53 protein-coding genes and 1 pseudogene (2 of these 54 only partly in view) are annotated in these 57671 nt (G+C 58.6%); 35 read left to right on the top strand and 19 right to left on the bottom strand.

All coding sequences use genetic code 11. The annotated features are described in order from the left end of the window. On the bottom strand, positions 1 to 933 hold the 5' portion of the coding sequence (gene cysS / locus H4V98_RS08055; protein ID WP_196861747.1) for a cysteine--tRNA ligase. Its footprint begins 459 nt before the window's first position; only the first 933 of its 1392 coding nucleotides appear in the window; its start codon is at positions 931 to 933; its stop codon lies off the left edge, out of view. A gap of 302 nt (positions 934 to 1235) precedes the next feature. On the opposite strand from cysS, the gene H4V98_RS08050 reads away from it, so the two are divergent. The 8 genes from H4V98_RS08050 (at position 1236) to H4V98_RS08015 (ending at position 8912) form a co-directional block, all read left to right on the top strand. Then, on the top strand, positions 1236 to 1802 hold the full coding sequence (locus H4V98_RS08050) for a tetratricopeptide repeat protein (RefSeq protein WP_196861746.1): 567 nt from the start codon (positions 1236 to 1238) through the stop codon (positions 1800 to 1802). A 34-nt stretch (positions 1803 to 1836) separates the two neighbouring features. Continuing rightward, complete coding sequence (locus H4V98_RS08045) at positions 1837 to 2445, top strand: peptidylprolyl isomerase (RefSeq protein WP_196861745.1); 609 nt, start codon at positions 1837 to 1839, stop codon at positions 2443 to 2445. 21 nt (positions 2446 to 2466) lie between these two features. After that, a complete protein-coding gene (locus tag H4V98_RS08040) occupies positions 2467 to 2976 on the top strand; it encodes a peptidylprolyl isomerase (protein WP_196861744.1) in 510 nt (169 codons plus the stop codon). Between the two features lie 34 nt (positions 2977 to 3010). Further along, positions 3011 to 3814 (top strand): UDP-2,3-diacylglucosamine diphosphatase, encoded by an 804-nt coding sequence (locus H4V98_RS08035; protein ID WP_196861743.1) that lies wholly within the window; start codon positions 3011 to 3013, stop codon positions 3812 to 3814. Positions 3815 to 3824: 10 nt separating this feature from the next. Further along, the gene (locus H4V98_RS08030) at positions 3825 to 4604 is read left to right on the top strand and encodes a M90 family metallopeptidase (protein ID WP_196861742.1); all 780 of its coding nucleotides are present in this window, start codon (positions 3825 to 3827) and stop codon (positions 4602 to 4604) included. Positions 4605 to 4835: 231 nt separating this feature from the next. Then, positions 4836 to 7583 carry a magnesium-translocating P-type ATPase gene (mgtA, locus tag H4V98_RS08025; RefSeq protein WP_280757418.1) on the top strand — a complete coding sequence of 916 codons (2748 nt, stop codon included), beginning with the start codon at positions 4836 to 4838 and terminating at the stop codon, positions 7581 to 7583. Positions 7584 to 7738: 155 nt separating this feature from the next. Then, a complete protein-coding gene (locus tag H4V98_RS08020; protein ID WP_196861740.1) occupies positions 7739 to 8296 on the top strand; it encodes a cytochrome b in 558 nt (185 codons plus the stop codon). Between the two features lie 10 nt (positions 8297 to 8306). Continuing rightward, positions 8307 to 8912, top strand: a complete 606-nt coding sequence (locus H4V98_RS08015; protein ID WP_196861739.1) for a DUF4337 domain-containing protein — start codon at positions 8307 to 8309, stop codon at positions 8910 to 8912. A 92-nt stretch (positions 8913 to 9004) separates the two neighbouring features. Here the strand turns inward: H4V98_RS08015 and H4V98_RS08010 are convergent, their stop codons facing one another. Both H4V98_RS08010 and H4V98_RS08005 read right to left on the bottom strand, forming a co-directional pair. Beyond that, positions 9005 to 10270 carry an FAD-dependent monooxygenase gene (locus H4V98_RS08010; RefSeq protein WP_280757417.1) on the bottom strand — a complete coding sequence of 422 codons (1266 nt, stop codon included), beginning with the start codon at positions 10268 to 10270 and terminating at the stop codon, positions 9005 to 9007. 70 nt (positions 10271 to 10340) lie between these two features. Next, complete coding sequence (locus H4V98_RS08005; RefSeq protein ID WP_280757416.1) at positions 10341 to 13310, bottom strand: aconitate hydratase; 2970 nt, start codon at positions 13308 to 13310, stop codon at positions 10341 to 10343. A gap of 481 nt (positions 13311 to 13791) precedes the next feature. Here H4V98_RS08005 and H4V98_RS08000 point away from each other — a divergent pair, with 481 nt between their 5' ends. From H4V98_RS08000 to hflC, 3 genes are all read left to right on the top strand, one after another. Then, a complete protein-coding gene (locus H4V98_RS08000) occupies positions 13792 to 14307 on the top strand; it encodes a pyridoxamine 5'-phosphate oxidase family protein (protein WP_196861736.1) in 516 nt (171 codons plus the stop codon). Positions 14308 to 14788: 481 nt separating this feature from the next. Continuing rightward, the gene (hflK, locus tag H4V98_RS07995) at positions 14789 to 16111 is read left to right on the top strand and encodes an FtsH protease activity modulator HflK (RefSeq protein WP_231374340.1); all 1323 of its coding nucleotides are present in this window, start codon (positions 14789 to 14791) and stop codon (positions 16109 to 16111) included. Further along, the gene (gene hflC / locus H4V98_RS07990) at positions 16108 to 17082 is read left to right on the top strand and encodes a protease modulator HflC (protein WP_196861735.1); all 975 of its coding nucleotides are present in this window, start codon (positions 16108 to 16110) and stop codon (positions 17080 to 17082) included. Before hflK ends, hflC begins: the two co-directional genes overlap by 4 nt. 123 nt (positions 17083 to 17205) lie before the next feature. Here the strand turns inward: hflC and H4V98_RS07985 are convergent, their stop codons facing one another. From H4V98_RS07985 to H4V98_RS07970, 4 genes are all read right to left on the bottom strand, one after another. After that, positions 17206 to 19821 carry a bifunctional aconitate hydratase 2/2-methylisocitrate dehydratase gene (locus H4V98_RS07985; RefSeq protein WP_196861734.1) on the bottom strand — a complete coding sequence of 872 codons (2616 nt, stop codon included), beginning with the start codon at positions 19819 to 19821 and terminating at the stop codon, positions 17206 to 17208. A 54-nt stretch (positions 19822 to 19875) separates the two neighbouring features. Continuing rightward, positions 19876 to 20538, bottom strand: coding sequence for a hypothetical protein (locus H4V98_RS07980; protein ID WP_196861733.1), 663 nt, complete (start codon positions 20536 to 20538; stop codon positions 19876 to 19878). Between the two features lie 26 nt (positions 20539 to 20564). Then, on the bottom strand, positions 20565 to 21554 hold the full coding sequence (locus H4V98_RS07975) for a CoA ester lyase (RefSeq protein ID WP_196861732.1): 990 nt from the start codon (positions 21552 to 21554) through the stop codon (positions 20565 to 20567). A gap of 97 nt (positions 21555 to 21651) precedes the next feature. Next, positions 21652 to 22638, bottom strand: coding sequence for a malate dehydrogenase (locus tag H4V98_RS07970; protein WP_196861731.1), 987 nt, complete (start codon positions 22636 to 22638; stop codon positions 21652 to 21654). Positions 22639 to 22950: 312 nt separating this feature from the next. On the opposite strand from H4V98_RS07970, the gene H4V98_RS07965 reads away from it, so the two are divergent. The 23 genes and pseudogenes from H4V98_RS07965 to lysS all read left to right on the top strand — a co-directional run bounded on the left by H4V98_RS07965 (position 22951) and on the right by lysS (position 45529). After that, positions 22951 to 23718, top strand: coding sequence for a GntR family transcriptional regulator (locus H4V98_RS07965; protein WP_231374331.1), 768 nt, complete (start codon positions 22951 to 22953; stop codon positions 23716 to 23718). A 127-nt stretch (positions 23719 to 23845) separates the two neighbouring features. Further along, positions 23846 to 24292, top strand: a complete 447-nt coding sequence (gene sdhC, locus H4V98_RS07960; protein ID WP_196861729.1) for a succinate dehydrogenase, cytochrome b556 subunit — start codon at positions 23846 to 23848, stop codon at positions 24290 to 24292. A 69-nt stretch (positions 24293 to 24361) separates the two neighbouring features. Then, on the top strand, positions 24362 to 24727 hold the full coding sequence (gene sdhD, locus H4V98_RS07955) for a succinate dehydrogenase, hydrophobic membrane anchor protein (protein ID WP_196861728.1): 366 nt from the start codon (positions 24362 to 24364) through the stop codon (positions 24725 to 24727). Positions 24728 to 24787: 60 nt separating this feature from the next. Beyond that, the gene (gene sdhA / locus H4V98_RS07950) at positions 24788 to 26584 is read left to right on the top strand and encodes a succinate dehydrogenase flavoprotein subunit (RefSeq protein WP_196861727.1); all 1797 of its coding nucleotides are present in this window, start codon (positions 24788 to 24790) and stop codon (positions 26582 to 26584) included. A gap of 20 nt (positions 26585 to 26604) precedes the next feature. Beyond that, complete coding sequence (locus H4V98_RS07945; RefSeq protein ID WP_196861726.1) at positions 26605 to 27309, top strand: succinate dehydrogenase iron-sulfur subunit; 705 nt, start codon at positions 26605 to 26607, stop codon at positions 27307 to 27309. Between the two features lie 22 nt (positions 27310 to 27331). Beyond that, positions 27332 to 27673 carry a succinate dehydrogenase assembly factor 2 gene (locus H4V98_RS07940; RefSeq protein ID WP_196861725.1) on the top strand — a complete coding sequence of 114 codons (342 nt, stop codon included), beginning with the start codon at positions 27332 to 27334 and terminating at the stop codon, positions 27671 to 27673. Continuing rightward, positions 27660 to 28970, top strand: coding sequence for a citrate synthase (gene gltA / locus H4V98_RS07935; protein WP_196861724.1), 1311 nt, complete (start codon positions 27660 to 27662; stop codon positions 28968 to 28970). Before H4V98_RS07940 ends, gltA begins: the two co-directional genes overlap by 14 nt. A 267-nt stretch (positions 28971 to 29237) precedes the next feature. Continuing rightward, positions 29238 to 30161, top strand: coding sequence for a LysR family transcriptional regulator (locus H4V98_RS07930; RefSeq protein WP_196861840.1), 924 nt, complete (start codon positions 29238 to 29240; stop codon positions 30159 to 30161). Between the two features lie 29 nt (positions 30162 to 30190). Beyond that, a complete protein-coding gene (leuC, locus tag H4V98_RS07925) occupies positions 30191 to 31642 on the top strand; it encodes a 3-isopropylmalate dehydratase large subunit (RefSeq protein ID WP_196861723.1) in 1452 nt (483 codons plus the stop codon). 22 nt (positions 31643 to 31664) lie between these two features. Next, entirely contained in the window at positions 31665 to 31802 is a 138-nt protein-coding gene (locus tag H4V98_RS07920; protein WP_196861722.1) for an entericidin A/B family lipoprotein, read from the top strand. 15 nt (positions 31803 to 31817) lie between these two features. Further along, a complete protein-coding gene (leuD, locus tag H4V98_RS07915; RefSeq protein ID WP_196861721.1) occupies positions 31818 to 32468 on the top strand; it encodes a 3-isopropylmalate dehydratase small subunit in 651 nt (216 codons plus the stop codon). Positions 32469 to 32541: 73 nt separating this feature from the next. Then, the gene (gene leuB / locus H4V98_RS07910; RefSeq protein WP_196861720.1) at positions 32542 to 33627 is read left to right on the top strand and encodes a 3-isopropylmalate dehydrogenase; all 1086 of its coding nucleotides are present in this window, start codon (positions 32542 to 32544) and stop codon (positions 33625 to 33627) included. Between the two features lie 267 nt (positions 33628 to 33894). After that, positions 33895 to 35034: an aspartate-semialdehyde dehydrogenase gene (gene asd / locus H4V98_RS07905; protein ID WP_196861719.1), complete on the top strand. Its 1140-nt coding sequence runs from the start codon at positions 33895 to 33897 to the stop codon at positions 35032 to 35034. Between the two features lie 251 nt (positions 35035 to 35285). After that, positions 35286 to 37862: a FimV/HubP family polar landmark protein gene (locus H4V98_RS07900; protein WP_196861718.1), complete on the top strand. Its 2577-nt coding sequence runs from the start codon at positions 35286 to 35288 to the stop codon at positions 37860 to 37862. Positions 37863 to 37904: 42 nt separating this feature from the next. After that, positions 37905 to 38699 carry a tRNA pseudouridine(38-40) synthase TruA gene (gene truA / locus H4V98_RS07895; RefSeq protein WP_196861717.1) on the top strand — a complete coding sequence of 265 codons (795 nt, stop codon included), beginning with the start codon at positions 37905 to 37907 and terminating at the stop codon, positions 38697 to 38699. Continuing rightward, positions 38696 to 39427 carry a phosphoribosylanthranilate isomerase gene (locus H4V98_RS07890; RefSeq protein ID WP_196861716.1) on the top strand — a complete coding sequence of 244 codons (732 nt, stop codon included), beginning with the start codon at positions 38696 to 38698 and terminating at the stop codon, positions 39425 to 39427. The genes truA and H4V98_RS07890 overlap by 4 nt, the downstream gene beginning before the upstream one ends. Positions 39428 to 39459: 32 nt before the next feature. After that, entirely contained in the window at positions 39460 to 40728 is a 1269-nt protein-coding gene (gene trpB, locus H4V98_RS07885) for a tryptophan synthase subunit beta (RefSeq protein WP_196861715.1), read from the top strand. Then, positions 40725 to 41543, top strand: a complete 819-nt coding sequence (gene trpA / locus H4V98_RS07880; RefSeq protein ID WP_196861714.1) for a tryptophan synthase subunit alpha — start codon at positions 40725 to 40727, stop codon at positions 41541 to 41543. Before trpB ends, trpA begins: the two co-directional genes overlap by 4 nt. Before the next feature lie 148 nt (positions 41544 to 41691). After that, positions 41692 to 42564: an acetyl-CoA carboxylase, carboxyltransferase subunit beta gene (accD, locus tag H4V98_RS07875; protein WP_196861713.1), complete on the top strand. Its 873-nt coding sequence runs from the start codon at positions 41692 to 41694 to the stop codon at positions 42562 to 42564. A gap of 37 nt (positions 42565 to 42601) precedes the next feature. Beyond that, positions 42602 to 42862: pseudogene (locus tag H4V98_RS07870) on the top strand (DUF1272 domain-containing protein). Next, on the top strand, positions 42786 to 43085 hold the full coding sequence (locus H4V98_RS07865) for a hypothetical protein (RefSeq protein WP_196868279.1): 300 nt from the start codon (positions 42786 to 42788) through the stop codon (positions 43083 to 43085). Before H4V98_RS07870 ends, H4V98_RS07865 begins: the two are co-directional and overlap by 77 nt. A gap of 31 nt (positions 43086 to 43116) precedes the next feature. Beyond that, the gene (locus H4V98_RS07860; protein WP_196861712.1) at positions 43117 to 43791 is read left to right on the top strand and encodes an LON peptidase substrate-binding domain-containing protein; all 675 of its coding nucleotides are present in this window, start codon (positions 43117 to 43119) and stop codon (positions 43789 to 43791) included. Positions 43792 to 43963: 172 nt separating this feature from the next. Next, positions 43964 to 45529 (top strand): lysine--tRNA ligase, encoded by a 1566-nt coding sequence (gene lysS, locus H4V98_RS07855; protein WP_196861711.1) that lies wholly within the window; start codon positions 43964 to 43966, stop codon positions 45527 to 45529. A gap of 185 nt (positions 45530 to 45714) precedes the next feature. Here the strand turns inward: lysS and H4V98_RS07850 are convergent, their stop codons facing one another. The 4 genes from H4V98_RS07850 to H4V98_RS07835 form a co-directional block, all read right to left on the bottom strand. Next, positions 45715 to 48258 (bottom strand): ricin-type beta-trefoil lectin domain protein, encoded by a 2544-nt coding sequence (locus tag H4V98_RS07850; protein ID WP_196861710.1) that lies wholly within the window; start codon positions 48256 to 48258, stop codon positions 45715 to 45717. 370 nt (positions 48259 to 48628) lie between these two features. Next, on the bottom strand, positions 48629 to 49120 hold the full coding sequence (locus H4V98_RS07845) for a transposase (protein ID WP_196861709.1): 492 nt from the start codon (positions 49118 to 49120) through the stop codon (positions 48629 to 48631). Positions 49121 to 49284: 164 nt separating this feature from the next. Next, positions 49285 to 50469 (bottom strand): patatin-like phospholipase family protein, encoded by a 1185-nt coding sequence (locus H4V98_RS07840; RefSeq protein WP_196861708.1) that lies wholly within the window; start codon positions 50467 to 50469, stop codon positions 49285 to 49287. Beyond that, positions 50453 to 50641 (bottom strand): hypothetical protein, encoded by a 189-nt coding sequence (locus H4V98_RS07835; RefSeq protein ID WP_196861707.1) that lies wholly within the window; start codon positions 50639 to 50641, stop codon positions 50453 to 50455. Before H4V98_RS07835 ends, H4V98_RS07840 begins: the two co-directional genes overlap by 17 nt. A 36-nt stretch (positions 50642 to 50677) precedes the next feature. On the opposite strand from H4V98_RS07835, the gene H4V98_RS07830 reads away from it, so the two are divergent. Then, a complete protein-coding gene (locus tag H4V98_RS07830; protein ID WP_196861706.1) occupies positions 50678 to 51184 on the top strand; it encodes a YgjP-like metallopeptidase domain-containing protein in 507 nt (168 codons plus the stop codon). Between the two features lie 25 nt (positions 51185 to 51209). On the opposite strand, the gene nagZ is transcribed toward H4V98_RS07830, so the two are convergent. The 8 genes from nagZ to lepB all read right to left on the bottom strand — a co-directional run. Continuing rightward, on the bottom strand, positions 51210 to 52268 hold the full coding sequence (gene nagZ / locus H4V98_RS07825; protein ID WP_196861705.1) for a beta-N-acetylhexosaminidase: 1059 nt from the start codon (positions 52266 to 52268) through the stop codon (positions 51210 to 51212). Between the two features lie 64 nt (positions 52269 to 52332). Further along, complete coding sequence (acpS, locus tag H4V98_RS07820; protein WP_196861704.1) at positions 52333 to 52725, bottom strand: holo-ACP synthase; 393 nt, start codon at positions 52723 to 52725, stop codon at positions 52333 to 52335. Beyond that, positions 52725 to 53555: a pyridoxine 5'-phosphate synthase gene (locus H4V98_RS07815; RefSeq protein ID WP_196861703.1), complete on the bottom strand. Its 831-nt coding sequence runs from the start codon at positions 53553 to 53555 to the stop codon at positions 52725 to 52727. The genes acpS and H4V98_RS07815 overlap by 1 nt, the downstream gene beginning before the upstream one ends. A gap of 23 nt (positions 53556 to 53578) precedes the next feature. After that, on the bottom strand, positions 53579 to 54328 hold the full coding sequence (gene recO / locus H4V98_RS07810) for a DNA repair protein RecO (RefSeq protein WP_196861702.1): 750 nt from the start codon (positions 54326 to 54328) through the stop codon (positions 53579 to 53581). 462 nt (positions 54329 to 54790) lie between these two features. Then, complete coding sequence (era, locus tag H4V98_RS07805) at positions 54791 to 55747, bottom strand: GTPase Era (protein WP_196861839.1); 957 nt, start codon at positions 55745 to 55747, stop codon at positions 54791 to 54793. A gap of 169 nt (positions 55748 to 55916) precedes the next feature. Beyond that, positions 55917 to 56618 (bottom strand): ribonuclease III, encoded by a 702-nt coding sequence (gene rnc / locus H4V98_RS07800; protein ID WP_196861701.1) that lies wholly within the window; start codon positions 56616 to 56618, stop codon positions 55917 to 55919. 4 nt (positions 56619 to 56622) lie between these two features. Continuing rightward, entirely contained in the window at positions 56623 to 56964 is a 342-nt protein-coding gene (locus H4V98_RS07795) for a DUF4845 domain-containing protein (RefSeq protein ID WP_196861700.1), read from the bottom strand. 70 nt (positions 56965 to 57034) lie between these two features. Then, on the bottom strand, positions 57035 to 57671 hold the 3' portion of the coding sequence (gene lepB / locus H4V98_RS07790; protein ID WP_231374322.1) for a signal peptidase I. The gene runs 329 nt beyond the window's last position; the window shows 637 of its 966 coding nt (coding positions 330-966); its start codon lies beyond the right edge, outside the window; it ends in the stop codon at positions 57035 to 57037.

The raw sequence follows: 57671 nt of genomic DNA, 5'->3' as shown, positions 1-57671 counted from the left end.
CAGCGCGCTGCGGTAGTGCGCGCGAAGAATGAAAAAGCGAACCGTCTCGGCGTCGTACTTTTCCAGTACCTCGCGAATGGTGAAAAAATTGCCCAGCGACTTGGACATTTTTTCGTTGTCCACGCGCACAAAACCGTTGTGCACCCAGAAGCGCGCCAGCGGCTCGCCGTTGGCGCCTTCGCTCTGGGCAATCTCGTTCTCGTGGTGCGGAAACTGCAAATCAGCCCCGCCGCCGTGGATGTCGAACGTCTCGCCCAGCGTGGCGCAGCTCATGGCCGAGCACTCAATGTGCCAGCCGGGCCGGCCTTTTCCATAGTCATGGCCCAAGGCGGCGCTGTCCCACTTGGCGTCTTCCGGTTCGCTTTCTTTTGCCGATTTCCACAGCACGAAGTCCAGCGGGTCGTCCTTGCCTTCAAGCACCGCCACCCGCTCGCCGGCGCGCAGCTCGTCAAGCGACTTGCCCGACAGCTTGCCATAGCCGGGAAACTTGCGCACCGCATAGTTCATGTCGCCGCCCGAGCCACGGTAGGCCAGCCCTTTTTTCTCAAGGGTGCCGATCATCGCCAGCATTTGCGGCACGTAGTCGGTTGCGCGCGGCTCGAGTGTCGGCGGCTCGATGGCCAGGGCGCCAATGTCCTGGTGCATGGCCTGAATCATCTCGTCGGTCAGGGCGCGAATCGTGATGCCGCGTTCGACGGCGCGCTTGATGATCTTGTCGTCGATGTCGGTGATGTTGCGCACATAGGTGACCTGGTAGCCGCTGACCTTGAGCCAGCGCTGCACCACGTCAAAAGCCATCATCATGCGTGCATGGCCGATGTGGCAAAGATCGTAAATCGTCATGCCGCAAACATACATGCGGACCTGGCCGGGAACAATAGGGGAAAAATCTTCTGCGGCACGCGACAGCGTGTTGTAAATGCGAAGGCTCATGAAAATTGTCTGGATGCGTGGTCTGACGTGAAAATGCCAGAGGAAGGAAAAAGGAAAACCTGAATATCCGGGCGCCACCGGCGGCGATGGCGCTGAAACAGAAGCGAAATTCTTCGGCAAAAACCGGCAAGGAACAACAGGGCAAGGAGGGTGACTATACCCCCTCGGCTAGAATTAAACAGTCTATCGAGCCGGTTCGAATGCCTGTCAGGGTGCTGCCAATGCGGCTGTGGCCGGCTAGCCAGCCAGCCACATTGCGCCTTGGCGCGGTCCCCTGTTTGCCCAAAAACAACGAGAGTCCTATGCCCTTGCGAGCCGTTCTTTTCTGCAAACCCTTGTCATTCGTGCCGGCCAGCCTTTTGCTGCTCGCGCTGTTGGGAGCGCCGGCAGTCCACGCCGACGAGTACACCGATGTCAACCAGTTGATCAGCGCCGGACAGTTCCCGCAGGCTTTGGCCAGCGCCGATCGCTACCTGGCCGCCAAGCCGCGCGATCCGCAGATGCGTTTCCTCAAGGGCGTGATCCAGAGCGGATCTGCCCAGACCGCTGAAGCCATGGAAACCTTTGCCCAGCTCAACCGCGACTTTCCCGAACTGCCTGAGCCTTACAACAACCTGGCCGTGCTGTATGCCGGCCTGGGCCAGTTCAACAAGGCCCGGGAATCGCTGGACATGGCGATTCGGCTGAACCCGCGCTATGCCGTGGCCCATGAAAACATGGGCGACGTGTATGCGCGGCTGGCCAGCCAGTCTTATAGCCGTGCGCTGCAGCTCAATGCCGCGAACGCCGCGCTGCCCCCCAAACTGGCCCTGGTCAACCAGTTGCTGACACCTGCCGTAAAAGCTGCCGCACCTGCCAAGGCGCCTTGAAATCAACACTTAACTTTTGAAAAAGATTCACCCCATGAACATTTCACGCACCCTTTTCACCCGCCGCAGCGCAACGCTCCTGCTGGCCGCTCTTACTCTGAGCGCCGGCGTCGCGCTGGCGGCCGATCCGGCCGCGCCCAAGGTCAAATTTGCCACCAGCGAAGGCGATTTCGTGGTCGAGGTCTATCCCGACAAGGCGCCCAAGACAGTCGAGAATTTTCTCCAGTACGTCAAGGACAAGCACTACGACGGCACGATTTTTCACCGGGTGATCAACAACTTCATGGTGCAGGGCGGCGGCTACGATGGGGCTTACGCCGAAAAGAAAACCCGCGCCCCGGTGGTGCATGAAGGCCGCGAGGCGTTGGCCAAGGGTGGCCCGAAAAATGTCGTCGGCACGCTGGCAATGGCCCGCACAAATGACCCCAATTCCGCCACGTCGCAGTTTTTCATCAACGTGAAAGACAATGACTTCCTGAACCCGGGCACGCAAGCCCCCGGCTACACCGTGTTCGGCAAGGTTATCAGCGGCATGGACGTCGTGGGCAAGATCAAGTCTGTGCCTACCGGCAGCGGCGGCCCCTTCCCGTCGGACGTTCCCAAGACGCCGGTCATGATCAAATCCGCAACCCTCGTCAATTAACCCACTTTTAAAGGAAATTTCATGAGCAATCCAAAAGTCGAACTGCACATTGCCAAATACGGCGTCATCACCCTGGAACTTGACGCTGAAAAAGCACCCAAGTCGGTCGCCAACTTCCTGAACTATGTCAACAAGGGCCATTACGATGGCACCGTGTTCCACCGCGTGATTCCCGGCTTCATGGTCCAGGGCGGCGGCTTTGCGGTCGGCATGACGCAAAAGCCGACCGACGGCGAGATCGAGAACGAAGCCACCAACGGCCTGAAGAACGACATGTACACCGTCGCCATGGCGCGCACCAACGCGCCGCATTCGGCCAGTTCGCAGTTCTTCATCAACGTCGGCAACAACGGCTTTTTGAATCACACCGGCCAGAACGCTTCGGGTTGGGGTTACGCCGTGTTCGGCAAGGTCGTTTCCGGCACCGAGGTGGTGGACCAGATCAAGGCCGTCAAGACCGGTCGCAAGGGTTTTCATGACGACGTGCCAGTTGAAGACGTGATCATCGAAAAAGCCGTCGAGCTAGCTTGACCCGGCAGCCGGACTGAGCCTGACTGAGTCCTCCATGCCCTCGTTTGCGACCGTGCCCCCTTTCAGCGAGCTTGTGGCTCCATCATCGTGGCGCACGGTCGATTTCATTTCCGACCTGCATCTGAACGCCGACGAGCCCACCACCTTCATGGCCTGGCAGGCTTATTTAAGGGACACGCCAGCCGATGCGGTGTTCATACTGGGCGACCTGTTCGAAGTCTGGGTCGGCGACGATGCCGTCAGCGCTGATTTCCAAGACCACCCCGAATCCGGATTTGAAAACCGCTGCGCCAGCGTGCTGACCGAGACAGGCCGCCGGCTGGCACTTTTTTTCATGCATGGCAACCGTGACTTTTTGGTTGGCCCGGCCTTCATGGCGGCTTGCCACGCCCGCCTGCTGGACGACCCGACCGTACTGAGCTTTGCCGGACAGCGCTGGTTGCTGTCGCATGGCGATGCGCTGTGCCTGGATGACACCGATTACATGGCCTTCCGGCAGCAAGTGCGCAGCCCCGGCTGGCAGCAAGCCTTCCTGGCCCGGCCATTGGTTGAGCGCCAGGCCATGGCGCGCCAGATGCGCAGTCAGAGTGAAGCGCGCAAGCGCTCCGGCATGGACTATGGCGACGTGGACTCCAACGCTGCCCGCCAGTGGCTGGAGACAGCGCATGCGCGCACGCTGATTCACGGCCACACCCACAAGCCTGCGTTGCACGACCTGGGCAAGGCGCTGTCGCGCGTGGTGTTGAGCGACTGGGACGCCGGCGCCAGAGTGCCGCGCGCCGAGGTGCTTCGGCTGGACAGCAGCGGCCTGCAGCGCATCGCCCTGCCGGTTGGATGAGACCAGTGCAATGCTGAACTGGCTGAACAGTCTGGCAGGCGCCCTGGGCCTGCCCGGCGCGCGCCCCAAGGAAATTCCCGAAGCACTCTGGCAACGCACGCTGCAGCATTACCCTTTCCTGGCACGGCTTCCCGGTGCCGACCGGCAGTCACTTCGCCTGCTTGTGGGACGGTTCCTGTTGCACAAGGAATTCACCGGCGCACACGACCTGGAAGTGACCGACGACATGGCCGTGGCCATTGCTGCACAGGCCTGTTTGCCGGTGCTGCACCTGGGACTCGACTGGTATGACGATTTCGCTGGCATCGTCGTGCATTCCGGCGCCATGCTGGCGCGGCGCAAGGCCATCGACCCCGCCGGCGTGGTCCACGACTACCGCGAAGCGCTGCTGGGCGAAGCCATGCAGGGCGGTCCGGTCACCCTGAGCTGGCAGGACGTGGCCGCTTCAGGCGATTCGGCCGAGCGCGGCCACAACGTCGTCATCCACGAGTTCATCCACAAGATCGACATGCGGGACGGCGCAGCCGACGGCTGCCCGCCCCTGCCCTCGCGCGCGGCCCACGCCGCCTGGCACGACACGATGCAGGCCGCCTACGAGCGCTTTTGCGAGCAGGTCGCCATGGCCGAGCGCTTTGGCGCGGCGCCGCCCTGGCTCGACGCCTATGGCGCCAGCGCACCGGCGGAATTCTTTGCCGTCGCCTGCGAAGCGTACTTCGTGAACAGCGAACGCTTCACCCAGGACTTTGCTGCCCTGACCGCACTGTTTGACCAATTTTTCAAGAAAAAATAGGCTTTTGCGCAAGCAGATATTGTGTTCATAGCTATAGATTAAATAGCATATTAGATTGGATTGGCACAACCCGACCCGACAGGTCTTGCCAGCCCGTTGGCTCCGTGGATCCGTTCGGCTTGCCCGGTCTGCACGGATTTGTAGGCTTAAGGTTTCTTAAACATTAATCGTGTAGATTCCAGCCACGCCAGCGGGTCATCCGGCAAAACGCCGGCCAAAACAAAAAAATCCATGATCTTTTTCAATCAATTGTTTGGCCACTTTCTCGAATCTCGGCACACCCGCCACCTGTTTAGCCGCCGGGTCATTCTGGAATCGCTGCCCAGGGAAGGCCGTGCCGCTGCCGTTCCTGACCAGCTGAACCAGCAACTGGTGCAAAGGGCCCGGCAAGACCTGCCCGACATACTGGCGCAACTCAATACCCGCAAGGAAGGCCTGAGCATTGCCGAAGCCGACGCCATACGCGCCCGGGTTGGCCCGAACGAGGTGGAACACGAAAAGCCCATGCCTTGGTGGCTGCACCTGTGGCTGAGCTACAAAAACCCGTTCAACCTGTTGCTGACCGTGCTGGCCGTCGTGTCTTATTTCACAGAAGACATCAAGGCGGCCATCGTGATCGGCAGCATGGTGACGCTCTCGACACTGATCCGCTTCATTCAGGAAAGGCGCTCCAACCACGCTGCCCTGGCGTTGAAAGAGCTGGTCAGCAACACCGCGACCGTGATCCGGCGTGTGGAACAAGCCGCTGACACAAGCCATCCACCCGAAAACGTACCGGGCATGCAGCCCGCCGGCCAGATCGAGTTGCACATCAAGCAACTGGTGCCGGGTGACATCGTGCTGTTGTCGGCCGGCGACATGATTCCGGCCGATAGCCGGGTGATGCTGGCCAAGGACCTGTTTGTCAGCCAGTCGGCCATGACCGGCGAATCGCTGCCGGTCGAAAAATTTCCGGATGCCAAGGGTTCAGTGGACAGCGCGTTGCAGATGGCCAATCTGGTGTTCATGGGCACCAACGTCGTGTCGGGATCGGCCACGGTGGTCATTCTGACCACCGGCAACAGCACTTATTTCGGCACGCTGGCCACCCGCGTCACCGCCAACACTTCCGAAGTCAATGCCTTTCAGGTCGGCGTCAACAAGGTCAGCTGGCTGCTGATCCGATTCGCCTTTGTCATGGTGCCCATCGTGCTGCTGATCAACGGCTTTACCAAGGGCAACTGGACCGAAGCGTTTTTGTTTGCGTTGTCGGTGGCAGTCGGCCTGACGCCTGAAATGCTGCCCATGATCGTCACTTCAACACTGGCCAAAGGCGCGGTGATCCTGTCGCGCAAAAAAGTCATCGTCAAGCGGCTGGATGCCATCCAGAACTTTGGCGCCATGAATGTGCTGTGCACCGACAAGACCGGCACGCTCACGCAGGACAAGATTGCGCTGGCCCGCCACACCGATGTGTTTGGCCACGAATCCGAAGAGGTGCTGGGGTTTGCCTACCTCAACAGCTACTACCAGACCGGCCTGAAAAACCTGCTGGACCGCGCCGTGCTGGAGCATGTCGAGGTGCTCACCGACCTGCAGCTGACCGAAAATTACAAAAAGATCGATGAAATCCCCTTTGATTTCCAGCGCCGCCGCATGTCGGTGGTGGTGTCGGAACGCGAGCATCACCATGAGCTGATCTGCAAGGGTGCGGTGGAAGAAGTCGTCGCCGCCTGCACCCATGTGCGCGACGGCGACCAGACAGTGCGGCTCGACGCCGCCATGCTGGCGCGGGTGCACCATGTCACCCGCGACCTGAACGAAGACGGCCTGCGTGTGGTGGCCGTCGCCATGAAGGAAATTCCGCCCGATCAGGTGGCTTACTCGGTGGCTGACGAGTCAGAATTGACCTTGATTGGCTACATCGCTTTTCTTGACCCGCCCAAGGAATCGACGGCGCCCGCCCTCAAGGCGCTGGCCGAGAACGGTATTACCGTGAAGGTGCTGACCGGCGACAACGAGCTGGTGACGGCCGAAGTCTGCCGTCAGGTTGGCCTGGTGGTCGAAGGCATCGTGCTGGGTCCGCAAATTGACACGATGAACGATCAGGCACTGGCCAAAGCGGTCGAGCAGCACACCATTTTTGCCAAGCTCTCGCCGCTGAACAAGGAGCGCATCGTGCGCAGCCTGCGCAGCAACGGCCACGTCGTCGGCTTCATGGGCGACGGCATCAACGACGCGCCGGCGCTGCGTGCCGCCGACATCGGCATTTCGGTCGATACCGCTGTCGATATTGCCAAGGAAGCGGCCGACATCATCCTGCTCGAACGCAGCCTGATGGTGCTCGAAGAAGGCGTGATCGAAGGCCGCAAGACCTTCAGCAACATGCTGAAATACATCCGCATGACAGCCAGCTCAAACTTTGGCAACGTGTTTTCAGTGCTGATCGCGAGTGTGTTTTTGCCATTTTTGCCGATGCTGCCACTGCAGCTGCTGGTGCAAAACCTGTTGTACGACGTGTCGCAAATCGCCATTCCGTTTGACAACGTCGATGCCGAACTGGTCAGCAAGCCCCTGAAATGGAACCCCGACGATATCCGCCGTTTCATGATTTTTTTCGGGCCGATCAGCTCGATTTTCGACATCACCACGTTTGTGGTGATGTGGTACGTGTTCAAGGCCAATTCACTCGACAACCAGACGCTGTTCCAGTCGGGCTGGTTTGTCGTCGGCCTCCTGACGCAAACACTGATCGTGCACATGATCCGCACGCCGAAAATCCCGTTCATTGAAAGCCGCGCGGCCTGGCCCCTGCTGGTCATGACGCTGCTCATCATGGTGGCGGGTATTTTTCTGCCGATGGGACCGCTGGCCAGCTATTTCAAGCTCGAAGCGCTGCCGATGGCCTACTTTGGCTGGCTGGTGGCGATATTGCTGGGCTACGCGGTGCTGACAACGCTGATGAAACGCTATTACATCCGGCGTTTTGGCTGGCAGTAGACAAAGTCGGAAAATTGGCAACGCGTGCAAAGCCGCGCGGCTTAATCTTCCTTTAAGACGGCGGTTTTACGATCCACATACAAATCTGGCGAAAGCTTCATCGGCTTTTATCAACTCATCCAAGCGCCTGATAACCACTCAAAAAAAGAAACTCGATGCGCGCACCCAGCTCTATTCCAGCGATCAGCAGCAAACCCTATGCACCCCTTGCCATATTGCTTCACTGGACGCTGGCCGTCCTGATCATCGGCATGGTTGCGCTGGGCTGGTACATGCTGGAGATTGAAGACGATCCGGGCAGCGCCTGGTTCTTCAACCTGCACAAATCCATTGGCCTGGTGATTGCCGGGCTGGTGCTTTTACGCCTGGTCTGGCGATTGAGTCATCCACCCCGGCCTTTGCCGGCCAGCGTGCCGTCCTGGCAGGTCAACGCATCACGGGCAACACACGGGCTGCTGTACGCCGCCATGATCGCCATGCCGACCTTCGGCATCATCGGGTCATTGCTGAGCAACAAAGGCATCGTGTTTTTCGGCACTGCCCTGCCCCGCGTGTTGGACGCCAACCACGACCTGGCAGAAACGTTCTTCGAGGCGCATTCGTTGACTGCCTGGATTCTGGTGGTGCTGGTGTCGCTGCATGTGCTGGCAGGGCTCAAGCATTTGGTGATTGACAAAGACGGCGTTTTCCAGCGGATGTGGTTTTCACGGTAGGGCAGGCGCTATGGCCATCGATCCACTTGAAACCCTTTCGTCACAGGAAGCGGATGAATCTGCTTTTTCAAAATTCCGCAAGCTGAACCAGTGCGTCGCCATCACGGTGGCGCTGTTGGCCACATTCATGGGCATCTGCAAGGTCAAGGACGACAACATTGTCCAATCCATGCAGCAGGCCCAGGCCAACAAGATTGACCACTGGAATTTCTACCAGGCGCGCAACATACGCGAAGAAGTTGCCAAGGGAACGTTGCTTCAACTGCGGCTCGCAGCGCCGTCTCAGCCTGCCTCTGAACGCGAAAATTACCAGCAAGCGATCGAGCAGTATGCGCAACTGGCCGCGGATCAGGCCAAAAAGAAAGATGCGCTGAAGGCTCAGGCCGAGCAAGACCAGAGGGACTACGACGCCGCCAACTTCCGGGATGACCAGTTTGACCTGGCCGATGCGCTGCTGGCCATTGCGATTTCATTGCTGGCGGTGACGGCGCTGACCCATTTATGGTGGTTGTACTTCGTGGCGCTGGTGCCCACAGGCTTTGGCGTACTGATGGGACTGTCAGGATTGGCGGGCTGGGGCATTCACCCGGATGCGCTGATCCGGCTGCTGTCGTGACCGGAGTTTTCTTTTCAACCCTGTCACCTTTACCCTTAATTGGCTCTACCGCTTTACTGACATTGGTTTATTGCTATCTTTTAAATAGCAAATTACAAAAGTCTGGGCGCGGTACCGTAAAGCCAGGGGATGTCGAGCAGCTTTTCTCCCAGCAGCTTCATTGAAGCATCGCGTGCCCAGCGCAGCGGACCCTGCGCATGGAATATCTGGCCGTTGCGCAATGACCGGGCCTGCACCCGGGCATTGCGCTCCCAGCGGTTTAGTGCGTAGCGCTGCAGCACCGTCGGCACGTCGAAAGCCGGGTCTCGCGCCATAGCCAGTACCGAACCCAGCTCTGCCGCATCTTCAATCGCCATGCCCGCGCCCTGCGCCAGGTAGGGCCGCATCGGGTGCGCTGCATCGCCTAGCAGGGCCACGCGGCCTTGTGCCTGCTGGTACGCGCCAGTTATGGGGGGACGGTCGCTTAGTGGCCAGAGACGCCAGCTGGGTTCAGCCTGGTTGCCGCCATCGGTCACTGCCTGAATCAGGTCCTGCAACAGCTTGGCGGTTTGACCCATGGCTTGCTGCAGGTCGGCCCCGTTGGCATGGTGGTCCCAGCTTTGCAGGTCGCCCGCAATCTGCCCCTGCACGATGACGACCACGTTCAGCCATTCACCGCTGCGAACCGGGTAATGCACCACATGCAGGCGCGGACCCAGCCAGACGGTGACCTGCTGGCTGCGCAGCCGCTCAGGCAGCCTGGCTTGCGACAGCATGGCGCGGTAAGCCAGGTGACCGGTGACACGCGGTGGCGCATCGTTCAGCATCTGCTGGCGCAGGCGGCTCCAGAGCCCGTCGGCGCCAATCAGCGCATCGCCTTCAACTTCCAGCAATGGCGCAGCTTGCACAGGATGCAGGCCAGGGGTGGCCACCGTTGCAGGCTGCATCTGCAGGGTGACATCACGTCCACTGTCGGCATAACCCATCACGGAACTGTTCAGCTTGAGCCACACCTGATCCCGTGCCTGCACGGCCTGCAGAAGCAGCGCATGCAGGTCGGAGCGGTGAAGCGTCAGATAAGGCGCGCCGTATTTTTCCAGCGCCCGCTGGCCCAGCGGCATCGTGCCCAGTTCCTGACATGAAAGGGCGTCACGCACCACAAGGCGCTGGGGAAAGGCCGCCACCCGCTCCAGTGCGTCCTGCAGGCCCCAGCCATGCAGCAGCCTGACCACGTTCGGTCCCAGCTGGACCCCCGCGCCAACTTCGCTGAAGCCTAGAGCGCGCTCGTACAGCCGCACATCCCAACCCGCGCGCGAAGCGGCCAATGCCGCTGCCAGCCCGCCAATACCGCCGCCGGCAATCAAGGCCTGACGCGTCATGCGCGGCACGCTGCGCAGGTCATGACTTCAGCACCAGCCTTGTGTCTGCGCAAAAAATCAGCGCCTACCTTCATTGCGCGAGCAGCTGCCGCAGCACGTAAGGCAGGATGCCTCCATTGCGGTAGTAGTCCACCTCGATCGGCGTGTCAACGCGCAAGATCACCGTGACTTCCTGGTGCGAGCCATCGGCGCGGGTGATGCGCAGCTTGGCTTCGCTTTGCGGCTTCAGTTCAGGGTGCGGAATCACCTCGACGGTTTCAGAACCGACGAGCTTGAGCGACTCCCACGACTCGCCCGGCAAAAACTGCAGCGGCAATACACCCATGCCGACCAGGTTGCTGCGGTGAATGCGCTCGAAACTGCGCGCCACCACCGCCTTGATGCCCAGCAGCTGCGTGCCCTTGGCGGCCCAGTCGCGTGACGAGCCGGTGCCGTATTCCTCGCCGGCAAAAATCACCGTCGGCGTGTTTTCTGCCATGTACTTCATGGCGGCATCGTAAATCGGCATTTTCTCGATCGCGCTGTCCGGCGTGTTGTGCCCTGCGTAGAACAGCGTGACGCCGCCCTCCTCGCGCGAACCGTCCCTGTCGGCCGGAATCATCAGGTTCTTGATGCGCACGTTGGCAAAGGTGCCGCGCATCATCACGTCGTGGTTGCCACGGCGCGAACCGTAGCTGTTGAAGTCGGCCTTTTGCACACCGTTGGCTTGCAACCACTGTCCGGCGGGCGAGCTGCCCTTGATCGAGCCGGCTGGCGAAATGTGGTCGGTGGTGATCGAGTCACCAAACAGCGCCATGATGCGCGCACCCTTTACGGAAAACTCATTGTTTTGGCCTGTAGCGCCCGCTCCATCTGCGGAAGGCGCTTTCATTTCCATAGCAAAATCGTTAAAAAACGGCGGCTCTGCAATGTAAGTGCTGTCCGGCCAGGTGTAGGCGTTGCCGGTCACGCCATGAATACCCGCCCAGAGCTCACCGGGCTCGGTCTTGACCTTGGCGTAATTTGCGCGGAAAGCTTCGCCGTTCATGGCGAACTTCATCAGCGCATGAATCTCGTCACTGGACGGCCACACGTCGCGCAGGAACACCTCCTTGCCGTCCGTGCCCTTGCCCAGCGACTCGGTGGTCAGGTCGCGCAATACCGATCCGGCCAGCGCGTAAGCGACGACCAGTGGCGGGCTTGCCAGGAAGTTGGCCTTGATGTTCGGGTGAATGCGTGCCTCGAAATTGCGGTTGCCTGACAGCACGGCAGCGCAGACCAGGTCACTGTCGTTGATGGCCTCGTTCAGCTCGGCCGTCAGGTCGCCCGAGTTGCCGATGCAGGTCGTGCAACCGTAGCCGACCAGGTCAAACCCGAGCTGCTCCAGGTAAGGCATCAGTCCCGTTTCCGTCAGGTACTCGGTCACGATGCGCGAGCCGGGCGCCAGCGAGGTCTTGATATGCGGCTGTACGCGCAGACCCGCCTCGACCGCTTTCTTGGCCAAGAGTCCGGCGGCCAGCAGCACGCTGGGGTTGGACGTGTTGGTGCAGCTGGTGATGGCGGCAATCAGCACGTCGCCATTGCCCACGGTCAGGCCTTTTGAGTCTGCCCGCGCCGCTGGCGTGTCATTGCTGGATGCCTGGCCGCGGTCCCCATGCGCAATCGCCAGTGTCGGACGGTTAGCCTCCATTTCGACCACCGAGCGCTGGGCACCCATGGGCGTGGGTGGCGCACCCGGAAGCGTCTTGGCTCGCTCCGTGTCGGGGGGGCACACCAGGTGACGCGTATTGAGCGTGCTGGCGGGCTGGTTGAAACCATTTTCAGCATTCGACTTGCTGTAAAGCGAGCGGAACTGGTTGGCAACGTTGCCCAGTTCGATGCGGTCCTGCGGCCGTTTCGGGCCGGCCAGGCTGGGCGTGACGTCATCGAGGTTCAGCTTGACGACCTGCGAATAGTCGATGTCACCGGCGGCGGCCACGCCAAACAGGCCTTGCGCCTTGAAGTAAGCCTCGAAAGTTTCGATTTCCTCTTCGGTGCGGCCGGTACCCCGGAAGTAGTCGATGGTCTTTTCATCCACCGGGAAAAAGCCCATGGTGGCGCCGTATTCAGGCGCCATGTTGCCAATGGTGGCGCGGTCAGGCAAGGCCAGAGAGCGCGTGCCTTCGCCAAAGAATTCGACAAACTTGCCGACCACCTTTTCACGGCGCAGGGTTTCGGTCACGCGCAACACCAGGTCGGTGGCGGTCACGCCCTCGCGCAGCTTGCCGGTCAGCTCCATGCCGACCACGTCGGGCGTCAGCAAATACACCGGCTGGCCGAGCATGGCGGCTTCGGCCTCAATGCCGCCCACGCCCCAGCCGACCACGCCAATGCCGTTGATCATGGTGGTGTGGCTGTCGGTGCCAACCAGGGTGTCGGGGTAATACACGTCATCTTTTGTCTTGTGCACGCCGCGCGCCAGGAATTCGAGGTTGACCTGGTGCACGATGCCAAAGCCCGGCGGCACGACGCCAAAGGTGTCAAACGCCTGCATGCCCCATTTCATGAATTCGTAACGTTCGCGGTTGCGCTGGAATTCAAGCCTCATGTTCAGGTCGATGGCGTCCTTGGTACCAAAGTAATCGACCATGATCGAATGGTCGACCACCAGATCGACCGGCACCAGGGGCTCGATGGCTTTCGGGTCCTTGCCCAGCTTGACGGCAACACTGCGCATCGCGGCCAGGTCGGCCAGGAGCGGCACGCCGGTAAAGTCCTGCAGCACCACACGCGAGACGACAAACGGAATTTCTTCACTTCTGTCGGCCTGTGGCTGCCAATTGGCGAGTTGCTCGACATGCTCGGCCGTGACCTTCTTGCCGTCGCAGTTGCGCAGCACCGACTCCAGCACGATGCGCACCGACACCGGCAAACGCTTGACGCTGGGGTAGTGTTCAGCCAGAGCCGGCAGGGAGTGGAACTTTCCCGCCTTCCCAGAAGCAGTCTCAAAGCTCTGCAAGGTGGAGGCAAAGGCATGTGCAGCGTTTGAGGCAGGGATAGCGTGGGTGGGCGTATGGGCCATGGCAGTCTCCTTTGGGGTAAATCATCAAGTCACATTCTGGCAGGCAGCGGGCCAACCTGGAACAAAAATGCCAAACGACCCGTTGCAGCGCAAGCGCTTTAGGGTCGGCGGCTTTGACAGCGGTCAGATGACGTTGAAGTGATCCGAAATACACCAGGCCGCCGGCTTGCCTGGCAAAGTGTTGCCAGGCGCTGTACTGAACCCGTTCGATTGACACGTCAGCGTGATCGCGTAGCCACTAAGCCTCCAAGCTGAAAATATTTTTTAATAGCAGAAAATACACGATAGGCAAGCGCAAAAGCCTGTTCTCGTTGAAAAACAGCCGAATTCGACACAGCGTTGGCAACAGGCTGAAATCCACTGATCTCTTACACCTGGCTTATCGGCAAGTACCGACAGCCAGGCAAGCCAGCGGCTGATTCGTGTTTGGCATTCACTGGCCTAAATTGAATGCGCAACTCAACCACTTCACGGAGATTTCATGAGCACCACGTCAACCACCACGACAACAGAGCATCAAAAACTTTGGGATTTGATCAAGGACATCAAGTTCGGCATGTTCGTCCACCGCCACGCAAACGGCATGATGCACAGCCAGCCGTTGACGACACAAAACAAAAACATGGATGAAGGGAACCGCTTGTACTTCTTCGTTTCCCGCAGCGGCGAAATTGCTGAACATATTGCTCAGGACGACAACGTCAACGTGTCCTATGCCGACACCGGCGAAGACAGCTATGTTTCCGTGTCTGGCAAGGCGCTGATCGTAGAAGACATGGGCAAAAAAGAAACGCTGTGGACGCCGATGGCCAAGGCCTGGTTCCCGGGCGGCCCAACCGATCCAGACGTCGCGCTGCTGGAAGTCCTGATCGGCCATGCCGAATACTGGGATGTGAAGGAAAGCAAGATGGTCCAGCTGGTGCGCATGGCCAAGGCGGCTGTCACCGGCGAGCCACCGAAAAATTTTGGCGAGCACAAAGAGCTCAACCTGTCCTGAACGCTTACTTCACCGAGCCCCTGATTACGTCAACAAACCCGGGGCTCCAATAAATCCGGCAGTCATGCGCAAAAACCAGGCTTGTGCGCTGCATGCTTGAGCTTGAAAATCAAATTTTCCACGTCATACGTCGATTGACCTGATTGATCAGCGCATGAAAGCAAGGCCGTTGGCGGTTTGATTCAGCTGTGCTTTTACTACCTTCGCGTCACAGTTGAGCATGTCGCGAGCGGCGCGCATGTCTGTCCAGCCAAAAAGGCTTTATGTTGCCGAGCCTGGTGGCAAACAACGCAGCGTTCCTGTCCAGGAAGGCAATCAGCTGTTTTCAACGGGCTGATCAGCCAGTCGAAAATCAACATGCGTTGAACGGCTTTTCAGGGCCAAACGGACTGCTGGGGTACCTGCACTTACAATAAAGTACAAACCATCACCTCGCTTACAGACGTAAAAGTGTCGAGCAAGCTGGATTTTTCCATGGGTGATGGACAACACAGACCGCTTGCCCCAGACCGGCAACAAGGTCATCACCCCGACGCTGCGCCTGACGCACGCGCTCAAATCCCCGCAATCCGCTCGGCCAGGAACTGCCGACTCCCGTGACAGGCGCCAGGCGCTGGACGGGTCGCTGACAGCGCCATCGCATCAACAAGAATGCGGCGCCGTTCAAGATTCTCTTTACCTCTCGAGATGGGCCACGGCCATGCCGTGCGGCATCTCACGCATTCCTGAAAGGAAAACCATGCCCACTTATGACCCCGAAGATGTTGTCGCCGCCTTGCGAAAACGTGCCGCCGGGCTCGGCGGCAGATCGATTCGCATGATTGCCGCCGGGGTATTGCTTTTGTTCTTTTTCGCCACGAGCTGGTTCACGGTGCAACCCGAGGAAACCGGGATCGTCCAGCGTTTTGGCGCAGTGGACCGAACGGTCGGTCCCGGACTGCATTTCAAGTTCCCCAGCGGGATCGAGAAAGTCCGGATGGTGCCTACAGCCCGCGTGCTGAAAGAGGAGTTTGGCTTCGTCACGACCGATGCCGGCGGTCCAGGTGGTGCGCGAACCCAGTATGCCGCCAACAACAACCCTTACAAGGAAGTGTCGCTGATGTTGAGCGGCGACCTCAACGTGATCGATGTGCAGTGGATTGTCCAGTACCGGATTGAAGACCCGACCAGCTACCTTTTCGAGGTGCGGGAATCGCGACAGACGATACGGGACACAGCCGAGGCCGTCATGCGGCGGGTGGTTGGCAACCGTTTGGGCAGCGATGTACTGACTGTCGGCCGGGTCGGTATTTCCCTAAAGGTCAAAGAGGAGATGCAAAAAATCCTTACGGCCTATGGCACGGGAGTCCAGCTGGTGACGGTGGAGCTTCAAGATGTGACGCCGCCAGACAGCGTCAAGCCCGCGTTCAACGAAGTCAATGAGGCGCGCCAGGACAAAGAGCGAACCATCAATCAGGCGCAGGAACAAGCCAATCGCGAGATTCCCAAGGCGCGTGGAGAGGCGGTCCAGACGGTCACCGAAGCCGAAGGCTACGCCGTCGAGCGGGTCAACCGCGCCGAGGGCGAAGCAACGCGTTTCAAGGCCATTCTTGCCGATTACAAGAAGTCGCCTGAAGTCACCCGCAGCCGGCTTTATCTGGAAGCCATGGGCAGCATCCTGCCGGACGCGAAAGCCGTGTATATCGTCGATAGCGAGCAGCGTGCCATGCTGCCGCTGATTAGCATGGATGGGGGCCAGTTACCTGTGCCCACAAGCGGCGCAAGCAGGCTGCCAGAAGCCATCAAAGGAGCAAAACTGCCATGAAGAAATCAATCACCATCGGATTGGGGGCCTTGGTTCTGACGGCCATCATCGCCTTCTCGGGAACCTTTTATACCCTGGAAGAGGGCAAGCAGGCAGTGATCGTCCAGTTCGGGCGGCCTGTCGGAAAACCCGTCACCGAAGCCGGGCTGCACATCAAGATCCCCTTCATCCAGGACGTTCGACTTTTTGAAAAGCGCCTGTTGATCTGGGACGGTGCACCCAACCAGATTCCCACCAAAGGGCGAGAGTTCATCTGGATAGACACAACGGCACGCTGGCGCATTGCCGATGCCACGACCTTCCTCGAAAGCGTTGCCACAGAGACAGGCGCTCGCTCCCGCCTGGACGACATCATCGATTCAGTGGTGCGCGATCAGGTGTCGGGCAGCGAACTGGTGGAACTGGTCCGCAGCGCCTCATGGGAAGCGCCCGCTGGACAGGCGGTCGAAGAAGCACCGGCAGAGGTGCAGGAGCAGCTGAAACAGCAGGTCTCGCGTGGACGCGAGGAGATCACACGAACCATCCTGATGGAAGCCCGAAAAATCATGCCGCAGTATGGAATAGAGCTGGTGGATGTGCGCATCAAGCGCCTTGACTATGTGGAAAGCGTGCGTGAAAGAGTCTATTCACGGATGATCTCGGAACGCAAGCGCATTGCCGCGCAGTTCCGCTCGGAAGGTGAAGGTCAGAGCGCCGAGATTCTCGGTACCATGGGCAAAGAACTGAGTGAAATCCGGTCCAGCGCCTATCGCAAGGTCCAGGAAATCCGGGGCAAGGCGGATGCCGAGGCCGCCCGCGTCTATGGCGAGGCCTACAACGCCGATCCCGAGTTTTACGCGTTCTCCCGCACCCTGGAAGCCTACAAGGAAGGGCAAAACAAGAATTCCGTGATGATCATGACCACTGACAGCGACTATTACCGCTACCTGAAGCAGTCCGGAATGCCGGGCAATACCCGGTCGACGCGCTGAGTGTGTGCCTCAGGCGGGGTAGCCTGAACCGGACTTTGTTCTGATGTGCTCGGACCACAGACATAAAAAAGCCCCGTCACCTTCGTGACGGGGCTTTTTTTCGGCTGCCTGGCCCTGAAGGGCTTATGCCGGCACGCCATCCTTCACCGTATCTGCCATGTCGGTGTAGTCCTTGACCCGGTCAAAGTTCAGGTACTGGTACACCTGGGCGCTTGACGCTGTCAATACCTGCATGTCGGCCATGTACTCGGCCCGGGTCGGTATGCGGCCCAGCTTGGAGCAGATAGCGGCCAGTTCGGCGGAACCCAGGTAGACGTTGGAATTTTTGCCCAGACGGTTCGGAAAGTTGCGTGTCGAGGTCGAAAACACGGTAGCGCCCTCCTTCACCTGCGCCTGGTTGCCCATGCACAGCGAGCAGCCGGGCATTTCCATGCGCGCGCCAGCAGAACCCAGCACGCCGTAATGGCCTTCTTCGCTCAGTTGCTTGGCGTCCATCTTGGTCGGTGGCGCCATCCACAGCTTGACAGGAATGTCACGCTTGCCTTCGAGCAGCTTGGACGCGGCGCGGAAATGGCCGATGTTGGTCATGCAGCTGCCAATGAACACTTCGTCGATGACGCTGCCGGCGACATCAGCCAGGGTTTTTACATCGTCCGGATCGTTCGGGCAAGCCACGATGGGCTCGTGGATGTCAGCCAGGTCAATCTCGATAATGGCGGCGTATTCTGCGTCGTCATCGCCCTTGAGCAATTGCGGGTCGGCCAGCCAGGCTTCCATCGCGGTAATGCGGCGCTTGATGGTGCGCACATCCGAATAACCGGTGGCAATCATCCACTTCAGCATGGTGATGTTGCTGGTGATGTACTCAATGATCGGTTCCTTGTTCAGGTGCACCGTGCAGCCGCCGGCAGACCGCTCGGCCGACGCATCGCTCAATTCAAACGCCTGCTCGACCTTCAGGTTTGGCAACCCTTCGATTTCCAGGATGCGGCCCGAGAAAATGTTGACCTTGCCCTGCTTGGCCACGGTCAGCAAGCCGGCCTTGATGGCGTACAGCGGAATGGCGTTGACCAGATCACGAAGCGTGATGCCGGGCTGCATCTCGCCCTTGAAGCGCACCAGCACCGACTCGGGCATGTCCAGCGGCATGACGCCGGTAGCCGCGCCGAAAGCCACGAGGCCGGAGCCGGCCGGAAAGCTGATGCCGATGGGGAAACGCGTGTGGCTGTCGCCGCCGGTGCCGACGGTGTCGGGCAGCAGCATGCGGTTAAGCCAGCTGTGGATAATGCCGTCGCCCGGACGCAGCGGAATGCCGCCCCGGTCGCTCATGAAGTCAGGCAGTTCGTGGTGCATCTTCACATCGACCGGCTTGGGGTAGGCGGCGGTGTGGCAAAACGACTGCATGACCAGGTCAGCCGAGAAACCGAGGCAGGCCAGGTCTTTCAACTCATCGCGGGTCATCGGGCCGGTGGTGTCCTGCGAGCCGACCGAGGTCATCTTGGGTTCGCAATAGGTTCCGGGACGAACGCCCTGGCCTTCCGGCAAGCCGACCGCGCGGCCGACCATCTTTTGCGCCAGCGTGAAGCCACGCTCGGTGGCTTCAGGGTCTTGCGGCAAGCGGAACAGCGTTGACACAGGCAAGCCCAACGCGGCGCGGGCTTTGGCTGTCAGGCCACGACCGACGATCAGCGGAATGCGGCCGCCAGCGCGCACCTCGTCAAACAACACGTCGCTTTTGAGCTTGAATTCGGCGATCACTTCGCCGTTTTTCAGTGCTTTACCTTCGTAGGGGCGCAGTTCGACCACGTCGCCCATGTTCATTTGCGACACATCAAGTTCGATTGGCAATGCGCCCGAGTCTTCCATGGTGTTGTAGAAAATCGGGGCAATCTTGCTGCCCAGGCAGACGCCGCCAAAACGCTTGTTCGGCACAAAGGGAATGTCTTCGCCGGTGAACCACAACACCGAGTTGGTGGCGGACTTGCGCGAAGAACCGGTGCCGACCACGTCGCCCACATAGGCCACGAGATTGCCTTTGGCCTTGAGTTCCTCAATGAACTTGACCGGACCGCGCTTGCCGTCTTCTTCTGGCGTGACGCCGGGACGGGCATTCTTGTGCATGGCCAGTGCATGCAATGGAATGTCGGGGCGGCTCCAGGCGTCGGGTGCGGGCGACAGATCGTCGGTATTGATTTCGCCAGCGACCTTGAACACAGTCAGCTGGATCGATTCAGGCACTTCAGGGCGGCTGGTGAACCATTCGGCATCGGCCCAGCTTTGCAGCACAGCCTTGGCGAAGTGGTTGCCTTTTTCGGCCTTTTCCTGCACGTCATGAAACTGGTCGAACATCAACAAGGTATTTTTCAGGCCGCTGGCCGCTTGCGCTGCAACGCTGTCATCGGCGTCATCAAGCAGCGCAATCATGGGGCTGATGTTGTAGCCACCCAGCATGGTGCCCAGCAGTTGCGTGGCTTTTTCACGCGAAAGCAGTGAAGATTTTTCAGTGCCGTGCGCCACGGCAGCCAGGTAGCTGGCCTTGACCTTGGCGGCGGCATCGACGCCAGCCGGTACGCGGTGGGTGATCAGGTTGAGCAGAAAAACGTCCTCGCCTACGGGCGGGTTCTTCAGCAGTTCTATGACCTCGCCGGTTTGCTGGGCAGTCAAAGGCAACGGTGGAATACCCAAAACAGCACGTTCGGCAACATGGTTGCGGTAGGTTGGCAGAAACTCGGATGACATGGCTACCCTCAGATTGAAGTTATAAGAAATCGTGGCGACGAGAAGAAAAACGCTTTACTGGGCCGGGACCGGATTGGCCACCACTGGAGGCGCATCCAGAATACTGGCGGGCGGATGCAATTTAAGGTTCTGCGCCACGATCATTTGCTCAGGACTGACGCATTCGTCCGCCAGACGAATGCCCTGCTTTTGGCTCATCAGCATCGATTTATTGGCAAGTTGCAGCCAGACAGCGCCGGCATTCTGGTCTTCCAGACGAATGGCACCGGTGGAAGTGGCCACTGGAAACATGCGGTAACTGAAGTTCTTGCCTTGCATGTCGAAGTAACCGGGATTCTTGGCGTCGGCGGTCAGCGTGACCGAAGCGCCCAGTTCGCACGGCATCTTGCCCACTTGCACTCGTTCGGCAATTGCCAGTTCAGTTGGTGTCATGGCGGCCTCGGCAGCCTGGATTCCGGCCGCCACGTTGACGGCAGCACTCTTGAGGCTGGTACGGCTGGCAGAAACCTTCGGCTTCTTTTCAGCCTTCTTTTTAACCGCTGGCTTGTCGGCCTTGGCTGCTGCAGTTTTGCTGGCCGCAGGCTTGGTAGCGCTTGTCTTGCCGGGCGCCGCCTTGTCAGACGTCTTGTCAGTCTCTGCCTGTGCCATAGGCGCAGCGGCCAGAAGGAAAGCAGCAGCCAAAGCGGCGGCGAGGGTGGCGAAGGGTTGGGTTTTCATACGATTCCTCGTCATTGGGTTGGCGCTCATCCAGGAGCATCCGTAAAATAAGTTTGAGCGTCAGGCGGCAGGGTGCGGCCCGTCTGGTGGGCTCGCTCCAGCACCTGCCAAAAATAGCGATAACTCGCCCTGTCATGCAATTTACCATCAAAACTAATGGGAGCCCAATCCACAAGGGCAGCAGCAGCTATTATTTTTGTAGCATTTCCAATTTCATCCTCACTTGGGGCAAAAGCCGCCAAAATGAAGCGTATCTGATTTGGATGAATGCTCCACATTCGGGTGTAGCCCAGTTCACGCGAGGCTCGCCGCGCGGCGAGCGTCATGGCCGTGGCATCGTTGAATTCCGTCACCACGCAATGTGAAGGCACCTTGCCATAAGCATGACAGGCGGAAGCGATTTCAAGTTTGGCGCGCACGACCAGCGGATGGGTGAACTGGCCCTGGCTGTCCATGCCATCGGCAGGAATCGCGCCACCATGGCTGGAGACAAAGTCCATCAGGCCAAAGCTGAGCGACTGGACGCGGGGGTGTGCGGCAATGTCAAAGGCATTGCGAACGGCAAGGGGGGACTCGATCAGCACATGCAGGGGTAAATTCCCGGCCGATGCAGCCAGCAGCGCTTGCTCGGCCTTGATCACGTCATCGATGGATTCCACCTTGGGAACCATGATGTGTGAGAGCTGGTTGCCAAGTTTTCCGGCAATAACGGCCATGTCAGAGTCAAAAGCCGGGTGGCCAACTGCATGCACCCTAACGGCGACGCGGGCCTTGTCGCCAGCCAATGCGGCGAGCGACACCACCATGGCGGCATGGTCGGCTTCACCGCCGACCGGCGCGCCATCTTCACAGTCCAGTGTCACGTCGAACACGCAGGCGCCGAACTCCTCGATCATTTCTGCCTGCAACTGCAAGCTTTTGCGCATCCGCGCTTCCACACCGCTGTAATGGTCGCAAACGGGCAAAAAAGCCGCTGCGGCCTGAGCGCCGAGGAGAACTTCGCGCGGATGTGTCATTGAATAAACTTGGTTCTGGGGACGATGACCAATGGCTCGGGAGTTGGGTGGGCATCGCAACGATATTGACAACGCCCCCCGATTTTCCGGCTGGCTATTACAGAAGGTGTGCGACGCCGGCTTGTTCGCCCTGCAACTCTTCCAGCGTCTTGTTGATGCGTTCCTGGCTGAATGCATCAATTTCCAGGCCCTCAACAATCTTGTATTCACCGTTTTCGCAGGTCACGGGGAAACCGAACATCGTGTCCTTTGGAATACCGTATTGGCCATCGGATGGAATACCCATCGTGACCCACTTGCCATTGGTGCCGAGCGCCCAGTCCCGCATGTGGTCAATGGCGGCGTTGGCAGCCGATGCAGCCGATGAGGAACCGCGCGCTTCAATGATGGCAGCGCCGCGCTTGCCAACGGTCGGCAGGAAGGTATTGGCGTTCCATTCCTGGTCATTGACCATCTGGGCGACGCTTTCACCGTTGATGGTGGCAAATCGGTAGTCGGCGTACATGGTGGGCGAGTGGTTGCCCCAGACCGTCAATTTTTCGATGTCGGCCACGGCCTTGCCGGTCTTGGCAGCGATCTGGCTGGCAGCGCGGTTGTGGTCCAGGCGCAGCATGGCGGTGAAGTTCTTTCGTGGCAGGTCAGGCGCGCTCTTCATGGCGATATAGGCATTGGTGTTGGCGGGGTTGCCAACCACCAGCACACGCACGTCGCGGCTGGCAACGTCATTGAGTGCCTTGCCCTGTGCCGTGAAAATCGCGCCATTGACAGCCAACAGCTCGGCACGCTCCATGCCAGGGCCGCGCGGACGCGAGCCGACCAGCAAGGCGTAATCGGCATCCTTGAAGGCGGTCATCGGGTCGCTGTGGGCAGTCATCTCAACCAGCAGCGGGAACGCGCAATCGTCGATTTCCATCATCACGCCCTTAAGCGCTTTTTGCGGGCCTTCTACTGGCACTTCAAGCAATTGCAAAATCACCGGCTGGTCCTTGCCAAGCATTTCGCCCGAGGCAATGCGAAACAGCAGCGCATAACCGATTTGACCGGCAGCACCGGTAACTGCAACACGTACGGGTTTTTTGCTCATGACTGACAACTCCAAGGAAGGTTAAAAAATGATTGGACAGAAAATGACACAGGGTTTGCGTCGCAAATTCAAGCTTTGCCGGACCATGAGAGCAGCGTCTTTTCTAACAAAATCAACAAACAAGGTCCGTACGATGCACAACCCGGGATTTTACGCTTGAAAATCGCGTCAGGTCAACTTGTCTTATGTCTTATATAAGATATGATCAAGGCATATTTTCATGTCCGGCTCAGGCGCTGCGCCCCATGATCACAGGTCGCTGCGCAAATTTGCTGTATGACAAATACCAATTCTTCAATACCCGATACCTCAATGGCAGCTGCCGAGCAGGAGACCGTCGCGCCTGCGGGACAGACCCCGGCATTCAGCCCGCTGTACCAGCAGATAAAGGTACTGATCCTCAAAGGACTGCAAGCGGCTGAATGGAAGCCTGGCGCACTGATTCCAAGCGAGATGGAACTCGCTGCGCGCTTTCGCGTCAGTCAGGGAACCGTTCGAAAAGCCATTGACGAACTTGCCGCAGAAAACCTGGTGATCCGTCGCCAGGGCAAGGGAACCTTCGTTGCCACCCACGCCGAGCAGCAGGTGCAATACCGTTTCCTTCGGCTGATGCCGGACAACGGTGACACCAGCAGCGAAGGCCCGGCGGAACGCCAGATAGTTGACTGCAAGCGGATTCGGGCCACGGCTGACATCGCCCGCCCTTTGGCACTGCGAACCGGCGACGCCGTGCTTCAGTTGCGCCGGGTGCTGTCATTCCAGGGGACGCCCACGATTGTCGAGGACGTCTGGCTGCCGGGCGGCCCTTTCAAAGGTCTGACTGCCAGCCGCCTGGCGGTCTACGGCGGGCCCATGTATGCGTTATTCGAAACCGAGTTTGGCGTCCATATGGTCCGTGCCGAAGAAAAAATCCGTGCCATCGCAGCCGATACGGTGGCGGCAAGGCTGCTGGATGTGAAGCAGGGCGAACCGCTATTGAGCGTCGAACGCATTGCTTACACCTACAACGACATCCCGATGGAGTTGCGCCGGGGCCTGTACCGAACCGACACCCATCACTATAAAAATGTGCTCAGCTAGCAGCATTGCCCCAAAAAGGCAACGCTTTGCAAATAAATTTGCTGCATTGCAATAGAATTAAAATGATCGACGGACAGTCATGATCCGCTGAGTTACCAACCGGTTACCACCACGAAAGCCCATAAAAATGACAGAGCTGGCATCTACACCACGCCCCAAGCGGCCAGAGTTCCGCAACATCAATGCCTTTACTGACCTGCCAAGCTACCGACTGCCGCTGGCCGGAATTGTTTCGATCCTGCACCGTGTTAGCGGAGCCATTATGTTTCTGCTGATGCCTTTCATCATCTGGATGTTTGATACGTCGATTTCTTCAGACATCTCTTTTGACCGCTTCAAATCCACCTTCAATGCGGGCATGCTTGGTTTGCCAGGCGTGCTCTGGAAACTGGTGGCCCTGGCACTGATCTGGGCTTACCTGCACCATTTCCTGGCGGGTATCCGGCATTTGTGGATGGACAGCAGCCATGAAGCCGTCAGCAAGACTTTTGGCAAGCAATCAGCCGCCTTCACGCTGATCGTCAGCATTGGCCTCACGCTGGTGCTGGGTGCCAAGCTGTTCGGACTCTACTAAAAAGTGCGCGGGCTGGTTGCTGCGCTAGCAGAGCCAGCGTTGCCTCCATTCTGATCAAGGAAAAAAATCATGTCTGTCAATTACGGCTCAAAGCGCATCGTTGTCGGCGCTCATTACGGCACCCGCGACTGGCTGAGCCAACGCATCACTGCGGCTCTCATGGCCATTTTCACCCTGCTGCTGCTGGGGCAAGTCATTTTCAGCAAGGGACCTATGGGCTATGACCAGTGGGCCGGGATCTTTTCCCCCCAATGGATGAAGGTTCTTACCTTTGCGGTCATCATTGCCATGCTTCAGCATGTATGGGTAGGCATGCGCGACATCTGGATGGATTACATCAAACCGGTAGGCCTGCGCTTGCTGCTGCAGGTGTTCACCATCTTCTGGCTGATCGCCTGCGCAGGCTGGGGTATCCAGGTGCTGTGGCGCCTTTGATCCGCAGCCTTTCCCCAAGGTCAACGCTGGCATTTTCCAGCTTCCAAGATTTATAAGAATATGACTGCTACCTCCCAACTTCCCAAGCGTAAATTTGATGTTGTCATTGTCGGTGCCGGCGGCTCCGGCATGCGCGCTTCACTGCAACTGGCACGTGCTGGCTTGAACGTTGCCGTGCTGTCAAAAGTGTTCCCAACCCGTTCGCACACTGTGGCGGCGCAAGGCGGCATTGGCGCCTCGCTGGGCAACATGTCCGAAGACAACTGGCACTACCATTTTTACGACACCGTCAAGGGTGGCGACTGGCTGGGCGACCAGGATGCGATTGAATACATGTGCCGCGAAGCACCGAAGGTTGTCTATGACCTGGAGCACATGGGCATGCCGTTTGACCGCAATCCCGACGGAACGATTTATCAGCGTCCGTTCGGTGGCCACACCGCCAACTACGGCGAAAAGCCGGTTCAGCGCGCCTGCGCTGCCGCCGACCGCACTGGTCACGCCATGCTGCACACGCTATACCAGCAAAATGTCAAGGAAAAAACCAGCTTTTTTGTTGAATGGCTGGCAATGGACCTGATCCGCGATGCCGAGGGTGATGTCGTAGGCGTTACCGCCATCGAGATGGAAACCGGTGACGTGCATATTTTTGAAGCCAAGACCACGCTGCTTGCCACCGGCGGCGCTGGCCGAATTTTTGCAGCTTCCACCAACGCGTTTATCAATACTGGGGACGGTCTGGGCATGGCCGCACGCGCTGGCATTCCACTGGAAGATATGGAATTCTGGCAGTTCCATCCGACAGGCGTGCACGGTGCCGGTGTGCTGCTCACCGAAGGCTGCCGTGGTGAAGGCGCCATTTTGCGCAACAGCAACGGCGAGCGTTTCATGGAACGTTATGCGCCAGCCTACAAGGACTTGGCGCCGCGTGATTACGTGTCTCGCTGCATGGACCAGGAAATCAAGGAAGGCCGAGGTTGCGGCCCCAACAAAGACTACATCAACCTGGACATGACCCACCTGGGCGTAGAGACCATCATGAAGCGTCTGCCTTCGGTGTTCGAGATTGGCCACAACTTTGCCAACGTCGACATCACCAAGGAACCAATTCCGGTCGTGCCGACCATCCATTACCAGATGGGCGGCATCCCGACCAATATCCATGGTCAAGTCGTCACGCAGAACGCCGAGAACAAGAGCGTGGTGGTCAACGGCCTGTACGCTGTTGGCGAGTGCGCTTGCGCAAGCGTACACGGTGCCAATCGCCTGGGAACAAATTCATTGCTCGATTTGCTGGTCTTCGGCCGTGCTGCTGGCAACCACATCGTTGAATTCAACCAGGCCAATGCCGAGCACAAGCCCTTGCCTGCTGATGCTGCAGACAAAACCATGGCCCGCATTGAACGCCTGGACAATGCAACCACTGGCGAATACGCGCAGGACGTCGCCAACGACATCCGTGCAGCCATGCAGCAGCATGCCGGCGTGTTCCGAACCCAGGCCGTCATGGATGAAGGTGTGGCCAAAATTGCGGAACTGCGCAAGCGCGTCAATGCAATCGGCCTGAAAGACAAGTCCAAGATTTTCAATACCGCGCGCATTGAAGCACTGGAAGTCGAGAACCTGATCGAAGCCGCTGAAGCCACCATCATTTCTGCTGCAGCGCGCCACGAAAGCCGCGGCGCCCACTCCGTAGACGACTACGGAGACACACCGGCACATCCGAACGGCCGCAATGACACCGACTGGCACAAACACACTCTTTGGTACAGCGAAGACAACCGCTTGGCGTATAAGCCGGTGCAAATGAAACCCTTGACGGTTGAATCCATACCTTTGACAGTTCGCTCCTTCTAAAAATACAAGCAGGAATTCCCATGACCAAACGTACTTTTCAAATTTACCGCTACGACCCTGATACCGACGCCAAACCTTATATGCAGACCATCGAGGTCGAATTGGACGGCAGCGAGCGCATGCTGCTCGATGCGTTGATGAAGCTCAAGGCGCAGGACCCCACTATTTCCTTTCGCCGCTCCTGTCGCGAAGGTGTTTGCGGCTCTGATGCCATGAACATCAATGGCAAGAACGGCTTGGCCTGCCTGACCAACATGCTCACGCTGAAGGGCACCATCGTGCTCAAGCCGTTGCCTGGCTTGCCGGTAGTGCGCGACCTGTTTGTTGACATGACACAATTCTTCAAGCAGTACAACTCGATCAAGCCTTACCTCATCAATAACAACGTGCCGCCACAGACCGAGCGCCTGCAAAGCCCGGAAGAGCGCGACGAACTCAATGGCCTGTACGAATGTATTTTGTGCGCCAGTTGCTCCACGGCATGCCCCAGCTTTTGGTGGAATCCTGACAAGTTCGTAGGTCCGGCCGGCTTGTTGCAAGCTTATCGTTTCCTGGCCGACAGCCGTGATGAAGCTACCGCTGAACGGCTGGACAACCTTGAAGACCCATACCGCCTGTTCCGCTGCCACACCATCATGAATTGCGTTGATGTTTGCCCCAAAGGCCTTAATCCGGCCAAAGCCATCGGCAAGATCAAGGAAATGATGATTTTGCGCACGGTCTGACATTGAGTTGAATTACAGGCCGATGGAAATGACCGACGATCTGCTCGATGAGCGAAGCTTGAGCAAGCTGCGGTGGCGCTGCCGCCGGGGCCTGCTGGAGAACGACCTGCTGATTGAAAAATTCTTTCAGACTTTCGAAGTCACGCTCAATGTCAGGCAGGCTAAAGGCTTGAATGATCTAATGGATTTGTCTGACAACGACTTGCTTGACCTGTTGCTCAGACGTAAGGAGCCTGAGCAACTTTCAGAGGCACTTGCCAAGGCAAGTGCCTCCACTCCCGAAGCACTTGAAGTTATAAGCATGCTGCGGCCCCCTAACTCCTCCTCTGACAAGAGAGAAAGAAACGAACATGAAGTTAGCTGACAACAAAGCCACCCTGTCCTTCAGCAACGGCAGCCCCAACGTGGACCTGCCGGTTTACCAAGGTACCGTAGGTCCGGACGTTGTGGACATCCGCAAGCTGTATGCCCAGACCGGCATGTTCACCTATGACCCGGGCTTCCTGTCAACGGCTGCTTGCCAGTCGGGCATTACCTATATTGATGGTGACAAGGGTGAATTGTTGTACCGTGGTTACCCCATCGAACAGCTAGCGACCAATTGCGACTATTTGGAAACCTGCCATCTGTTGCTTTACGGCGAACTGCCGGATGCTGCACAGAAAAAGGTTTTTGTCGGCCGCGTGACCAACCACACCATGGTCAACGAGCAGATGCAGTTCTTCCTGCGGGGATTTCGTCGAGACGCACATCCAATGGCCATCATGACCGGCCTGGTTGGCGCGCTGTCTGCGTTCTACCATGACAGCACCGACATCACCAATCCGGAGCACCGCGACATTGCCGCGATTCGCCTGATTGCCAAGATGCCGACACTGGTGTCCATGGCGTACAAGTACACCGTTGGCCAGCCCTACATGTACCCGCGCAACGACCTGAGCTACGCCGGCAATTTCCTGCACATGATGTTTGCCACACCGTGCGAAGAGTACAAGGTCAACCCTGTGCTTGAGCGCGCGCTGGACCGCATCTTCATCCTGCATGCGGACCACGAACAAAACGCATCGACCTCCACGGTTCGCCTGTGCGGATCGTCGGGTACCAACCCGTTCGCGGCCATTGCCGCCGGCGTCGCCTGCCTTTGGGGGCCAGCGCACGGCGGTGCCAACGAAGCAGCGCTGAACATGCTGGGCGACATCCAGAAGAACGGCGGCGTCGAGAATATCGGCGAATTCATCAAACAGGTCAAGGACAAGAACTCTGGCGTCAAGCTCATGGGATTTGGCCACCGCGTCTACAAGAACTATGACCCGCGCGCCAAGCTGATGCAGGAAACCTGCAAGGAAGTGCTGCAGGAAATGGGTCTTGAAAACGATCCGTTGTTCAAGTTGGCCATGGCGTTGGAAAAAATTGCGCTGGAAGACGACTACTTTGTTTCCCGCAAGCTCTACCCCAACGTGGACTTCTACTCGGGTATCGTGCAGCGCGCCATCGGCATTCCCGTGCCGCTGTTCACCGCCGTTTTTGCACTGGCCCGCAATGTCGGCTGGATGGCCCAGTTGAACGAAATGATCGGCGATCCCGAGTACAAGATCGGCCGTCCACGTCAGCTCTTCGTTGGTTCCACGACGCGTGAAGTCAAGCCGATGGCACAGCGTTAATAACGGTTGTTAGTCAGGTTTTAGCAAAAGCCCGCCGAGGGTCACCTCGGCGGGCTTTTTTATAAAAAAATCTCTATTTTGATAGCAGACTATTCTTTACTGGTATGCGGTTACTGCCTGAATCATCATATTTTCAAGCTGTCCGACAGATTTTTAAAAAATCTCAGGTCGATAGGCTCCCCATCTTCAAAAGCGATGACAAAACCAATATCCTTGTAGCAAAATCGATATCCATCGCGATATGCGATGGAACCTATTTCCATGTCCATCAAAAGCTCTGAACGCAATTTTGCCCGCCGCATTGACCTGACCTCGCTTCAGCTCTTTGTTGCCGTGTGTGAGCTGGGCAGCATTGGCAAGGCAGCGGAACGTGAATTCATTGCTGCTTCTGCGGTTAGCAAACGACTGAGCGACCTTGAAGCCCTGCTGAGCACGCCGCTGCTCTACCGCCACACGCGGGGCGTCGACCTGACGCCGGCGGGGGAAAGTTTGTTGCACCATGCGCGCTCGGTGCTGTTCAGCCTGGAAAAAATGCAGGGTGAACTGAGTGAATATGCCGACGGCGTTCGCGGCCATGTGCGAGTCCATGCCAGCATCTCGGCCATCGTGCAATTCCTTCCCGAAGACCTGGGCGATTTCATACGCCATCACGCTGAAATCAAGATCGACCTTGAAGAGCACCTGAGCACGGAAGTAATCCGGGCGGTTCAGGAAGGCGCAGCTGATTTGGGCGTGTGCAATACCGCCAATGGCCTTGGAGCGTTGCAGGCGCGGCCCTACCGCCACGACAAGCTGGTGCTGATCGTTCCCAAGGGGCATGCGCTGCTGGCGCAAAAAGCGCTCCATTTCGAAGCGGCGCTGGACCATGACCAGGTTGGGCTGCATTCGAACAGTTCGATTTACCTGGCGATGCGCCAGGCAGCGGCGGCACTCGGCCGCACCATCAAGCTGCGCATCCATGTCACTGGCCTGGATGCAATGTGCCGCATGATCCACAACGGCTTGGGCGTCGGCGTGATGCCGCAGCGCGCCTTTGAACTGATGCATGGCGTGGGCGAACTGGAGTCCATAACCTTGCTGGACGACTGGGCAAACCGCCGGATCGAACTGGTGGCGCGAGATTTTTCAACCCTGCCGCTAACTGCTCGTTTGTTGGTCGACCACCTTTCGAGCCAAGCGTCCTGCCCCTAAAATCACCAAAAGACCACGAAGGAAAATCCATGGGACGCACACTCTACGACAAAATCTGGGACGAGCACGTCGTTCATACCGAAGAAGACGGCACCTCAATTCTCTACATTGACCGCCACCTGGTCCACGAAGTGACCAGTCCGCAAGCCTTTGAAGGGCTGCGCGAAGCCGGCCGCAAGGTCTGGCGCATCAGTTCCATCGTCGCCACCGCAGACCACAACACGCCGACCACCGGCTGGGAACTCGGCTACGACGGCATCACGGACCTGGTGAGCAAGGAGCAAATCCTCACACTGGACAGCAACATCAAGGAATTTGGCGCCGCGGCCTTTTTTCCCTTCATGTCCCGGCGCCAGGGCATCGTGCATGTCATCGGCCCCGAGAATGGCGCCACCCTGCCCGGCATGACCGTGGTTTGCGGTGACTCGCACACCTCAACTCACGGCGCATTCGGTGCGCTGGCCCACGGCATCGGCACCAGCGAGGTCGAACATGTGATGGCCACGCAAACCCTGCTGGCCAAGAAAGCCAGGAACATGCTGGTGAAGGTCGAAGGCAAGTGCGCGCCTGGCGTGACCGCCAAGGACATCGTGCTGGCCATCATCGGCAAAATCGGTACGGCGGGCGGTACCGGCTACACGATTGAGTTTGCCGGCTCGGCCATCCGCGACCTCAGCATGGAAGGGCGCATGACAGTCTGCAACATGGCGATTGAAGGCGGTGCCCGCGCCGGCCTGGTCGCCGTGGACACCAAAACGATCGAGTATCTCAAGGGCCGGTTGCTGTCCCCGGGCACCGACCCCAAGACCGGCCAGTTCGTCGGCGGCCCTGAATGGGAACTGGCCGCGCGCTACTGGAGCACGCTGCAGTCCGACGCGGACGCCACATTTGATGCCGTTGTCGAACTTGATGCCCGCCAGATCCTGCCTCAGGTGAGCTGGGGCACATCGCCCGAAATGGTGCTCTCGATAGAAGGCCGGGTACCCGACCCGGAAAAGGAAAAGGACGCCAACAAGCGCGGCGCCATCGAACGCGCCCTGGCTTATATGGGTCTGGAGCCTGGCAAGGCGCTGAACGATTTGTACATCGACAAGGTGTTCATCGGCTCATGCACCAACAGCCGCATCGAAGACATGCGCGAAGCCGCCGCCGTGGTGAAAAAAATTGGCCAGAAGGTCGCCAAGAACGTCAAATTGGCGATGGTGGTTCCGGGTTCGGGCCTGGTCAAGGAACAGGCCGAACGCGAAGGCCTGGACAAGATTTTCATCGCCGCCGGCTTTGAGTGGCGCGAACCCGGCTGCTCGATGTGCCTGGCCATGAACGCCGACCGGCTGGAGCCGGGCGAGCGCTGTGCATCCACCAGCAACCGCAACTTTGAAGGCCGACAAGGCGCCGGCGGCCGCACCCACCTGGTCAGCCCTGCCATGGCGGCGGCAGCAGCCGTGCATGGGCATTTTGTCGATATCCGCAAATTTGTCTGACGCTACCCCAAAGGAATACCCAATGAAAAAAATCACCGCAAGACTCCTGATTGCAGCCGCTTTGCTGTCCACCTTTGCACTGTCCGGCTGCAACACGGTTCGTGGCATTGGCCAGGACGTGCAGCGCGCCGGTTCAGCCGTTTCAAATGCGGCCAAATAACAGGCTGAAACACGTATGCAAAAATTCACCTTACACGAAGGCCTTGTGGCGCCGATGGACCGCGAGAACGTCGACACCGACGCCATCATCCCGAAGCAGTTCCTCAAATCGATTAAAAAAACCGGCTTCGGCCCCAATCTGTTTGACGAATGGCGTTACCTGGATGCTGGTTTTCCGGGCCAGGACCCGGACAGCCGCAAGCCCAATCCTGATTTTGTGTTGAACCAGTCGCGCTATGCCGGCGCCTCCATCCTGCTGGCGCGCAAGAACTTTGGCTGCGGATCGTCGCGCGAGCATGCGCCCTGGGCGCTGGACCAGTTTGGCTTTCGCGCCATCATCGCGCCAAGTTACGCCGACATTTTCTTCAACAACAGTTTCAAGAACGGCCTGCTGCCCATCGTGCTGCCCGAAGCACATGTGGCGCAGTTGTTTGACGAAGTGGCCGCTTTTCCCGGCTACCGGCTCACGATTGACCTGGAGCGCCAGGTCATCGTCAAGGCTCAGGGCGAGGAACTGCCTTTCGACGTTCAGGCTTTCCGTAAATATTGCCTGCTCAACGGCTTTGACGACATCAGCCTGACCCTGTTGCAGAGCGACAAGATCAAGGCCTTTGAAGCTGAACGGCTTGCGGCCAAGCCATGGCTGAGTCATACGGTTACCGTTTAAGAAAATAAACAGTGAAATCATGCTATTGCGCAATACTTACGGACGCAAGCAGCTATAAATAAGATAGTAAATAATGAAAATCGCAATTCTTCCTGGTGATGGTATTGGCACCGAAATCGTCGCTGAAGCAGTGAAGGTGCTCAAGGCCCTGGACCTGAAATTTGAAACTGAATCCGCGCTGGTGGGCGGTGCTGCTTTTGACGTTCACGGCCATCCACTGCCCGAAGCCACGCTCCAATTGGCCAAAGATGCAGACGCCATTTTGTTCGGCGCCGTCGGCGACTGGAAATACGACACGCTGGACAGACCCTTGCGTCCCGAGCAAGCCATTCTGGGCCTGCGCAAGAACCTCGGCCTTTTCGCCAACTTTCGCCCCGCCATCTGCTACCCGCAACTCGTCGATGCGTCGAGCCTGAAGCGCGAGCTGGTGTCGGGCCTGGACATCCTCATCATCCGCGAGCTGACCGGCGACATTTATTTTGGCCAGCCGCGTGGCCGGCGCATTGCAACTGATGGCCATTTCCCTGGCGCCGAGGAAGCATTCGACACCATGCGCTATTCGCGTCCGGAAATCGAACGCATCGCGCATGTCGCTTTCCAGGCAGCGCGCAAACGCAAAGCCGCTGGTGGCGAAGGACGCGTTACCAGCGTCGACAAGGCCAATGTATTGGAAACCTTCCAGCTGTGGAAAGACGTCGTCACCGAGATCGGCCTTCAGTACCCCGACGTGGCGCTGGACCACATGTATGTGGACAACGCGGCCATGCAGCTGGTCAAGGCGCCGAAAAAGTTCGACGTGGTGGTGACGGGCAACATGTTCGGCGATATTTTGAGTGACGCCGCCGCCATGCTGACCGGCTCCATCGGCATGCTGCCCTCGGCCAGTCTGAACGATAAAAACCAGGGCTTGTACGAGCCGAGCCACGGCAGCGCACCTGACATTGCAGGCAAAGGCGTGGCCAATCCGCTGGCCACCATTTTGAGCGCCGCCATGATGCTGCGCTTTAGCCTGAACCAGCCAGAAGCCGCCGCACGCATTGAAAAAGCCGTGGACTCCGTTCTTACCCAGGGGCTGCGAACACCGGATATTCACAGCAAAGGCACTACCCAAGTCGGCACCGTGGAAATGGGCGATGCGGTGGTCAAGGCCTTGGGCTGAAGTCTGCTATTTATTTCTGGCCACTTCTGCGCAACTGCGCCGTGTCAGCCAGGGAAAAGGCAGCCTTCGTTACAATAAGAAAATGTGTAAAGGCCTTGTCACCACCAACTTTTCCGCTGCTTTGTCAGCAGGCCATGGTGTGCCGGCTTTTGTACCAACCACCCCAACGACCACCATTAAAGGCTGACAAGCCCGGTTCGTCGTGCCCTCCGGCTCGATGAGCCGGGCCAAAAAGCCGATTTTTTCGTACTTTTTAAGGGCAACCCCATGAAACTCAAAGGCAATCTCACAGGACTCGTTGGCTGGCGCGGCATGGTCGGCTCGGTCCTGATCGACCGGATGCAGGCCGAAGGCGACTTCGAACTGATCGAACCGGTTTTCTTCTCGACTTCAAACGCTGGCGGCCAGGCTCCGGCGCAGGCCAGGAACGAAACCATCTTGCAAGACGCCTTTGATATCGAAGCGCTCAAGAAGTGCGACATCATCCTGAGCACACAAGGCGGCGACTACACCTCGGAAGTGTTCCCAAAACTGCGCGCGGCCGGCTGGACGGGTCACTGGATTGATGCCGCCTCAACGCTGCGCATGAACGATGACGCGGTTATCGTGCTGGACCCGGTCAATCTGCCTGTCATCCATAACGCGCTGGTCAAAGGCGGCAACAACTGGATAGGCGGCAACTGCACTGTCAGCTGCATGCTGATGGGCGTGGGCGCCCTGTACAAGGCCGGCCTGGTTGAATGGATGACCAGCATGACCTACCAGGCGGCTTCCGGCGGCGGCGCGCAGCACATGCGCGAACTGCTGACCCAATACGGCACACTCAACAGCGAAGTCAAGTCCTTGCTGGACGACCCCAAATCGGCCATCCTGGAAATCGACCGCCGCATCCTGGCCAAGCAACAGTCACTCAGCGCCAGCGAAACCGCCAACTTCGGCGTGCCGCTGGGCGGCAGCCTGATTCCCTGGATTGACAAGGACTTGGGCGACGGCATGAGCAAGGAAGAATGGAAAGGCAGTGCCGAAACCAACAAGATTCTGGGCCAGGGTGCCAGCTTCGGCACCGCTGAAACGCCAGTCGACGGTTTTTGCGTGCGCATTGGTGCAATGCGTTGCCACAGCCAGGCATTGACCTTCAAGCTCAGGAAAGACGTTCCGCTGGCCGACATCGAAGCCATGATTGCGACGGACAACGCCTGGGTCAAAGTGATACCCAATACACGGGAGTCATCCATCAAGGACCTGACCCCGGTGGCGGTGACGGGAACCATGCAGATTCCGGTTGGACGCCTGCGCAAACTGGCCATGGGACCGGAATACCTGGGTGCCTTTACAGTTGGCGACCAACTGCTTTGGGGCGCTGCAGAGCCGTTGCGGCGCATGCTGCGGATCCTGATCGAGGCATAAATCCTTTTTTTCAAGACAACTGAGCAACTACAATCATGAAGTGCGGCAGCCGGCTGTATATCGTTGTCTTGTAGCAACAGCATCAAAACGCATATCCATGCTGCATTAAAGTATCAATAATTAACAATTGTTATTATTTGTTAGCATTAGATCTTGCTGTTAAGGTTGTTTTCAAAATTAGCACCGGGGTTTTTGTGCGTACAAGCCTTAAAACTTTTCAATCAGACCGAGCTCCAGAAGCTCAGAACTCCATGAATCATCCTGGTCGCTGGCGCATTGGTGCCATGGCAAGCGCAATTGCATTGCTCGGCTGTCTGGCAAGTCTTGAAGCGCATGCTGTGGCCTTGGGCCGTGTCACGGTTCAATCCGCACTGGGCGAATCCTTGCGCGCAGAAATCGATATCTCTGATCTCAGCGCTGAAGAGGCCTCAAGCCTGCGGGTCGGAGTGGCAGGAGCCGACGTTTTCAGGGCGGCTGGACTGGAATATTCTTCTGCCGCTTCAGGGCTCGATGTCCGGCTGCAAAAACGCGCAGATGGCAGACCGTATCTACGCCTGACCAGCAATCGCGCTATCGGCGAGCCCTTCGTGGACCTGGTTCTTGAAGCCCGTTGGGCTTCCGGACGCGTTACTCGCGACTACACGATGCTGTTTGATCCCCCGAACCTGCGAAACACCAGTGCTCCACTGGTGTCGTCGGCACCGGTGCTGCCACGCGCGCCGGTGGTCGTATCCACTCTTCCTTCCAGGCAGGACACGCCATTTTCAAATGAACGGCCTGCTGCACGCAAGGCGTCGGCAGAGTCCAAACCGCAAGCTGTCAGAACACTTCCTGCCCAGAGCACATCAGGTGCCCGCCAGGTCACGGTCAGGCCTGGAGACAATGCCAGCAAGATTGCGGCTCAGAATAAGCCTGCCAGCGTGTCGCTGGACCAAATGCTGGTGGCCCTGCTCAGAAGAAATCCTGACGCATTCCCTGGCGGCAACATCAACCTGATCAAATCTGGCGCCGTGGTGGATATTCCAGACGAACAGGCAGCCAATGCAGTTTCACCGGGTGAAGCCAGGCAAACCCTTGTTGCCCAGAGTCGGGATTTCAACACCTTCCGCCGCAAGCTCGCCAGCGGCGTGCCGACAACCCAGCTTGACAGCACAGGCCGTCAGGCTGACGGAAAAGTCCAGGCCAGGGTCGAAGATCGCGCCCAGGCCAATGCCTCGCCCGACCGGCTGACGCTTTCAAAAGGTGCGGTTCAGGGCTTACAGTCCAACGAACAAATCGCCAGGGATGCAGCAAGCCGAACTGCAGATCAGCTAAAAAATAACACCTCTTCGAATCCACAACCCGTCATTGCCGGAGCAGGCAGCGCGGCGCCGGGACTCTCGGCTTCAAGCGCCAGCGACTCTCCTTCTTCTTCTGGTGCAATTGCCATCTCAGCAGCGCCAGCGCTAAATGCCTCCAGCGCCACAGTACCCGCAACTGACGCTTCGGCCCTGGCCCTGTCCGAGGCGCTGGCCCCAGAGTCGATGCCATCTGCAAGCGCACCTGTACCTCTCGAACCTGATACCGTCGGCCAGCAGCCTTCACTGACAGCCCCTCCCGTCGCACAGCCTGAGCCGGGTTTGACCACCTGGATCATGGACAACTCATTGCTACTGGGCGGCGGCGTACTGCTGGCATTGCTGGCGGGCTTGGGATTTGCACGCCACCGGAAAAATGCACGACCCAGCCTTGAGGACAGCTCATTTCTGGACAGCCGCCAGCAGCCTGATTCCTTCTTTGGCGCCAGTGGTGGAGAGCGTGTCGATACCAATGCAAGCCGTGCCCCAAAGTCTTCTTCGATCTCTTACTCACCCAGCCAGCTGGATACATCGGGCGATGTGGACCCAGTGGCTGAAGCCGATGTCTACATGGCCTATGGCCGCGACCAACAGGCGGAAGAAATCCTCAGGGAAGCGTTGCAGACCCACCCGGAGCGTTTGGCGGTTCACAGCAAGCTGCTTGAAATCTATGCCAAACGGCGCGATCATAAAGCCTTCGAAAATGCGGCACTGCCAGCATTCAAGCTTACGGGTGGTCAAGGCGAAGAGTGGTCTCATATCAGCCAGCTGGGCCGGGAACTGGAGCCAAGCAATTCCATGTACCAGTCTGGCGCCAGCTTTTCGCCCAGCTTGCCCGGAAGACGCAACTCTGGTTTGATGCCTTTGAGCAACACCCTTCCGCAGGCTCTGGCGGGATTGGCCCCGGTTGTCAAAAAGCCGCAGGCCTTCGATTTGGACCTGGATCTGGATTTTTCGGCAGGCGCAGCATCTACTGAATTGATGCCACCAGCGCCAATGGCAGCAGGTGCCCTCGCCTATTCAGAATCAAAAGTCGAACCGACACCCGACATTGCCATTCCGTCGGCTTTTCTGGATCTGGATTTGAATCTGGACAGTATCGCAGCCACTGCGCCAGCGACAGAACCTCTGCACATTTCAGTAGAACTGCCTGCTTCGGGGAACGACCTGACAGCCAATGGCCTGGACTTCACGACTGAGCCATTTAAACCGAAAGCAACCATTGCACCGATGACGCCTGTGGTGCACAGCGGCATGCTGGAGTTTGACCTGGATTCGCTTTCGCTGGACCTAGGCCCGGCCACCAAGCCTCCTGCAGCGGTCATGACCGACCTGGAAAAAGATCCCCTTGAAATCAAGTTTCTGTTGGCCGAGGAATTCCGTATTCTGGGCGATTCAGAAGGTGCCAGGTTACTGGCTGACGAGGTCGTGGCCCGAGCCAAAGGTCCTTTGAAGTTCAAGGCTCAAGCATTTCTCAATACTTTGCCGTGAACAACGCTTGAAGTACCCGCATTCAACAACGGGACAACGCCGGTGAGGATTGCCCTGGGTATCAGCTACAGCGGCAGCGCTTACGAAGGCTGGCAGAGCCAGCTGTCCGGCAGGACGGTTCAGGACCAGCTGGAAAAGGCCTTGAGCCGGTTTGCCGTTCAACCGGTTCGCGTGATGTGCGCCGGGCGCACCGATGCCGGCGTTCATGCACTGATGCAGGTTGCGCACTTCGACACTGCACTGCAGCGCGAAACCGCCTCCTGGGTGCGCGGCACCAATGCTTTTTTGCCCCGCGACATTGCGGTGCAGTGGGCGCAGCCAGTGCCCGATGAATTTCACTCGCGTGCCAGCGCCATTGCACGCCGATACGCCTACGTCGTGCTGGAGTCGCCGGTGCGCCCCAGCGTGGAAGCCGGGCGCGTCGGCTGGGTCTATCGTCCGCTTGATGGCGACGCCATGCGGCAAGCCGCCCTGCACTTGATGGGCGAGCACGACTTCAGTTCGTTCCGGGCTGCGCAATGCCAGGCAAAGTCCCCTGTCAAGACCATGAACCGCATCGAGATTTCGCAGCGCGCTGGGGCCGGGTCGCGGTATTGGCGCTTCGAGTTTGAGGCCAATGCTTTTCTGCACCATATGATCCGCAACATCATGGGCTGCCTGCTGGCTGTTGGCCAGGGCAGCCAACCGCCGGAGTGGCTGGCTGGCGTGGTGGCCGCCCGCCGGCGTGATGCCGCCGCCCCCACCTTTTCACCCGACGGTCTTTATTTTCTGGGTCCGGTGTATGAGGAGCGCCATGGCTTGCCGTCGCGCACGGCCGCTTATGATTGGCTGCCATGACCACTTATTTTCCCTCATCAAGCCGTACCCGTATCAAGATCTGCGGCCTGACCCGCGAGGAAGACGTCGATGCCGCCGTAGCTGCGGGCGCTGACGCCATCGGCTTGGTCATGTACGCACACAGCGCCCGCCATGTCACCCTGGAGCGCGCCGCAGAACTGGCCAGTCGACTGCCACCGTTTGTCACGCCAGTGCTGTTGTTTGTAAATGAAGAAACTACAAAAATAATAGCTGCGTGCGCCCGTATTCCGTGCGCTATAGTTCAATTTCATGGTGACGAGACGCCCGAAGAATGCCTGAGGGCCGGCAGACCCTTTTTGCGCGCTGCCCGCATCCCGCTGGACGAAAACCCCAACGCGGGCATCCTGCGCTTTGATCTTTTAAAATATGTTCAAGATTATTCATCAGCCCAAGCCATCTTGCTCGACGCCCATGTCGAAGGATACGGCGGCGGCGGAAAAACATTCAATTGGTCACTTCTTCCTCAAAGCGTCAACGCTCACCTCGTTTTGTCTGGTGGGTTGACGCCTGCAAACGTGACCGATGGCATTTTGCAAGTCAGGCCACGCTGTACCACGCTGGCCGTTGACGTGAGTTCAGGCGTCGAGGTGTCCAAGGGCATCAAGAGCTTTGAGAAAATTATCCAGTTTGTTGCAGCCGTTCGCGCTGCAGACGAACAATTCAAAAACCTTGCGGGACAGTCCAGGCGGCATGCGCATAGCGAATGAGCTGGCTGGTTCCCAACTGATCAAAGAGAATCATGTACGACTACCATCAACCTGACCTTGCCGGTCACTTCGGCCTGTATGGCGGCAGTTTCGTTTCCGAAACGTTGACGCATGCCATCAATGAGCTGAAAGCGGCCTACGCCAAATACCAGCACGACCCGGAATTTCTGGCCGAATTCAATTATGAGCTGAAACATTTCGTCGGTCGCCCATCCCCCATTTACCATGCTGCGCGCATGAGCCGCGAACAGGGCGGCGCGCAGATTTACCTCAAGCGTGAAGACCTGAACCACACTGGCGCGCACAAGATCAACAACACCATTGGCCAGGCGATGCTGGCGCGGCGCATGGGCAAGCCACGCATCATTGCCGAAACCGGCGCCGGCCAGCATGGCGTGGCCACCGCCACCATCTGCGCGCGCTACGGCCTGGAATGCGTGGTTTATATGGGCAGCGAGGATGTCAAGCGTCAAAGCCCCAACGTCTACCGCATGCACCTGCTGGGCGCCACGGTCGTACCCGTCGAAAGTGGCAGCAAGACGTTGAAGGATGCGCTGAACGAAGCCATGCGCGACTGGGTGGCGAATGTGGACAACACCTTCTACATCATCGGCACCGTGGCCGGCCCGCATCCCTACCCGATGATGGTGCGCGATTTCCAGAGCGTTATCGGCACCGAATGCCTGAGCCAGATGCCCGAAATGACCGGCGGCAAACAACCTGATGCCGTGGTGGCCTGCGTTGGCGGCGGCAGCAATGCCATGGGGATTTTCTACCCCTACATTTCGCATGAAACCACACGCCTGATTGGCGTGGAAGCCGCCGGCGAAGGCATGGACAGCGGCAAGCATTCGGCGTCGCTGCAACGCGGCATCCCCGGTGTGCTGCATGGCAACCGCACCTATGTGCTGCAGAACGAAGATGGCCAGGTTACCGAAACACACAGCATCAGCGCCGGCCTGGACTACCCCGGCGTCGGACCCGAGCATGCGTTCCTGAAAGACATTGGACGCGCTGAATATGTCGGCATCACCGACACCGAAGCGCTGGCCGCTTTTCACTACCTGTGCCGCACCGAAGGCATCATTCCGGCGCTCGAATCGGCCCATGCCATTGCCTACGCGATGAAACTGGCCAAAACCATGCGCAGCGACCAGAGCATTCTTGTCAACCTGTCAGGGCGGGGCGACAAGGATGTCGGCACCGTGGCCGACCTGTCGGGGGCAAACTTCTACTGCCGCCCTTCCTGCCACGGCCAAAGCATCAAGGGTGCCTCGCAAGTCGTGAAATTCAAGTCATGAGCCGCATCAAACCCACCCTCGACACACTGCTGTCCCAAGGCCGCAAAGCGCTGATTCCCTACGTCACGGCAGGTTTCCCCTACGCCGACGTCACGCCCGAACTGATGCACGCCATGGTGGCGGGTGGCGCCGACGTGATTGAACTGGGCGTGCCCTTTTCCGATCCCAGCGCCGACGGCCCGGTGATCCAGAAGGCCGGCGAAAAGGCCCTGGCCCAAGGGGTCGGCCTGCTCCAGGTGCTGGACATGGTCCGCGCCTTTCGCCGCCAGGACAACACGACGCCCGTGGTGTTGATGGGCTACGCGAATCCGGTCGAGCGCTATGACATCCGTCACGGCACAGGCACCACCGAAAGCGCCTTTATCCGGGACGCAGCCAAAGCCGGCGTGGACGGGATGCTGATCGTCGACTATCCGCCCGAGGAATGCGTGGAGTTTGCCGCGCGATTGAAGGCGCATGGCATGGACCTGATCTTTCTGCTGGCGCCTACCAGCACTGACGCGCGCATGGCGCAGGTCGCCAAGGTCGCCAGCGGCTATGTGTACTACGTTTCGCTCAAGGGCGTGACGGGGGCCGGAACGCTTGATGTGGAAGCGGTCGAAGCCATGCTGCCACGCATTCGCCAGCATGTCAGCGTGCCCGTGGGTGTGGGTTTTGGCATTCGCGACGCGGCAACCGCCAAGGCGATTGGCAAGGTGGCCGATGCCGTGGTCATTGGCAGCAAGATCATCCAGCTGATCGAAAATGAGCCGCGCGACCGGGTGGCTGCGGTGGCGCAAGATTTCCTGAACGAAATCCGCTTGGCGCTGGACTGAATTGCCTGGGGCCTTCCACCGCATAATGGCATTCGCCACCCTGCTCCGGGCGCTCGCCACGCCTTCTTTGTTTACTGTTTGAAAATGCTTGCGACTGCCGTATGCCTAAAAAAGCAGCGCCAGCCGCAAGCCTACAAGGACTGACACCATGTCTTGGCTCGAAAAACTCCTCCCGCCCAAAATCAGCCCCACCAACCCGACTGAACGCCGCAGCGTGCCCGAAGGCCTGTGGATCAAATGCCCCAGCTGCGAATCCGTGCTGTACAAGACCGACCTGGAAAAAAACCAGAACGTCTGCCCGCAGTGCAGCCACCACCACCGCATCGGCGCACGCGAGCGGCTTGATGCCTTTCTGGACGCCGAAGGCCGTTACGAAATCGGCCAGGAAGTGTTGCCGGTCGATGCGTTGAAGTTCAAGGACAGCCGCAAGTACCCCGAGCGGCTCAAGGAAGCGATGGAAAACACCGGCGAAACCGATGCGCTGGTGGTGATGGGCGGCGCGCTGCACAGCATTGGTGTGGTCGTGGCGTGTTTTGAATTTGATTTCATGGGCGGCAGCATGGGCAGCGTTGTCGGCGAGCGCTTCGTGCGCGGCGTGCACACCGCCATCGAGCAAAAAGTACCCTTCATCTGCTTCACCGCCACCGGCGGCGCGCGCATGCAGGAAGGCCTGCTGAGCCTGATGCAGATGGCCAAGACCAATGCATCGCTGACGCGCCTGGCCAAGAAAGGCCTGCCCTATGTCAGTGTGCTGACCGACCCAACCATGGGCGGCGTGAGTGCGGGCTTTGCCTTTCTCGGCGACATCGTGATTGCCGAGCCCAAGGCGCTGATCGGTTTTGCCGGACCACGGGTCATCGAATCGACCGTGCGCGTCACCCTGCCCGAAGGTTTTCAGCGGGCCGAGTTTTTGCAGACCAAAGGCGCGGTTGACTTCATTTGCGACCGCCGGGAATTGCGCAAGACCGTGGCGAGTTCACTGGCCATGCTGCTCAAGCAGCCGGCCGACGCGGTGAGCTGAGGCTGCACCGGGATAATACATTTTTCAGAAAAAAATCATGGTTGAACTCTGTTCCTCCTGAGAATGTTGTGACAAACCCCAGGCGCCCGATTCGCTTGAGGCGCACATCTCTTCATTTGAGTGCACCTTTCGCGTGGCCTGTGCCGAGCGCGTGCTGCAGGGCCAATGCCCGAATTGCAGCGGTGAAATGCAACCTCGGCCAAGGCGCCCGGCTGACAGGCTTGAAAAATATCCGGCATCAAGACTTCGCATTTACCGACCCCGGGATACGAGCAGCGTCACGAGCCACGCCACCTGAGAAAAATACAAGCCAAAAAGGCCTTATCCGCTGGTATTACGGGCATTTTATGCTATCGTTTTTATATACTGGTACACCTGTTTTGGCGGTGCCGGACTTGCGCCTGCCTTGTTCCAGCCGTTCTGCCTTCCCCACGGCAGCCCTGAAAAACGGCGTTCCAGCCAGCCGTGGTTACCCCAATCAACATGATCAGGCAAGCAAAATCAAAACGGGCATGGGATGATGTAGTCTGTCGCCATTCAACGCACGCCACCATGCCCGAAGCCTTGACCCTAACCTCCCTTCCGCTATTCCCGCTGGGCACTGTGCTCTACCCCGGCGGCCTGCTGCCGCTGCAGATTTTCGAAGTCCGCTACCTCGACATGATTGGCAAATGCCACAAGACCGGGGCGCCGTTTGGCGTGGTCTCGTTGACGCAAGGCTCGGAAGTGCGAAAGCCTGCCAATGCCAGCGTCAAAAATGCGGCGCCCAGCGGTGACGGTTTTGCCAATGAAGCCTTCCACACGGTCGGCACGCTGGCCAAGATCATTGAATACTCGGTCCCGCAAGCAGGACTGATGGTGGTGCAATGCCAGGGAATTCACCGTTTCAGCATCACCCGACGCGAAAAGCTCAAGCATGGCCTGTGGATTGCCGATGTGGTTCGCATGGAAGACGACCTGCCGGTCAAGATTCCGCACGATCTGCAAAAGGCTGCCGATGCGCTGGGCAAACTGATCAAAGGGCTGCTGAATGGCGATACCCCTGTTGAAACAATGCCCCTGCTGGCCCCCTACCAACTCGACGACTGCAGCTGGGTGGCCAACCGCTGGTGCGAATTGTTGCCACTTCCCCCCGCTGTCAAGCAGCAACTGATGGAACTGGACAACCCGCTGCTCAGGCTGGAACTGGTTTGCGACATCCTGGAACGCAACGGCATTTCACGCTGATTTGCCGCTGGCGCAGCGCAGGATTGCGCACAAAGAAGGCTCAAGGCCCAAGGCGCGCCAAAAAGCGTTCTTAAAAAACTAAAATCAACGATTCGGCGTTTTCTGCCGCTCTTTGAGCAGCAGCACGACGCCCCAGGTTTTCAGTTTTTTTCTTTCCCCGGAACACCGATCTATGTCCAGCCACCCGACTCCTCCCGCCACCGTCAGCACGGCCCCGGCCCACCACGACGAAAACCAGCTCATGGTCGAGCGCCGGGAAAAGCTCGCCGCCCTGCGCCAGCACCAGGCCGACGGCCGGGGCGTGGCTTTTCCCAACGACATCAAGCCGGAACACCGTGCCGAAGCGCTGTTTGCACAGTACAGCCATCTGAGCAATGAAGAACTCGAACCCATGGGGGTCAAGGTGACGGTGGCCGGCCGCATGATGCTCAAGCGCGTGATGGGCAAGGCCAGCTTTGCAACATTGCAGGACGCGTCGTTTGGCCCCACGGGCGGCCGCATCCAGCTCTACATCAACAATGCCGGCGTCGGCGAGGACGTGCATGCCGCATTCAAGCACTGGGACCTGGGCGACATCGTGTCGGCTGCCGGCACACTGTTTCGAACCAAGACGGGTGAATTGTCGATTCATGCCAACAGCATCCGGCTGGTCACCAAGAGCCTGCGGCCGTTGCCCGACAAATTCCATGGCATGGCCGACCAGGAAGTGAAGTACCGCCAACGTTATGTAGACCTGATCATGGACGAGGCCGCGCGCAAGCGTTTCATGGCGCGCAGCAAGGCGGTCAGCGGCATTCGCGACTTCATGGTGTCGCATGACTTTCTGGAAGTCGAAACGCCGATGCTGCACCCGATTCCGGGCGGCGCAAACGCCAAGCCGTTCAAGACGCACCACAACGCGCTGGACCAGGAAATGTTCCTGCGCATCGCGCCCGAGCTGTATTTGAAGCGTCTGATCGTCGGCGGTTTCGAGCGCGTGTTCGAGATCAACCGCAGTTACCGCAACGAAGGCATCAGCGTTCGCCACAACCCCGAGTTCACCATGATGGAGTTCTACGCGGCCTGGTGGAACTACACCGACCTGATGGCCTTCACCGAAGACCTGATCCGCGACATTGCGCAGAAGGTCTGTGGTTCGCTGCAACTGAGCTATGCCGACAAGCCGGTGGACCTGAGCCAGCCGTTTGAGCGCCTGACGATTCGCGAAGCCATCCTCAAGCACACCGACGCGGGCGACAACGTGGACAACGCCGAATGGCTGACCCACGCGCTGAAAAAGCTTGGCTTGAGTGAAGCCAAGAACCGCCTGGCTGGCCGCTCGCTGGCCAGCCTGCAGGTGCTGTATTTCGAGGAAACGGTGGAGGACAAGCTCTGGCAGCCGACCTTCATAATGGAGCATCCGACCGAAATCTCGCCACTGGCGCGGGCCAATGACGAGCGCCCGGAAGTCACTGAGCGTTTCGAGCTGTACATCACGGGCCGCGAGTTCGGCAATGGCTTCAGCGAGCTGAACGACGCCGAGGAACAGGCCGCGCGCTTCAATGCACAGGTCGATGCCAAGGACAGCGGCGACGACGAAGCCATGTTCTACGACCACGACTTCATCCGCGCGCTGGAATACGGCATGCCGCCAGCCGGTGGCTGCGGCATCGGCATCGACCGGCTGATGATGCTGCTGACCGACAGCCCGAGCATTCGCGACGTGATTTTGTTCCCGGCGCTGCGCCGCGAGGCTTAAGCACTGGCGTGGCTTCGCTCTCGTCAACGAAAAGCGTTTGCGCTTGGCGCTGCCGACTGAGTTGCAATGTCTCATCATAAAAAAAAGGCTTAACGCCCGAATCCGGGAGTTAAGCCAATCCAAATGGTTGGCCACGCATTGGCATGCGTGGCGGTAACCGCACAAGCAATTAATTCATGCGTTGTTCAATGGGCGGCCAGCGTTGCTTGCGCTGCGCCTGCCTTCATGGCTTTTGCCGATTTGTCGGAAAAAGCTATCCAATAACTGGACGTAGCCGCATATTGCACTCGTGGAGCGATGATGCCTAAAGTCGGTCTCAAGCTTGGGAAGAAGGGGATATTCACGTTATCCCACGACATGTTGACCTGAACTGAAGCCACGCCCATTCCAAAAAATTCAATAGTCGATGGTTGCGAACTGAATTCCCAGAAATTACGGTAGGTCGATTTACAGGCGGTATTGGCCGGCGTGTCATAGCGGCATGCAACTTCATTCACAAATGAGGTGTTGAACCATTTGACCCCCACTCCAGCCTCCAAAATAGTGTTCAGGAACCCCCCAACCAAGGCTGGTTTCTTGAAACTGGCTTTGTTGATTTCATTGATCACCGCCTGCATGACCAGAGGTTCTTGGCCAAGTTGGCTAATATTGACATCAACATGCAAAGGCGTGACACCGTCGGGCATGAAATAGAATTCCGATGCAAGAGAGTTACCCAGGACAACCGGCTGCAAATTGGCAGGACGGGTTTGCGCCAAACTATTGGGCCTGAGCCAGTCACTGAAGCTTGGGCCGCTGCTTGCCAACCCAGCGCTCCGTCCACCGGCCAATTGTGTTTCTGCTACAGTCATTGGCAACACTCTATTGCGGCTCATGAGCTGCAGGGTACGTGACCCAAGCCCCACTACACCGCCTTGAATACCGGCATCGGCTATTACATTGAACGAAATCGAATCAAGACGCAGGCGGTCTCCGGTACCTGCCGCCCGATAGCTGAACGCAAAGTGAAATTCCACACCTCCGCTCACCGAAGGCAAGACAGGATTCCAGGCTCTACTGGCTGCCCATAGTTCCTTGTCAACCTCAATCGTGGCGACAAAATTGAACACGCCATCGGCTTTGTTGGTTCGGAAGTCGCTGAAGCTGTGATTGACGTCTGGGCCGCCCGTGGCAACATTGGCTTTATGTCCCACAGCTGGGAAGCTGATTCGAAAGTTTCCGTTTGAAGGCAAATAGGGTAACTTCGCCACCCCCGGTGGCAGAGCCCAAGGCAAACGCAGTTGCACTCCCATCTGACCGCTCAGGTAGCCATCTGTTTCCAGCAAACTGCGGCCGCGTATGGGGTGCTGGGGCACGCTATCTACGCCTCGCAGCATGGCCTCCAGCGGGGCTTGCGATGCTGACAATACCGCATTTGCAAACGCGTCCCTGCTGCTGAAAGGAACCATGTCATTGAGCAATCGCTGGGCATGCGTGATTAGATGCGGTGCCCCGGCCTGCAAATACTTGATGGACAGATCCCCCTGGGTTTCGGCCGTGAAGTCGTAAAACTTCAGAGTGCGCGAACCCACATCCGGTGTGCTTGTAATATTTTGTATGACGGCATTGCGTTCAGCTGTGGTTAATGCAGATTGACTTAAATCGCGCAGGGTTCTTGCACTTTCCTGTTGGGCGTACTTGGCCGCCAGAATGTAGTTTTCGGTGAGCGACAAAGCGCTAAAGGCGGTAGAACGGTCAGAGTAGGTTGCGCAGGCGACACGGGCCGGGCGAGTCTCGTCCACGTCATACGGATAGGAGCTGGACAGCACGCGTCCTAAGGTTACGGTACTCACCGTGTTGTTTAGTGATTTTTTGATGTTGATACCCAAACTCTCTAAGTTCGGTGCGGTCAACGTCGTTGTTGGCAATGGCTTGTTGGGATTGTCAAACACGTCAACGACTGACTTGGGCGTCAGGGGATTGAGCTTGACATGGCTTGCCGCCCACTGTTTGATTATGTTGCCGCCGACTGCGTCCGTGATGCGGTAGTGCTGCTGCCGGTCGTTAGGGTCACATGCAATTGCGCCAGACTGACGTGAAAGACACATACCGTTAGTATTGTTTTGTACCAGGTAGACCTCGTCGAACTGCCGGGCGCCCCAGCCCAAACGATCTAAGGTGAAGGGTGTTGCAATGGCTTCATTTATAAAAGTTCGAAGATAACCTTGACCGTCCGAATAGCCGAACTGGTTTTCTGAAAATTTGCAATTCAAGGCGCCTTGCGTGACCTTGGCGCCATGGTCCCAAGTCTGGTATTGATTTGCAGCATTGCAGGACCCAAAGTATATGGAAGTGCCGTTGCCGTCCAGGCATTTACTGTACAAGGTATGGCGCAACAAACGGCCGTCGGCTGCCCATTGCTGCTGTGGACTGGTAGCCGAACAGGAACCCATGTAGATGTCGGTGCCATTGCCACTCAGACACATACCCGACTGGACATGCACCAGTAGATTACCCTGACGCCGCCACTGTTCAGAAGATTTAAAGGGCTCACATGCAGACATATAAAGACGGGTACCGATGTTCTCGATACATTTACCGCTCTGGTCATGGGCAAGAAGTCCATTAGGCGGCGTTTGGGCCTGGGCTCTGCCCACGCTGCCCAGAAGAAGAAAAACTACGAGCAGTAATAATTGTTGGGTCCACGGGGTAAGCCATTGACGTTGCCTAAGGCTCTGCGGATGGTTCATGGTTGTCTCTTTCGAAGACTAAATTTCAGGGAAATACCGCTACGGCACAGCGCCGGCACTTGTGCATCGATTTCTGATGTCTTGCAGGCAAGACTCAACCTATGCAACTGGAAGAGGCAACTTTTTTAGCCATGCCTGCAGATGACCTGAGTGATGTGATGGCGTCAATCAAAAAGTTGCAACTATTCACAATTATCATCAATTTATTAAAAATATTTACTTATGGTTACTACTAGTGTTCATGCCATTGCCGCATGACGGCATACACCGCTCCTTAATTGACAATGGGCAAGTTGTTGGCGCGGTGTTTTTCCAGCTCTAGCGGTATTTTGTTAAAGCCGAAGGCAGAGTTCATTCCTGTGGCCAGCGTTCAAGCCGTCGAGCAGCGCGGCGAGTCCGGCCGGGGGCGTGTCGGCAAATGCGCTCCAGTAGCTCGCCAGCAATTAGCCCGGGGACAGCCAAGCGCCCAGCAGGCGCGGCCAGCACACGGCAGTGCATTGCGACTGCCGGTTTTTTTCCCTGCCTCGGCCGGTGCTGAAGACTCACTGGCGCGGGCCTGGCTGGCATCGTTGCACCAGCAAAAGGCCACCGCGCAGCACACCAACGTCCAGTGAGGGCGGATCGCCCGGTCGCTTCGAACCATGAAGTCGGCGCAGCCGAGCTCGTCGTTCATTTGCTTGTAGCTTTGCTCCACCCAGTTGCGCAAGCCGTATATGCGCACGACCTCGTCCAGCGTCGCCTGCTCGCGCGACAAGTTGGTGATGAGGTGCCAAGTGGCAAGGACCTGCAGCGCACGCCGGTCGGTCGTGGCGCACACTGCGCGCACCTGCCTGTCAGGGCCATGACCGAACAGCGCGAGCATCCGCGATGTGATTTTTTTTCGGCTCTGCGCCGCGAAGCTAACGCGAAATCACCCTGACCTTCCGTCACCGCACTCAAAGCGCATGGCAACTATTGACTACTGAATTGATAGCTGCTTGCGCACACCAGATTTACGGAAATGGCCTATTTCATGCAAAAAATCGCTTAGGGCAGGACGTTTTTCTTGCGCTTGGGTGCGGCCGTCGCACGTTCCACCGGCAGGCGCAGATCGTCCAGATAGTCGCGTGCAATGTCAACGCTGCATTCGACACCCAGCATGGGGTAGCGCTGGGCCAGCCATTGGGCCGCGCACAGCCTGCCCAAGTCGCGCAAGGCATGGATCAGGCCGGCATCGATTGACGCATTGGTCGAGGCGCTGTAGGCGTCCAGCACTTCACCACCGTCGATGCGGTGCATCAGCACATCCTTGTATTGCGACGCTTCGAGCTTGCCTTCGGCCAGCAAGCGTTTGACGAAATCGATGGCGCGCATTTCGGCGACCAGCCCCGCATTGAAGGTGATTTCATTGACCCGGTCGGCAATCTCGCCTGGCTGGGTCGGCAGCTTGTCGCGCCGGATCGGGTTGATCTGGACCAGCATGATGTCCCGGCTCTGGCATTCGTAGAGCAGCGGGTGCAGCGCCGGGTTGCCGGTATAGCCGCCATCCCAGAAATGGTCGCCTTCAATCTCGACCGCCTGAAACACCATCGGCAGGCAGGCCGACGCCATGACCGCGTCAGCCGTCAGGCGCTTGCCTGAAAACACCTCGGCCTTGCCGGTGCTGACGCGCGTGGCCACCACGAACACCTTCGGCGTTGCCGGGAACGGGTGCGCAGCCAGCCGCTCGAAATCAACCTGGGACGCCAAAAAATCCTTCAGCGGGTTGATGTCAAACGGATTGCTCTGGTAAGGCGACACGCTGCCAGACCAGTAGCGGGTCAGTTCATCGGTCCAGCGCGAGGCCGACCAGATGCCGCCGCCCAGCTGGCCGAGCAGGATGTTGAACGGCGCACGCTGCCACAGAGAAAGTGACTTTGACAGCGAAGACGACACGGCGCTCAAGTCAATAATGCCGTTCCAGAACGTCGCCAGTGCCTTCCGGGCCACTTCATAGCGCGCGAGCCGGGACTGGTCCGGGGCGCTGACCAGCCCATGCGCCAGCACCACGGCATTCATGGCTCCTGCGCTGGTGCCGCTGATGCCTTCGATGTCAATGCGGCCGTCTTCCAGCAGTGCGTCGAGCACGCCCCAGGTGAAGGCGCCGTGCGAGCCACCGCCTTGCAACGCCAGATTGACCAGGCGATGGCCGCTGTCAGGAAGGGGGAGTACTGCATTATTGGAATTTTTCATCTTCGAAGGGTAACAAACCGCAAGTACCGCCGTTTACAGACCATGCCGCGCGGGCGCTGCCTGGAATCGCCTGCGCTTCGCCATTCAATGGCTTTGCGGTTTGCGCTACCATCCGGCAGCATTGCAGAACTGCCATTTTTTGAATAAAAATGGCCTTTTTCGCTTTACCCACCTGCAATTTTTGCTACAAAAAATAATACTAACTTCAATGAAATACCTTGCAGGCTACCCGGAGAGCCTTCAGACGCAGGTTCAGCAATTGCTGGCCAAAGGCAGCCTGGGCGAAACGCTGCTGGCCAAATACCGTCATACCCACGCGGTACGCACCGACAAGGCCTTGTATGACTATGTCATGGTGCTGAAAAATGAGTTTTTGCGCAATTCGGAGCCATTGAACAAGGTGATGTTCGACAGCAAGCTGCAAATCATCACCCACGCGCTGGGCACGCACACGACGATTTCGCGGGTGCAGGGCAACAAGCTCAAGTCCAAGCGTGAAATTCGGGTAGCGTCGCTATTCAAGGAAGTGCCGGAGGAGTTTTTACGGATGATTGCGGTGCATGAACTGGCGCACATCAAGGAAAAAGCGCACGACAAGGCGTTTTATAAACTCTGCACCTACATGGAGCCGCACTACCACCAGTACGAGTTTGACCTGCGCGTGTACCTGACGCACATTGACGCGGCGGGCAAGCTGGAGTGGTCGGGCGCGTAACTTGAAGTGGCCACTCCGGCAGATGTCAGGGAATTAGGCCCAGAGCATGCATGTAGGCCGGATGCACCATGAGTTCATCCCATTCCAGCGCGGGCGCCTGCGGCAGCAGCGCCTCACGGCGCAATTCGCTGGCTTCCAGCGCTTCCCAACGGCCTTTCAGCAGCGCTTCGGCCATGCCATCGAGCAATTCATCGACCGGCTTGCCATCGCCCACCGACTGGTTGCACAGCAAAACCATGTCGCAGCCGGCGTTCAGCGCGGCAATGGCTGCCTCGGTGTAGCTCACTTCCACGCCGTCGATCAGCCGCGCACCGGCCATGCTCAGGTCGTCGCTGAAAATCGCGCCGCCAAAACCGAGCTGGCTGCGCAAAATGAAGTTCAGCCATTTGCTGGAAAAACCGGCCGGCCGCGCATCGACCTTGGGGTAGATCACATGCGCCGGCATCACGCTGGACAGCGTGGTGTTGAGCCATTCATACGGCGCGGCGTCGTCTTTCAGGATGGCATTGAGCGTACGCGTGTCCACCGGAATGTCGGTGTGCGAGTCAGCCTTGACGAAGCCGTGGCCGGGAAAATGTTTGCCGCAATTGGCCATGCCGCTTTGCAGCAGGCCGTGCATCAGACTCTTGGCCAGCAGACTGACGACGCGCGGGTCGCGGCCGAAGGCACGGTCACCGATGACGCCGCTTTCGCCATGGTCGAGGTCCAGCACCGGTGTGAAGCTGAAATCGACGCCGCAGGCGCGCAGTTCGGCGCCCAGCACATAGCCACAGGCAGTAGCGGCATTGGTGGCGGCCAGCTGGTCCCTGACCCACTGCGCACCCAAGGCACGCATGGGTGGCAGGTGCGTCAGGCCGTCGGTGCGAAAGCGCTGCACCCGGCCGCCTTCGTGGTCCACGCAGATCAGCAGGTCGTCGCGCAAAGCCTTGATCTCCGCGCACAGCTTGCCGAGCTGCTGGCGGTCTTTCCAGTTGCGGGCGAACAGGATGATGCCGCCGGTCAGCGGATGCCGGAGGCGGCGGCGGTCGTCCTTGCTCAGTTTGAGACCGGCGATGTCGATGATGAGAGGGGCGTGCGGGGTCATGGGAATATTTTCAGGAGTACTATTAAATTCATAGCTGCTTGTGCAGGAATGGCATGCGCAATGGTTACTTTTTCTCTACAACACAAAAACTTGCGGCATAGTCGGTTTCATCGGTCACGGTGATATGCGCCGTCAGTTCGCGCGCGTCAAACCAGTCCTTGAGTGCGCCATGCAGCACGATTTCGGGCTTGCCGCTGTTCATCTTGGCGATTTCGCAATGCCGCCAGGTCATGGGCATGCGCATGCCCAGGCCAATCGCCTTGCTGAAGGCTTCCTTGGCAGAAAAGCGGGTGGCAAGGTAGCTGACACCCCGGTCGGGCCAGCGGGCGCTGCGCTCTGTCCATGTCGCCAGTTCGCCGTCGCTCAGGATTCTCTGGGCAAAGCGTTCGCCATGGCGCGCCAGGCTGGCGTGGATGCGGCGGATGTCGCAGATGTCGGTGCCGATGCCGTAGATCATCAAGCCAGGGCGGCGGGCGCGAACGCCTCGTTGATGCAGCGCAGGTAATCCTTGACCGTGGCGTCGTAACCGAGTTCGAGCGCATCGGCTACCAGCGCATGGCCGATGGAAACTTCGCGCACGTTGGGAACGGCGCGCAAGAAATCAGCCAAGTTGTCACGGTTCAGGTCGTGTCCGGCGTTCACTCCCAAATTAATAGCTGCCGCTGCCCGCGCGGTCTGCGCAAACTGGTCCAAGGCCTTGTTTTTTTCAGGGCCAGACCAGTGGCTTGCATAGCTTTCGGTGTACAGCTCGACCCGGTCGGCGCCAATGCCTTTGGCAGCAGCCATGGCCTCGGGAACCGGGTCCATGAACAGGCTGACCCGAACGCCGCGCGCATGGGCATATTCGATGTGTGGCTGCAGACGTTCGGCATCCTGCGGAAAACTCCAGCCGTGGTCGCTGGTGAACTGGTCTTCGCTGTCAGGCACAAAAGTGCACTGGTGCAGCGGCAAGCCCCGGGCCGACAGGTCGCGCACAAAATGCATCAAGTTTTGCAGCGGATTGCCCTCGATGTTGAACTCGCAGTGCGGCCAGTCCTTCATCAGCGCGGCAATTTCATACACATCGTCGGCGCGTATGTGGCGCTCGTCGGGCCGGGGATGCACCGTGATGCCGCTGGCACCCGCCTTCAGGCACAACTCGGCAGCGCGCAACACGCTGGGAATGTCCAGATGCCGGGTATTTCGAAGCAGCGCCACCTTGTTGACGTTGACCGACAGCACGGTTTTCAAAGTGCCGGGGGGATGGGGCAGGTGCGAACGATGGTCGGAGTGGAATAAGGCGATCATGGCGACATCAATCGAATAAATCGTTAAAGGGCTTGCAGGTCCATCATCATCTGCCGGGTTTTCAAAACCCTGACACCACAATGGTAGTGCAGCAAGGCACGCAGCTGTATTTTGAGTTCATTGGCGGCCGGCACACAGGCCCGCAGCGTGTCGGTAAACAGCGCTTTTTCACCCAGCGACTGCTGCAGCGCCTGCCAGTGTTCGCCGCTCAGGCTGAAGCGGTCATCGTCATGGACGGGCCGCAGACCGGCCTCGGCAACCAGCACATAACGCTGCTGCGCAGCCAGCGGCGCCAGGGTTGCGGTTTCGGCATCCAGCCGGGGCAGCAAGCCAATCCCCTGCAACAGGCGCAACTCGAAAGCACGCAGCGCCAGCTGAAGCGTTTCGGTATTCTGGCTGGCAAGCAGCTGGACCGTGGCGGCATAGGCATCAAACAGCAGTGGATGCGGGTCGTCCCGGGCCAGCAGGCGCATCAGTAACTCGTTCAGGTAATAACCCGAAAGCAGCGCATCGCCACTTGGCATGACATGGCCACCCTGCCATTCAGCACTCTTGAGGTTGCGGATTTCCGCATCGCCGCCAAATGCGACATGCAGCGGCTGCATGGGCAGCAAAATCGGCCGGAAACTGGAACTGGGTTTCTTGGCACCGCGCGCCACCAGCGCCACCCGGCCGTAGTGACGGGTGAACACATCCAGGATCAGGCTGGACTCGCTCCAGTCGTAACGGTGCAGCACATAGGCGGGTTCATTGTTGATGCGTTGGGCAGCCAAGGTGGAGGTGTCAGGTCAAGCGATCACGTAGAAGTGGCAAGCAGGGTCTGCATTTTCCCAAGCAGGGGCCGCGGGACCGGCTTCGCCGGACCGCAGGCGCAGCAGCCCCCTCGGGGGGACAGGAAGCCACACGCAGTGGGCGACCGTCGGGTGCATCTTCCCAAGCAAGGGCCGCGGAACCGGCTCTGCCGGGCCGCAGGCGCAGCGGCCCCCTCGGGGGGCAGGAAGCCACACGAAGCGGGGAGCGTGGGGGTGCATCTTCCCAAGCAGGGGCCGCGGAACCGGCTTCGCCGGACCGCAGGCGCAGCGGCCCCCTCGGGGGGCAGCGAACCACGCGAAGCGGGGAGCGTGGGGGTGCATCTTCCCAAGCAGGGGCCGCGGGACCGGCTTCGCCGGACCGCAGGCGCAGCGGCCCCCTCGGGGGGCAGCGAACCACGCGAAGCGGGGAGCGTGGGGGCTCTATCACTCATACCCGAAGGTCTTGACGCGTGCCTCGTCATCCGCCCAGCCGGATCGGACCTTGACCCAGATCTCCAAAAACACCTTGCCGCCGGTCAGGGCTTCGAGTTCATGCCGTGCCTCAGTGCCGATGCGCTTGAGCTTCTCGCCCTTCTCCCCAATGATCATGCCCTTGTGGCCGTCGCGCTCGACGACGATGGTCGCGGCAATCTTGCGCAGATTGCCCTCTTCCTCATATTGGTCAATGATGACGGTCGAGGTGTAGGGCAGCTCGTCGCCGGTCAGGCGAAACAGCTTTTCCCGGATGATCTCGGCAGCCATGAAGCGGTCGCTGCGATCGGTCAGTTCATCCGCGCCATACATCCACGGCTGCACCGGCAGGTATTTTTCACAAATCCCGAACAGGCGCTCGACGTCCTTGGCATTGTTGGCCGACATCGGCACGAATTCGGCAAAGTTATGCCGTTCCTGCATGGCGCGCAGCCAAGGCGCAATTTCAGCGCGGCGGTGAATCAGGTCAAACTTGTTGGCCAGCAAAATGGCCGGTGTTTTTTCTGGCAGCAGCGCCAGCACCTTGGCATCGGCCAGGTTGAACTGGCCGGCTTCCACCACGAAAACAATCAGGTCCACGTCATTGACGGCGCCAACCACCGTACGGTTCAGCGAACGGTTCAGCGCATTGCCATGCCGTGTCTGAAAACCCGGTGTATCGACAAACACAAACTGCGTCGCGGCGCGCGTGCGCATGCCGGTGATGCGGTGGCGCGTGGTCTGCGCTTTGCGCGAGGTGATGCTGACCTTCTGGCCGACCAGCGCATTGAGCAAGGTGGATTTGCCGACGTTAGGCTTGCCGACGATGGCAATCAGGCCGCAACGCTGCTCGCCCACGGGCGGCAGGCTCTGCGCACCATTGTCCGCCGGTACAGCCGCGCCGCGCGAAGCTGTTGCCTGGGCAAGCATGGCGTCGATGGCGTCCTGGCTCTGGGCAGGCTCGGGCGCTGCAGGAGATGCTGCCGTTTGATCGCCTTGGGGCAAGTCGGCAGGTGGGGTGGATTCTTTTTTTTCGGTACTCATAATCAATTCAATCGTGTTGGGTGACCAGCCAGAGGCGGCATTGGCAAAAAAATGCTCAGGCGGGCAGTGTCTTGACGTAGACCAGCATGGCACTGGCAGCGGCCTGTTCACCAGCGCGCCGTGAAATGCCGGTACCGCGTTCGGCGCGGCTGAATTCGGCGATTTCGCATTCCACTTCAAAAGTCTGCTGGTGCGCCGCCCCCAGGGTGCCAACTACCCTGTAGGCGGGAAGTCGCATTTTGCGCCCCTGAAGCCACTCCTGCAATTCGGTTTTCGGGTCCTTGCCAATGGCTTTCATTTGCGGGTTCACCTGCACATCCTTGAACAGGCGGCGCACCAGTTGGTCGGCCTTGTCGTAACCGGCATCCAGATAGACCGCACCGATCACGGCTTCAAGCGCATCGGCCAGCATGGACGGCCGGTTCTTGCCACCGGAACGGGCCTCGCCTTCGCCCAGCCGCAGCAAATCGGGCAAGCCCAGCACCACAGCCAGATGGTGCAATGTGTCCTGCTTGACCAGATTGGCCCGAACGCGTGAGAGATCGCCTTCGGGCAGTTCGCTCAATTGCTCGTACAGAAATCCGGCCACAGCCAGATTGAGGACGGAATCGCCCAGGAATTCGACACGTTCGTTGTGATCCGAAGAAAAGCTGCGGTGTGTCAGCGCCTGGGCAAGCAGCCTGGGATTGGCGAATTCGTGCTGCAGGCGCTTTTGCAGCGCCTGCAGGGCAGGACTGGGGGGAGAAGCGGTACGCACCACCTTATTTGGATCGTCCGCTGTACTTCAGCAGCAGATAAGCAGGTCCGGCCAAATGAATTTCACGCGTGTAGGCAAAAGCCACCACCGTCTTGTCGCCCTCTTTCGTCACGTCCAGGTCCTTGCCGGAAATAGAGTGGATGTCGTCGATCTGCCCGGCCTTGTCAAAGATCGCCCTGACTTCAGGCACTGTGCTGCCCGATGTGGCCTTGTTCGCCGCCTTGGTGATGGCCTGGAATTCAATCAGTGTTGGAAGCACCTGCGCGCCCAAAATGAAGACGCAGGCTGCAATGACGCCGAAAAACAGCAGGCCGATGAAGGAAATACCACGTTGCTTGTGTTTCATTGAGACGGATTCCAGAGAAAGTTCATGAAGAAAGGCTTTTTAAGCTATTGACGCGTCAGCAGTTTCACACTCAATCAAAGGAACCGATGCGCTTGAGATTGCCAAAGTTCATCCAGACGAAAAATGCCTTGCCGACAATATTCTGCTCGGGAACAAAGCCCCAGTAGCGCGAATCCAGCGAATTGTCGCGGTTGTCGCCCATCATGAAATAGTGCCCTTCGGGCACCTTGCACACCACGCCTTCGGTGCTGTAACGGCAATTGTCCCGGTAGGGAAAATTATCGGCGCCAGCGATGAAGGAGGGGCGGTCGTCGTCATTGAGAAGCCGGTATTTCCGCTCGCCATTGGTTTCCTCGAACTGCTTGGCATAACGCATCGAATCGACATCGAAAAAATCAGGGAGAGCCACTTTGGGCAGCGGCTTGCCATTGATGGTGAGCTTCTTGTTCAGGTAGGCCACCTCGTCGCCAGGAATGCCGACCACGCGCTTGATGTAGTCCAGGCTGGGCTTGGGCGGGTAACGAAATACCATGACGTCGCCACGCTCGGGACTGTGGTTGTCCAGTATCTTGCGGTTGATCACCGGCAAGCGCACTCCGTAATGAAACTTGTTCACCAGAATCAGGTCGTTGACCAGCAGCGTCGGGATCATCGAACCCGACGGTATCTTGAACGGCTCGAACAAAAAAGAACGAAGCAGGAAAACG

This window comes from Polaromonas sp. CG_23.6 (assembly GCF_029892315.1).
GTDB lineage: Bacteria > Pseudomonadota > Gammaproteobacteria > Burkholderiales > Burkholderiaceae_C > Polaromonas.
The sequence above is the reverse complement of the archived record's forward strand: the minus strand, read 5'-3'. Positions and strand labels throughout refer to the sequence as shown.

Coding starts and splice junctions, on each gene's coding strand:
- H4V98_RS08050 (WP_196861746.1), top strand. CDS start 1,236: ATGCCCTTGCGAGCCGTTCTTTTCTGCAAACCCTTGTCATTCGTGCCG.
- H4V98_RS08045 (WP_196861745.1), top strand. CDS start 1,837: ATGAACATTTCACGCACCCTTTTCACCCGCCGCAGCGCAACGCTCCTG.
- H4V98_RS08040 (WP_196861744.1), top strand. CDS start 2,467: ATGAGCAATCCAAAAGTCGAACTGCACATTGCCAAATACGGCGTCATC.
- H4V98_RS08035 (WP_196861743.1), top strand. CDS start 3,011: ATGCCCTCGTTTGCGACCGTGCCCCCTTTCAGCGAGCTTGTGGCTCCA.
- H4V98_RS08030 (WP_196861742.1), top strand. CDS start 3,825: ATGCTGAACTGGCTGAACAGTCTGGCAGGCGCCCTGGGCCTGCCCGGC.
- mgtA (WP_280757418.1), top strand. CDS start 4,836: ATGATCTTTTTCAATCAATTGTTTGGCCACTTTCTCGAATCTCGGCAC.
- H4V98_RS08020 (WP_196861740.1), top strand. CDS start 7,739: ATGCGCGCACCCAGCTCTATTCCAGCGATCAGCAGCAAACCCTATGCA.
- H4V98_RS08015 (WP_196861739.1), top strand. CDS start 8,307: ATGGCCATCGATCCACTTGAAACCCTTTCGTCACAGGAAGCGGATGAA.
- H4V98_RS08010 (WP_280757417.1), bottom strand. CDS start 10,270: ATGACGCGTCAGGCCTTGATTGCCGGCGGCGGTATTGGCGGGCTGGCA.
- H4V98_RS08005 (WP_280757416.1), bottom strand. CDS start 13,310: ATGGCCCATACGCCCACCCACGCTATCCCTGCCTCAAACGCTGCACAT.
- H4V98_RS08000 (WP_196861736.1), top strand. CDS start 13,792: ATGAGCACCACGTCAACCACCACGACAACAGAGCATCAAAAACTTTGG.
- hflK (WP_231374340.1), top strand. CDS start 14,789: ATGGACAACACAGACCGCTTGCCCCAGACCGGCAACAAGGTCATCACC.
- hflC (WP_196861735.1), top strand. CDS start 16,108: ATGAAGAAATCAATCACCATCGGATTGGGGGCCTTGGTTCTGACGGCC.
- H4V98_RS07985 (WP_196861734.1), bottom strand. CDS start 19,821: ATGTCATCCGAGTTTCTGCCAACCTACCGCAACCATGTTGCCGAACGT.
- H4V98_RS07980 (WP_196861733.1), bottom strand. CDS start 20,538: ATGAAAACCCAACCCTTCGCCACCCTCGCCGCCGCTTTGGCTGCTGCT.
- H4V98_RS07975 (WP_196861732.1), bottom strand. CDS start 21,554: ATGACACATCCGCGCGAAGTTCTCCTCGGCGCTCAGGCCGCAGCGGCT.
- H4V98_RS07970 (WP_196861731.1), bottom strand. CDS start 22,638: ATGAGCAAAAAACCCGTACGTGTTGCAGTTACCGGTGCTGCCGGTCAA.
- H4V98_RS07965 (WP_231374331.1), top strand. CDS start 22,951: ATGGCAGCTGCCGAGCAGGAGACCGTCGCGCCTGCGGGACAGACCCCG.
- sdhC (WP_196861729.1), top strand. CDS start 23,846: ATGACAGAGCTGGCATCTACACCACGCCCCAAGCGGCCAGAGTTCCGC.
- sdhD (WP_196861728.1), top strand. CDS start 24,362: ATGTCTGTCAATTACGGCTCAAAGCGCATCGTTGTCGGCGCTCATTAC.
- sdhA (WP_196861727.1), top strand. CDS start 24,788: ATGACTGCTACCTCCCAACTTCCCAAGCGTAAATTTGATGTTGTCATT.
- H4V98_RS07945 (WP_196861726.1), top strand. CDS start 26,605: ATGACCAAACGTACTTTTCAAATTTACCGCTACGACCCTGATACCGAC.
- H4V98_RS07940 (WP_196861725.1), top strand. CDS start 27,332: ATGGAAATGACCGACGATCTGCTCGATGAGCGAAGCTTGAGCAAGCTG.
- gltA (WP_196861724.1), top strand. CDS start 27,660: ATGAAGTTAGCTGACAACAAAGCCACCCTGTCCTTCAGCAACGGCAGC.
- leuC (WP_196861723.1), top strand. CDS start 30,191: ATGGGACGCACACTCTACGACAAAATCTGGGACGAGCACGTCGTTCAT.
- H4V98_RS07920 (WP_196861722.1), top strand. CDS start 31,665: ATGAAAAAAATCACCGCAAGACTCCTGATTGCAGCCGCTTTGCTGTCC.
- leuD (WP_196861721.1), top strand. CDS start 31,818: ATGCAAAAATTCACCTTACACGAAGGCCTTGTGGCGCCGATGGACCGC.
- leuB (WP_196861720.1), top strand. CDS start 32,542: ATGAAAATCGCAATTCTTCCTGGTGATGGTATTGGCACCGAAATCGTC.
- asd (WP_196861719.1), top strand. CDS start 33,895: ATGAAACTCAAAGGCAATCTCACAGGACTCGTTGGCTGGCGCGGCATG.
- H4V98_RS07900 (WP_196861718.1), top strand. CDS start 35,286: ATGAATCATCCTGGTCGCTGGCGCATTGGTGCCATGGCAAGCGCAATT.
- H4V98_RS07890 (WP_196861716.1), top strand. CDS start 38,696: ATGACCACTTATTTTCCCTCATCAAGCCGTACCCGTATCAAGATCTGC.
- trpB (WP_196861715.1), top strand. CDS start 39,460: ATGTACGACTACCATCAACCTGACCTTGCCGGTCACTTCGGCCTGTAT.
- trpA (WP_196861714.1), top strand. CDS start 40,725: ATGAGCCGCATCAAACCCACCCTCGACACACTGCTGTCCCAAGGCCGC.
- accD (WP_196861713.1), top strand. CDS start 41,692: ATGTCTTGGCTCGAAAAACTCCTCCCGCCCAAAATCAGCCCCACCAAC.
- H4V98_RS07860 (WP_196861712.1), top strand. CDS start 43,117: ATGCCCGAAGCCTTGACCCTAACCTCCCTTCCGCTATTCCCGCTGGGC.
- lysS (WP_196861711.1), top strand. CDS start 43,964: ATGTCCAGCCACCCGACTCCTCCCGCCACCGTCAGCACGGCCCCGGCC.
- H4V98_RS07850 (WP_196861710.1), bottom strand. CDS start 48,258: ATGAACCATCCGCAGAGCCTTAGGCAACGTCAATGGCTTACCCCGTGG.
- H4V98_RS07845 (WP_196861709.1), bottom strand. CDS start 49,120: ATGCTCGCGCTGTTCGGTCATGGCCCTGACAGGCAGGTGCGCGCAGTG.
- H4V98_RS07840 (WP_196861708.1), bottom strand. CDS start 50,469: ATGAAAAATTCCAATAATGCAGTACTCCCCCTTCCTGACAGCGGCCAT.
- H4V98_RS07830 (WP_196861706.1), top strand. CDS start 50,678: ATGAAATACCTTGCAGGCTACCCGGAGAGCCTTCAGACGCAGGTTCAG.
- nagZ (WP_196861705.1), bottom strand. CDS start 52,268: ATGACCCCGCACGCCCCTCTCATCATCGACATCGCCGGTCTCAAACTG.
- acpS (WP_196861704.1), bottom strand. CDS start 52,725: ATGATCTACGGCATCGGCACCGACATCTGCGACATCCGCCGCATCCAC.
- H4V98_RS07815 (WP_196861703.1), bottom strand. CDS start 53,555: ATGATCGCCTTATTCCACTCCGACCATCGTTCGCACCTGCCCCATCCC.
- era (WP_196861839.1), bottom strand. CDS start 55,747: ATGCTTGCCCAGGCAACAGCTTCGCGCGGCGCGGCTGTACCGGCGGAC.
- H4V98_RS07795 (WP_196861700.1), bottom strand. CDS start 56,964: ATGAAACACAAGCAACGTGGTATTTCCTTCATCGGCCTGCTGTTTTTC.